The following is a 54,813-nucleotide window of genomic DNA, read 5'->3' as shown; positions in this document are numbered from 1 at the left end:
TGGATTCCTGTCCGCCCGCGACGACGATCGTCGAATCGCCGGTCGCGATCGCCTGTGCCGCCAGCGCCACGGCGCGCAGGCCGGATCCGCAGACCTGGTTGACGCCCCAGGCCGGGATCTCCTTGGGCACGCCGGCCGCCATCGACGCCTGGCGCGCCGGGTTCTGGCCCTGCGCTGCGGTCAGCACCTGGCCCAGGATCACCTCGGATACGTCGCTCGCCTCGACACCGGCCTGTTCGAGGGCCGCCTGGATCGCGATGCGGCCAAGCTCATGCGCCGGCGTGGAGCCGAAGGCACCGAGGAAGCTGCCGACCGGCGTACGCTTGGCGGCGGTGATGACGATGTCCTGCATGAGTCGAAGCTCCCGTGGATAGATGTTGGCGGCTATCTAGTGCCGGGGATCGCGCTTAGCCAGTCCGCCAGCGGCTCCCACAGCTGCGCGCGCGCGCCGCGCCCGACGATCATGCCGACATGCCCCGCGCCCAGATCGCGCCGGTCGGGCAGGTCGGCCGCGCTGCGGGCGGGCACGATCCGGTCGGTCATCGACACGAAGTCGACCGCAGGGCAGGTCAGTTTAGCCGGATCGGCGATGACGCCGCCCACTCGCCAGCGCCCGGTGCCGGGCAGGTCGGCATCGATGAAGTCGTCGAACATCTGTCGGCCGGCGGCATAGGGCAGGGGCGCGCCGGCATTGGCCCAGTCCTCCATCGCGACGAAGGATCGCGCGGCGGCGCTGCCGGGTTCCAGTGCAGCAAAGGCCTCGTATTTGGCGATGGTGCGCGCCGGGTCGAGTCGCCAGAACCCGGCCTGCAATACTTCCATCGGGACCAATCCCAGAGTCTCGCAGGTTGGTTGTGCGGCGCGCCAAAGCTCGGCGATGTCGCTCCGTGCTGCGCTGCCGAAGCCGGAAAACCGCCATGGTGCGGCAATCATCGCCAGCCCGGCGACCGGTGCCGCGCAGGCCGCAGCCATCGCGATCGTCCCGCCAAGGCAATAACCGGCGAGCACCGGCGGCTGATCGAACTTCGCGATCAGCGGCAGCAACAGCCGTTCGACATGGGCCGTCACGTCCATGTGCCGCTCCGCGGGCTTCGGGTTGCCCCAATCGAGCAGGAATGGCCTAAACCCTTGATCTGAAAGCCATCGCAGCAGCGATGTCTCGGGCATCAGGTCGAGGATGAAGGGGGGATTGATCAGCGACGGAATGACGATCACCGCCCGCGCGGTACTGCCCTTCGCGCCATAATCGCGCAGCCTCGCCCGCCCCTTGCGGAATCGAGAGGGCGCCGGCCTGCGCACCCGGCCGCGCGGTGCGTCCTGATAGGCGCGCAACCCGGCGAGCGCCGCCGCCCGCCGTTCGGGCGATGCTGCAGTCTCGTTGCGCAACATGTTCAGGAACAACGGAAGTGGGCGAGGACCGTGTTGCGGTGCAGTAAGAAAGGGTGATACAGATGGATCAAACACTGGGTCGGGGAGCCTTCTTATATGAAGAAGCAGAATGCGGGCGACGGCCCGGTGATCATCAAGAAGTATGCGAACCGTCGTCTCTATAACACCGAGACCTCGTCCTACATCACGCTAGAGCACCTCGCTGCGATGACTCGCGAGGGCCGCGATTTCAAGGTGGTCGACGCGAAGAGCGAAGAGGATATCACGCACAATATCCTGACCCAGATCATCATGGAGGAAGAATCGCGCGGGCAGACCATGCTCCCGGTGAACTTCCTGCGCCAGCTCATCGCGATGTACGGCGATTCGATGCAGCAGATGGTGCCCGGTTATCTTGAGGCGTCGATGGACAGCTTCCGTCGCAACCAGGAACAGTTCAAGTCGGCGGTCGAGGGCGCCTTCGCCAACTCGCCCTTCGCCGATCTGGCCAAGCGCAACATGGCGATGTTCGAGGCGGCGACCCAAGCCTTCAAGCCCGGCGCCAAGCCCGGCGATGCTCCAGCCCCGGCGGCGACCAAGGATGACGAGATCGCCGCGCTCAAGGCTGAGCTCAGCCGTCTGCACGAAAAGATCGAAAAACTCGGCGATTGATCTTCCTTTATGGTGAGTCCGTTCTGGACCGGTGCGGGTGTGTCGCTCGCGCTGGCGATCTTCGCTGGAGTGGGCGACTGGCGGCGTAAGCGGCGCGCCAATCTCGATTCGATCGGCATCGTCGACTGGCCGACCGTGCAGGTACTCGCACTGATCACGGCAGCGATCCTGGCCAGCATCGCTGCCAAAGGCTGAGCCGTCAGTAGAAGGATGCGAGGGTCAGCATCCGCGTGCTGCCGTCGCATAGACCCAGCCTGACTGTGCGGCCCGGCGTTCCCGCAGGCCAGTCGGTCGTCGGCGGCGAGACTCCATCGATCGAGCAGATCCGATCGCCCGAACGCCAGCCGGTTGATTCACCCGGCCCGCCTTTCATCACGTGAAGCACGGTCAGCGTTCCGTCGCGCGACTCGACCAGCAATCCGCTGGTCGATTTTACGGGTGCCGTTTCGGCGTCGGGGCCGGGGCTGAGGATCATGTGACCGGCGATGGGGTCGAGCAGCACATGATAGCGTTTCAACAGGCCCGACCCGATGCGCCCCGAGACTCCGATCCTGCTCGAATAGCCATTCGCAGGTTCGATATTCAGCGGCACGTCGTGCATGGCGAGCGCGCCCAGACCGAGCTCGGGCAGCAGCGTCAAGTCGCTGATCACCGGGCCGGCGAGACCATGGCTCATCGTCGAGGTCATGCGCGCCGCCGGCCGGCCGTGCACCGCCCAGGCATCGCGGGAGATGGTCACGGTGCCCCCGTCGCCGGTATCGACCACCAGCGGACGCAGCCGCAGCCCGCCAAGCTGTATCTCGGTGAGGTAGAAGCGCAGGTCGGCGCCGATGCGCAGCGGTACGCTGGCACCTTGGAAGGGCTGGCGCCCGGACTGAAGCAGCCTGAAGCGGCGCGCCGGATAGTCGATGTCCAGCGCATAGCCGCCGATGAGGTCGATGCCGACCAGCATCTCGACCCCGGCATCGCTGCTTGTCGCCGCCTGCGCCAGATCGAGCACCGCGACCCTGCCGCCGGTGCGCCGTAGCCCGCCGACGACGATCGATCCTGCGTCGGCCCATTGGACCCCGACACTGCCGCCGATCGCCGCGGCACTACTGCCGCCACGGGCCTTCAGCTTCAGGCGTGCCGCATAGGCCCGCGAGACCGTGGTCACGCTAACCGCGGTGTCGAGCAAAGCCGTCACCGATCGGCCGTCGAGGCTGAGCGTGAAACGGACCTGATCCTGCGGAGTGAGCTCAAACGGCACCCACTGTGCTTCGGTGTCGCTGGCGAGGGCGAAGACAGGCGCTGGCGCAGGTCTCTGCGCGAAGGCCGGTACGGTCAGGAGCAGGAGGAGGCCAGCCAGGAAGCGCATTGGCCTCTCGATAGTCGTAAGCGATCCAGCAGCAAGACAATCCCTCTCCCCTTGTGGGAGAGGGAGGGAGGAGCGAAGCGACGGAAGGGTGAGGGGGACGCTCGTTAAAGAACGTCTCGAACCCGACTCCCCCTCATCCGGCGCTTCGCGCTACCTTCTCCCACAAGGGGAAAAGGAAGAAAGGATATCAGAGACACGCCTCAAGATAGGCCTGGTCGAATCCGAACTGCCGCGCCTTCTCCAGCGTGTACGGCCGCAGGCCCATCGAGCGATATTCGCCGATGATCTTTCCGTCGGCGCTCTCGTCGAGATATTCGAACTTGAACAGCTCCTGGGTGACGATCACCGGGCCTTCCATGCCGATCACTTCGGTCACATTGGTCACGCGGCGCGAACCATCGCGCAGGCGCTTCACCTGGATGATCATCTCGACCGAATCGGCGATCTGGCGGCTGATGGCTTCCTTCGGCACCTTGATGTCCGACATCATCACCATGTTCTCCATACGGGCCAGGGCCTCGCGCGGGGAGTTGGCGTGGAGCGTACACATGGAGCCGTCATGGCCCGTGTTCATGGCGGCGAGCATGTCAAAACACTCGCTGCCGCGGATTTCGCCGAGGATGATACGGTCAGGGCGCATACGCAGGGCGTTCTTCACGAGATCGCGGATGCTGATCTCGCCCTGGCCTTCTAGATTGGCCGGGCGGGTTTCAAGCGGCAGCCAGTGCGGCTGCTGCAGGCGAAGTTCGGCCGCGTCCTCGATCGTCAGCACGCGCTCGCCCGGGTCGATCATCTTCGACAGGGCGTTGAGCATCGTCGTCTTGCCGGAACCGGTACCGCCGGAGATCACGACGTTGAAGCGGCAGGCGCCGGCGATCTTCAGCGCAGTGGCCATCTTCGGGCTCATCGAGCCGAAGCCGGCCATCATGTCGAGCGTAATCGGCTTGGCGGAGAATTTACGAATCGAGATCGCGGTGCCGCGCAGCGACAGCGGCGGCACGATGACGTTGACGCGGGAGCCATCCTTCAGGCGGGCGTCGGCCAGCGGGGTGGTCTGGTCGACGCGGCGGCCGACCGAGTTGCAGATTCGCTGCGCGATCTGGAACAGATGCTCCTCGTCGCGGAACTGGATATGTGCCAGCTCCAGCTTGCCCTTGCGCTCGACGAAGGTCTGCTCGGGCCCGTTGACCATGATGTCCGAGATGTTCGGATCGGCCAGCAGCTCTTCGAGCGGCCCGAGGCCGAGCAGCTCGTCGACCAGCACCTTTTCCAGCGCGAACTGCTCGCGCCGGTTGAGCGTCAGCTTCAGCTCGGCAAGCACCTCGCCGATAATCGGGCGGAATTCCTCCGCCAATTCGTCCTTGTTGAGCGTGGCGGCCGCTTCCGGATCGACTCGTTCGAGCAGGCGCGGCAACACCTGTTCCTTGATCTTGTGGATCGAGGCCTCGAAGCCCTCCACCTTGCTGCTGCCGGCGTCGCCGGAGGCGTTCTGCCGATCGGCAAGCCGCGCCATCGCCTCGGCATTGTTCGGATTGCCGGCCGATTCCGGCTCACCGGGAATGGGCAGGGTCGGCAGCGGCGGGAATTGATCCCCGCCCTCGGGTTCGCGTGGTGCCGTGCCGCCTTGCATCGGGCGCGCGACGCCGAACGCAGGCCGAGCTCCGGACCCGTTAGCCACTCCTGGGCGACGCCCAAATGCACTCATGCCGTTAGATTCCTCATGCTCGTCCGACAGGCGTAGCGGCCAAGGCTTGATAATTGACTAACCACATTGAGCTGGCCGCCGCGGCTTCGATCGCGTCCACGGTCAGTCGATCCCGGTCAGGAACGGACCCTTGGCGGTGGCGCGTGCGGTGCGTGGCTTGGTGTGCGCGAGCAGACGGAAATCCCGCGCCATGTGCGCCTGGTCGGCAAAGCCGTGCCGCGCTGCCTGATCCGCCAGGGTGGTGGCGGGCGCGGTGAGGTCTGCCATGGTCCGGCGGAACCGGATCAGCCTGAGATAGCTGCGCGGCGGTAATCCGACCACGCGCTCAAACCAGCGTTGCACGGTGCGATGTCCAAAGCCGCTGGCGCCGACGACATCGGCAACGCTGGTAGCGGCAAGCACATGCCGACCAAGCGGCTGGGGGGCTGCGGAGGCGAAGGCTTCAATCAGCCGTGGTGCAATCATATCGGGCTCGGCGAGCACCGACCCCGGCATGCCGTCGGCATCCAGCGCGATCCATTTTCCGGCAAAGGCGGGGCAGGGCGGGCCGCCCAGCATCGCCCAGGCCCAGGGCCAAAGCCTTATTCCGATGAAACGCGCATTCCCGGTCATCCGGAAGCGTACCGGTGTGAGATTCAGCCCCGTGGCGAAGAACGATGGCTGCTCCGTATCCCAGATGGAGCGCCCCTCGATACGCCGGATGATCTCGATACAGCCGTCGGGTGTCGCGTCCTGTTCGATCCACTCGCCCGCATCACCCCCGCCCGCGATCGTCCAGATCGCGGCGACCAGTCCGTCGAGCGCCGGCGGCAGGGGCAGTTCGGCATAGTCCACGCGCATGCTATCCCATGTCGTGTCGGTTCAAGCCAGCGCACCGACTGGCGGTTATGCCGGACCGACGTGATGAGGGAGGACAAGATGCGCCGGATGACCGTGTTGATCGCGACACTTACCCTGAACCTGCCCCTGTCCGGAGGCGCCGCCACGGCGCAGCAGGTGAGCCCGGTGTCGGAAGGGCTTCCGGGCTGGATGGCCGGCTGTTGGATCGAACAAAAAGGGACGAAATGGGCCGAGGAATGCTGGACGCCGCCGCGGGCAGGCATGATGCTCGGCTCCAGCCGGGCGGGCGACGGTGGGGCATTGCGGTCCTGGGAGGCTGCGCAGATCCTGCCGAACGACTCTGGCAAGCTGATCTATTGGGCCTCGCCCAACGGTAAAGGACGCTTTGCCTTTCCGCTCGCCTCGCGCACCGCGACGGAGATGGTGTTCGCCAATCCGGCGCACGATTACCCACAGCGCATCCGCTACTGGCGGGAAGGCGCTGCGCTCAACGCCGAGATTTCAATGCTGGACGGCAGCAAGCCGATGCGCTGGCACTTCAGCGCAATGCGTTAGGCGGCGCGCTCGGCGAGCACGGTCAGGCCGGCGGCGCTGACCTCGGCGAAACCACCCTCGATCGCGATCGTCTCGGGCTCGCCCTTTTCGGTGCGATAGATCGACAGCGCGCCGTCGCGGATCGTCGACATGACCGGCGCATGGCCTTCGAGCACGCCGAAATCGCCCTCGCTGCCGGGGACGACGACCATATAAACCTCCTCCGAACGAACGAGCTTCTCAGGAGTGACGAGTTCGAAGTGCAGCATTTCCGTTCCTCACTCCCCTCCCGCTTGCGGGAGGGGCTGGGGGTGGGCTCGCGCTCACCCGCCGATGTTGCGTCCAGTTTTGGCCGGGCGCCCACCCCTTAATCCCCTCCCGCAAGCGGGAGGGGAGGAAGAAGAAGTTACGCGTCCTGCGCCATCTTCTCGGCCTTGGCGATCGCTTCTTCGATGCCGCCGACCATGTAGAAAGCGCTCTCGGGCAGGTGATCATATTCGCCTTCGACCACTGCCTTGAAGCTCTTCACGGTATCTTCGAGCTGCACGAACTTGCCCGGGATGCCGGTGAAGACCTCGGCGACGTGGAAAGGCTGAGACAGGAAGCGCTGAATTTTCCGCGCACGCGACACGGTGAGACGATCGTCTTCGGAAAGCTCGTCCATGCCGAGAATGGCGATGATGTCCTGCAGCGACTTGTACTTCTGCAGCGTCGACTGAACGGCACGGGCAGTCTCGTAATGCTCCTGGCCGACGACACGCGGCTCGAGCACGCGCGAGGTGGAGTCGAGCGGATCGACCGCCGGGTAGATGCCCAGCTCCGAGATCGCGCGGTTCAGCACGGTCGTCGCGTCGAGATGGGCGAAGGACGTTGCTGGCGCCGGATCGGTAAGATCGTCGGCAGGCACGTAGATCGCCTGCACCGAGGTGATCGAACCCTTGTTGGTCGAGGTGATGCGCTCCTGCAGCGCGCCCATGTCGGTCGACAGCGTCGGCTGATAGCCCACGGCCGACGGAATACGGCCGAGCAGTGCCGACACTTCCGAACCCGCCTGGGTGAAGCGGAAGATGTTGTCGACGAAGAACAGCACGTCCTGGCCTTCGACGTCGCGGAAATATTCGGCGATCGTCAGGCCCGAGAGCGCGACGCGGGCGCGGGCGCCCGGCGGCTCGTTCATCTGGCCATAGACCAGCGCGACCTTCGAACCCTCGGACTGCGGATTGCCATCGGCGTCCTTGGCGATGACGCCTGCGTCGAGGAACTCGTGGTACAGATCGTTGCCCTCACGGGTACGCTCGCCGACGCCCGCGAACACCGAGGTGCCGCCGTGCCCCTTGGCGATGTTGTTGATCAGTTCCTGGATGAGCACGGTCTTGCCCACGCCGGCGCCGCCGAACAGGCCGATCTTGCCGCCCTTTGCGTACGGAGCGAGCAGGTCGATGACCTTGATGCCGGTGACCAGAATGGCGCTCTCGGTCGACTGGTCGACGAACAGCGGGGCCGAAGCATGGATCGGGGCGGTGTCGGTGTGGCCGACCGGACCGCGCTCGTCGATCGGCTCGCCGATGACGTTCAGAATGCGGCCGAGCGTCTTCGGGCCGACCGGCACGCGGATCTGCGACCCGGTGTCAGTGACGGACTGACCGCGGGTCAGGCCCTCGGTCGCGTCCATCGCGATCGTGCGGACGGTGTTCTCGCCGAGATGCTGCGCAACTTCGAGTACCAGGCGGTTGCCGTTGTTGCTGGTCTCAAGCGCCGAAAGAATGGCAGGCAGGTGGCCTTGGGGGAAGGCGACGTCGACAACGGCGCCGATGACCTGGCTGATGCGGCCGACATTGTTGGTCGTCGCGATCGGCGCGGTCGTCTCGGGAGCTGCTGCCTTTGCACGCGGCTTGCGGGCAGGCTTCTCGGTGGTCGGGGCTGCGGTTGCCATCGTTCTTTCCTTGCTTCGGACTGCTTAGAGCGCTTCGGCGCCAGAGATGATTTCGACCAGTTCCGTGGTAATCGCGGCCTGGCGGGTGCGGTTGTACTGGATCGTCAGCTTGTTGATCATGTCGCCGGCATTGCGCGTGGCATTGTCCATGGCGGTCATGCGGCTGCCCTGTTCCGATGCTGCGTTCTCGAGCAGAGCGCGGAACACCTGGATCGCGACGTTGCGCGGCAGCAGATCGGCCAGGATCGATTCTTCGTCGGGCTCATATTCGACCGCAGCGCCACCATCGGCGACGGGCGCCGCATTGGTGTCGATCGCGACTGGAATGATCTGGCGACCGATCGGCTCCTGCACCAGCGCCGACTGGAAGCGGGCGTAGAACAGGTGGGCGATATCGAACTCGCCTGCCTCGAAGCGCGCGATCACGTCATCGGCCACCGCGCGGGCATCGGCAAACGCCACCCGCTTGATGTGACCCATCTCGTGATCGGCAACGACCAGGTTAGGGTAGAAGCGCTTGAGTACGCGGCCCTTCTTGCCGGCGATGTAGATCTTGACCGTCTTGCCCTCGGCGATCAGTTCCTCGGCCTTGCGGCGAGCCGCACGGACGATGTTGGTGTTGAACGCACCAGCCAGGCCGCGCTCGCTGGTCGCGACGATCAGCAGGTGAACCTGGTCCTTGCCGGTGCCGGCAAGCAGCTTCGGCGAGGATTCGCTGACGCTCACCTTGGCGGCGAGGCTCGCCATCACCTTTTCCAGCCGCTCGGCATAGGGGCGGCCGGCGACGGCCGCCTCCTGCGCACGGCGCAGCTTCGCGGCGGCGACCATCTTCATCGCCTTGGTGATCTTCTGCGTCGACTTCACCGAGCCGATGCGGATCTTGAGGGCCTTAAGAGATGCCATCTTGGTCCTTCTTGTGCTCCCGCGAAGGCGGGAGCCCAGACTGGGTCCCCGCCTTCGCGGGGACACAAGTTAGTTGTTACGCAAAGGTCTTCGCGAAGGCGTCGAGCGCAGCCTTCAGCTTGCCCTTGGCTTCGTCACCCAGATCCTTGGTGTCGCGGATCAGGCCGAGCACGTCGGCATGGTTGGCGCGCAGGTCGGCGAGCATCGCCGCCTCGTAACGCACCACGTCCTGCACTGCGACGGTGTCGAGATAGCCGTTGGTTCCGGCGAAGATCGACGCGGTCTGCTCCTCGAACGGCAGCGGGCTGAACTGCGGCTGCTTCAGCAGCTCGGTCAGGCGCGCGCCGCGGTTGAGCAGCTTCTGGGTCGAGGCATCGAGATCCGAACCGAACTGAGCGAAGGCGGCCATCTCGCGATACTGCGCCAGCTCGAGCTTGATCGAGCCCGACACCTTCTTCATCGCCTTGGTCTGCGCGGCCGAGCCGACGCGGCTCACCGACAGGCCGACGTTGATCGCGGGGCGGATGCCGGCGAAGAACAGGTCGGTTTCGAGGAAAATCTGGCCGTCGGTGATCGAGATCACGTTGGTCGGGATGTAGGCGGACACGTCGCCGGCCTGGGTCTCGATGATCGGCAGCGCGGTCAGCGAGCCCGAGCCATTGTCCTTGTTCATCTTCGCGGCGCGCTCGAGCAGGCGCGAGTGGAGATAGAACACGTCGCCGGGATAAGCTTCGCGGCCCGGCGGACGGCGCAGCAGCAGCGACATCTGGCGATAGGCCACGGCCTGCTTCGACAGATCGTCGAACACGATCAGCGCGTGCATGCCGTTGTCACGGAAATACTCGCCCATCGCGGTGCCGGTATAGGGCGCGAGGAACTGCAGCGGGGCAGGGTCGGACGCGGTCGCGGCGACGACGATGGAGTAATCCATCGCGCCATTCTCGGTCAGCGTGCGGACGAGCTGTGCGACGGTCGAGCGCTTCTGGCCGACCGCGACATAGATGCAATACAGCTTCTTCGACTCGTCGTCGCCGGCGTGGTCGTTCTTCTGGTTGATGAAGGTGTCGATCGCGACGGCCGACTTGCCGGTCTGGCGATCGCCGATGATCAATTCGCGCTGGCCGCGGCCGACGGGGACGAGGGCGTCGATCGCCTTCAGGCCGGTCTGGACGGGCTCATGCACCGAGGTGCGCGGGATGATGCCCGGCGCCTTCACTTCGACGCGGCTGCGCTGGTCGGAAACGATCGGGCCCTTGCCGTCGATCGGATTGCCGAGGCCGTCGACCACGCGGCCGAGCAGGCCCTTGCCGATCGGAACGTCCACGATCGTACCGGTCCGCTTGACGACGTCGCCTTCCTTGATCTCCGAGTCCGACCCGAAGATCACGACGCCGACATTGTCGGCCTCGAGGTTGAGCGCCATGCCCTGCACGCCATTGGAGAATTCGACCATCTCGCCGGCCTGGACATTGTCCAGCCCGTGGATGCGCGCGATGCCGTCGCCGACCGACAGCACCTGGCCGGTTTCGGAGACCTGGGCCTCGGTACCGAACGAAGCGATCTGGTCCTTGATGACCTTCGAGATTTCAGCGGCGCGGATATCCATTGTCAGCCTTTCCCAACAGCGTGAGCTGTCAGCCTTTCATTGCGTGCGCGAGAGTGTTGAGACGGGTCTTGATCGAACTATCGATCATCTGCGAGCCGATCTTCACGACCAGTCCGCCAAGCAGGGTGGGATCGACCGACAGGTCGATGGCAACGTCGCGACCGATGCGGGTGCGAAGCTGCTGCTTCAGCGCCTCGACCTGGGCCGCGGACAGCGGATGTGCCGAAGTGACTTCAGCGGTCGTCTCGCCGCGATGATTGGCGGCGAGCGCGCGGAACGCGCGGATGATCGCGGGCAGCTGGGCCAGGCGACGATTGTCGGCGAGCACACCAAGGAAGTTCCTGGTGGTGCCGTCGACGCCGAGTGCATCGGCAGTCGCAGCGACGGCCCTGGCGGCATCCTGACGGCTCACCAGCGGGCTTGCGACCAGCCGGGCGAACTCCTCCGACTGCTCGAGCGCAGCGCGCACGTTTGCCAGGCTCGCCTCGACAGCGTCGATCGTCTTAGAATCGCGGGCAAGCTCGAAGAGCGCGGTGGCATAGCGACCGCTTAAGCTTGCTTGAATACCGCCGGATGTCTCCACGCGATCGAAATCCTCGTTTGGAACTGTTGGCGACCCATACGAAAAGGGAGGCCGGAATCGGCCCCCCTGATGGGTCGCCGCGCGGTTAGCATCGGGTTGCGCGGGATGCAACCCGAGTCAGCCCCGCCGCCTTGAGCCTGTCTATATAATATAGGGCGGATTTTGTCATGCGTGGCACTGGTCGTCCTCGCATGATTTCCTGCTCGTAACGATTCTTCCTCAGATTCACGCAACTGTAACAATCAGTTAACCATGCGTTTGCGTCTTGCCGACCATAGCCCGGCCATGCCTCGCCCAGACATCGCCACTGCCCTTGCGGCTTTCAAGCAAACCGCCTCACCGGCGTTGCAGCACTTCGCTGCGTGGCGGGAATCGGGGGGCGGCAGTATCCGGTCCCAGCTTCGCCGTATCGTCTGGAGCCTGCTTGGCATCCAGGCGCTGCTCGCCATCGCGCTGATCGGGACCACGATCAGCACCAGCCATGGGGTGCGCTCGCTCGTGCTCGACAGGCTCGATCCGATCGGGGAACTGCAGCGGGTCAATGACAGCTATGTCACCGCCCTCCTCACCGCGCAGAAGGTGCAGAGCGGCAATCTCTCCGCCGACAGCGCGATCAGCGCGATCGAGGAGGCGCGGGCCACCATTCGCAGCAACTGGCAATCCTTTTCGGGCCAGGTGCTGGACCGGCGCCGCAATGCCGCCGTCGCACAGGTGGCCGACGCACGCAGGGACGCCGATGCGGCGATCGGGCGCCTGGTCGACCTGCTGCGCAGCCACCGCGTCGATCAGCTCGATTTCTTCGTCAGCGGTGCGCTCTATGCCGCGATCGATCCGCTCACCGGCGCCACCAACGGCCTGATCGACGATCTGCGCGCCGATGCGGCGCGGGAACGGGCTGCGCTCGAACGGGGTTTTGTGACCGCCTATGTCATTGTCGCGCTGGTCACCCTGCTCGCGGCGCTGATCGGCTGGTGGGGCATGCGCATGCTGACCTTGCGGATCGAGCAGCCACTTGCCCGGATCGCGGTCGCGACGAGCGACATCACCCTTGAGCGCGACAATACGCCGATCCCTGGCCTCGACCGTGCCGACGAGATCGGCGAGATCGCCCGCGCCCTGGCCTTTGCACGCAAGCGATCGGGCGATGCGCGGCGGCTGAGCGAGGAATCGCACCGCGCCAATGAAGCGCTCCATCGCCGTCAGGTCGCCGAGCATGAGGGGCGGGCGAAACGCGCCGCCGATCTCGACGCATTGTTCGCCGTGTTCGAGCGCGAGGCGGGCCTTGTCGTGCGAGACCTCATCTCGGCCGGCCCGGCCTTGCGCGAAACGGCGAATGCCATGTCCGGCGAGGCCGGCACGACCGAGCATCATGCCCTCGCGACCGCGGCGCTGGCGGAACAGAGCGCATCGAGCGCGCGTACCATTGCCCAGTCCGGCTCGGCGCTCGCCGAGGCGATCGAGCGCATCAGCGACGAAGCGCATGAATCCAAGACCGGTGCCGCCCATGTCAGGGCGCGCACCCTCGAAGGCCGGGCCCATGCCGAATCGCTCGGCGTGCTGGTCGGCGAGATCGCCGGGGTGCTCGATTTGATCTCGGCCGTGGCGGGGCAGACCAACCTGCTGGCGCTCAACGCCACGATCGAGGCGGCGCGCGCCGGCGACGCCGGGCGCGGCTTCGCGGTGGTCGCCGACGAGGTGAAGAGCCTCGCACGCCAGACACAGGCAGCGGCCGGCCGCATCGAATCGCGCCTCGCCGCGGTCTCGCATGCGAGCGATACGGTGCTGGAGACCATCCAGTCGGTCGATTCGCTTGCCGCGGATCTCGATCGTTCGGCCGCCAATGTGGCGGGCGCCGTCGAGCAGCAGCGCGACATGACGCGCCGCATCGCCGCCGCCATCGCCGAGGTGGAGGGCGGCACCTCCGACGCGGCCGCAAATATGCAGATGCTGCGCGAGCGTGCGGAACGCTCGCGTCGCAGCGCCGAGGATGTGGCTCGCACCGCCGAGGCCGTGGCGGGCGGGGTCGAGACGCTACGTAGCCGGATCAACCGCCTAATGGACGACGTACGGGTGGCGTGAGAACGAGGCTCGCCAGCATCCAGAGGATTGCTAGAATGCCACAGGGGGGCGCCGCGCCGGCGTTCGCAATATCATAAGGATGACGATGAAAGCCCTGTTCCTTCTAGCCGCCGCGCTCGCCACGGCTTCCGCCGGCGCTGCCGATACGGCGGCGCCTGCCGGTTTCCGGGTCGGTGGGGTCGAGTTCTCCCTGCCCCTGCCGGCGGGCTATTGTATGCCGCAAGGCGTGCAGGTTGATATCGCGCAAATGATCGCGGCGGCTGACCCCAACAGCGTCACGGATCTGACATTGGTGCAATGTGGCGTTACGATCGGCACTGGCGCCAATGATTATACGCTTATCAAGACTCCAAAGGCGGCCTTGGGGATGACGGTCGATCGGCCGCAATTGCTCGCTTCCCTCGGTGCTGAGTTCGACAAGCCAGAGACCCTCAAATTTTTGCAGTCTGAGGAGTTCGATAAGCAGGTATCGGAAGACGCGGGTAAGGCCATTCCCGGCAAGCCGCAATTCACTGGCGATATAAAGCCGATCGGGCGGGACGATGTCTGCGCCTATATGGGCGGCACCACGAAGGTCACAGGAAACGGGACAAGCTATCTCCAGGCAGTCGGAACCTGCATCACCAGCATCGGCAACCGGGTGGTCGTGGTGAATCGCTATGGTATCAAGACGGATGACGCCGGCGTCGCGATATTGCTACGCCAGGCCAAGGCGCTGGCCCTGACGATTAAGGCGGCGCCTCCGGCCTGATGCTTTGACCGCAAGCCTCGGGATGTGGCGCGTATCGGCGCCGCCTATATCGGCACCATGACACAGCAACTCGCCATTAACGCCGATACCGCCTGGGCCGCCTTCGAACGGCGCGATCGGGCTTATGACGGTCATTTCGTCGGTGCGGTCACCTCGACCGGTATCTATTGCAAGCCGAGCTGCCCGGCGCGGCACCCGAAACGGGAGAATGTCCTGTTCTACCGCGACGGTGCCGAGGCGCGGGAGGCGGGGTTCCGCGCCTGCCTGCGCTGCAAGCCCGACGAGGTTGGCCGTGACAGGGTGGCGGTGGCGCAGGCGGTCGCGCTGATCGAGGCGGACGAGGACGGTATCGGGCTCGAAGAGCTGGCTGCCCGGGTCGGTTACGCGCCGCACCATTTCCACCGCCTGTTCAAGCGTGCGACCGGCGTGACCCCGGCCGCCTATGCCCGCGGCCTGAAGGCGCAGCGCGCGGCCAAGGCGCTGATCGACGAGGATAGTGTCACCCAAGCGATCTACGGGGCGGGCTATTCGGCCCCCAGCCGTTTCTATGAAGGCGGCGCCAAGCGGCTCGGCATGACGCCGAGTGCTTGGCGCAAGGGCGGGGCAGGGGTGACGATCCGCTGGACCATCGCCGATACCAGCCTCGGCCCGATGCTTGTCGCGGCGACCGACAAGGGCCTGTGCCGCGTATCGTTCGACGAGGACGAGCAGGCATTGAAGGTGCGTTTTCCCAAGGCCGAGATTGCGCCGGGTGGCGCTGCGCTGGCCGATCTGGCGGCGCGTGTCGTGGCGAGCGTCGAATCGCCCGAGCGCCATCATGACCTGCCGCTCGACGTACAGGGCACCGCGTTCCAGGAGGCGGTGTGGCAGGCGCTTCGTGCCATCCCGGCGGGGGAGACGCGCAGCTATAGCGAACTTGCCGCAATCGCGGGCAATCCAAAGGCGGTCCGCGCGGCGGGCACTGCCTGCGGCCAGAACCAGGTTGCGGTGGTCATCCCCTGCCATCGCGCCCAGCGCAGCGACGGCACGCTTGGCGGCTATGCGTACGGCCTCGACCGTAAGGTGGTGCTGCTCAAGCGGGAGGGCGGGGCATGAGCGGTTTTACCATCACCGGTCTCGACCCGGCGCCGTTCGTGCCCCTCTACGGCTTCAGCGACGCCGAGCTCGCCGGCCTGGGCGTCGTCCGCATGGCCGTCGACGCGAAACCCGGCTTTCCCTGCCGCGTCTCCCTCGAGGATGCCGTGCCTGGCGAGCATGTGCTGCTGCTCAACTATGAGCATCTGCCGGTCGCCTCGCCCTATCGCCAGCGCCATGCGATCTTCGTGCGCGACGGGGCGACCAAAGCCGCGCGGTTCGAGAATGAGGTGCCCGAACAGCTCGCAATCCGCACCCTGTCGGTCCGCGCCTATGATGCGAATGGCATGATGACCAACGCCGACCTTACCGAGGGCCGCAATCTGCCCGCGCTGATCGACCGGTTTTTCGCCGATCCGGCGGTCGCCTGGCTCCACGCTCATAATGCGAAGCGCGGCTGTTTTGCCGCCAGGATCGACCGCACCTGATTTTGCGTCGGTCGGCGATGGCCGCTACGCTCCTTCGATCATCGAGGGGGATATATGGAAGCGATCAAGCCCGTCACGCCGCCGAACATCCTGGTCTGGCGGATCGTGCATTTCCCGCTGGTGCTGCTGCTGATCGGCATCGCCTTCATGATCGGAGCGGGGATGACCTCGACTCTGGTCAGCCGCGCCATTCCGCACGCCAAGAATGACTGGCTGGCGGTTGGGGTCGCCGTCATCGTCGCGGCGATCTTCGTCGCCTTCTACTGGGCCTTTGTGCGACTGGTCGAACGTCGCCCGGTCGTTGCCGAATTCGCGCTTAACGGCTGGGCGAAGGAACTGGGTGCTGGCCTGCTCGGCGGCGTCCTGCTCTTCTCGGTCGTGGTCGGCATCATTGCCGCGCTTGGCGGATATCGGGTGATCGGCCAGAATCCCGTCGCGGTATTGCTACCGGTGCTCGCTATCTCGATCACGTCGGGCGTAACCGAGGAGATCATGCTGCGGGGTGTCTTCTTCCGGCTGGTCGAATCCTGGCTGGGCAGCTGGATCGCCCTGGTACTGTCTGCCGTTCTGTTTGGAGCGCTGCATCTCAGAAACCCGAACGCGTCCTTGCTGGCCGGCTTCGCGATTACGCTGGAGGCAGGTATCATGCTCGCCGCGCTCTATATGCTGACGCGTCGGCTGTGGGCGGCAATCGGGCTTCATGCCGCGTGGAATTTCTCGCAGGGCGGCATCTACGGCATCCCCGTTTCCGGATTCAAGCAGGACGGTATTCTCGTCCCGCGTATCAGCGGCTCGGACCTGCTGACCGGGGGCTCGTTCGGCGCGGAGAACTCGCTGCCCGCGATCATCGTCTGCACTGCATTCGGCGTCGCGCTGCTTGTCCTCGCGCATCGTCGCGGACGGTTCGTCCAGCCCTTCTGGATACGAAAGGCTTAGTCAGCCGATTTGCAGGAATAGACGATCTTCTCATTGGGATAGGCCGGCAGCAGGGTGCGGATCGCGCTCTGCTGGGTCGCCAGATTGGCGCGGCCCGCCTCGTCCGGGGTGCAGGCCTTGATCGTCACCTGGGTTCGGATCTTGCGCAAGGCGTCCATCTGCGCCGCGGTCAGGAAATATTGCTGGTTGGAATAGGTCCGGGTCGCCGGGTCGAACTGCAGGACCGATACCGTCTGGTCCTCGGTCGGCACGAGGATACGGTCCCATTTGCTGCCATTCTCGGCATATTGGGTGCGCCCGTTCATGCAACCGGCCGCGCCCCAGTCGATCTTCAGTTCCTCGACCGAGGAGGAGACGACCCTGCTGCGCTCCGGCACCACGGTGCACACCATCTTGCCGAGCGCGGCGGTTGAGGAAATGGCAGGCGCATGGGTTGGCGCGGTTTCTGGCGGCAGGGTCACCTCGCCGCTTGGCCGGGTGAAGAACACCACCGCCGATGCGAGCATCAGCACGCCACCGGCCGCTGCAGCCCAGACCGCCTCGCGCCGCTTGCGCCGTATTTCGAGCAGCCCGGCGCCGCCGATCGCCAGCGCGCCCGCCACCAGCAGCACGGCGGCCAGTGCGATGATGTTCTCGCGGTACCGCTCGGCGGCGACGCGCGCATTGCCGAGCGCCTGTTCGCGCACGATCGCAGCCTTGGCCGCTGCGTCGCGCTTCGCGGCGTCCGCTTCGGCGTTTGCCCGCGCATCGGCCTCGCTGTCCTGCTTCACCCGGTCGAGGATGCTGGTGCAGGGCGTGCCGACCGCCGGATAGTTCTGCTTCGCGTCGCGCAGGAACGCCGCCAGTTCCGAATCGGCGATGGCGAAGCCGAAGCTCGAATCGCCCTCCTCGCTCTTCGTGAAGGAGGAATTCACGCCGATCACCCGACCGCACGGATCGAGCAGCGGCCCGCCCGAATTGCCGCGCGCGATATTGGCGGTGTGCAGCAGCACATCGACGCCCGACATCGCCCGCCGGCCGGAGAACACGCCCTCCGACCGGATCGGCGACAGTGGGTGGATATAGTCGACCGCCGAGCGCGCCGTCGCGAGATCGACATTGCCCGGATAGCCGAGCGCGGTGACTGGCGCGCCTTCTTCGACCGGCCCGGTATAGAGCGCGACCGTCGGCAGTCGCGTACCGGTGAACTCGATCAGCGCAAGGTCGCGCGCCGCGTCGATCGCAATGACCTTGCCCTCATAGCTCTTGGCCCCTTCGGACGGAACCACGCCGACCACGACATTGTCGGGATAGCGCTTGGCCAGTTCGACGACATGCGCATTGGTGACGATCCGGTTGGGCGCGACCGCGAAGCCGCTGCCATGGCCGAAGCCGACCACCTCGTCATCGACCACCGCGATGGTGACGATGCGCACGACCCCGCGGCCGGTGGCCGAGATGTCGTCGGCCTGCGCCGGCACGGTGACGGCGCTCAGGGCCAGGAACAGGATCGCGAGCAGGTGCCGGATCGAGCGGTGAAGCGGTGCGGAAGGCATGGCGCGATTCTGACAGGAACCCCGGCCGGAAGACAGAGAGAATATGCGCCGGAATGGCCCGGGAATATCATTGCCCCGCAAAACCGCCTCCCTCCGCCGCGTCGCCGTCAGACGAAGCTGTAAGGATCGATGTCCACCACGACGCGAACCTTGCTCGGCCAGTCGAGCTTGCCCAGCCAGTCGCGGATCACGTCCTGCACGTCGAGCGCGCGCCGGGCATGCACCAGCAGGCGGAACCGGTGCCGCCCGCGCAGCATGGCGAGCGGGGCAGGGGCGGGGCCATACACCTCCATCGCCTCCAGCCTTGGCGCGGTGCGACCGATCAGCGTCGCGATCTCCTGTGCGGCGGCCTGGTCCTCGCTAGACACCACGATGCCCGCGAAGCGCCCGAAAGGTGGGGCGCCCGCCTCGCGCCGGGATTCGGTCTCGGCTTCGTAGAATGCCTCGGCATCGCCGGTGACCAGCGCGCGCATCACCTGCGCGTCCGGGCTATGGGTCTGGATATAGACATGCCCCGGCTTCTCGCCGCGCCCGGCGCGCCCGGCCACCTGCATGATCTGCTGGAAGGTCCGCTCCGACGCGCGCAGGTCGCCGCCGGCAAGCCCCAGATCGGCGTCGATCACCCCGACCAGGGTCAGGTTGGGGAAATGATAGCCCTTGGTGACGAGCTGGGTGCCGACCACGATGTCGATATCGCCCGCTTCCATGCGATGGACGAATTCTGCCGCCTTGGCCGGCGACCAGATCGTGTCCGAGGTGACGACCGCCGTCTTCGCCGCCGGGAACAGCGCGCGTACTTCGTCCGCGATCCGCTCGACGCCAGGGCCGACCGCGACCAACGTGTCCTCGTTGCTGCATTCCGGGCAGGCGCGCGGCACCGGCTCGACATGGCCGCAATGATGACAAGCGAGGCGGCTGACCAACCGGTGCTCCACCATCCACGCCGTGCAATTGGGGCATTGGAAGCGGTGCCCGCAGGTCCGGCACAGGGTGAGCGGCGCATAGCCGCGTCGGTTGAGGAACAGCAGCGACTGTTCGCCGCGTTCGAGCCGTTCCTCGATTCCCTTCACGATCGCCGAGGCAATCCAGCGGCCGCGTTCGGGCGGATTGGCGATCAGGTCGATCGCCTCGATCGCCGGCATCTCGGCAGCGCCCCAACGCCCCGGAAGCTTCAGTTCGGCGTAACGCCCCAGCGCAACCTGCTGGCGGGTTTCGATCGCCGGCGTGGCCGAGGCAAGGATCACGGGGCATTTCTCGAACAGCCCGCGCATCACCGCCACGTCGCGGGCGTGATAATGCACGCCTTCTTCCTGCTTGAAGCTCGTCTCATGCGCCTCATCGACCACGATCAGGCCGAGATTGGCATAGGGCAGGAACAGCGAGGAGCGCGCACCGACCGTCACCAGTGCCTGGCCGCTCGCGATGGCGCGCCACGCGCGGCGGCGCTGCGACTGGCGCAGGCCCGAATGCCAGGCGACCGGCGCGACGCCGAAGCGCGCGGCGAAACGCTGAAGGAACGGCTCGGTCAGCGCGATCTCGGGCAGCAGGACGAGGGTCTGCCGCCCGGCGCGGATCGCGGCGGCCACCGCCTCGAAATAGACCTCGGTCTTACCCGACCCGGTGACGCCATCGAGCAGGGTCGGCTTGAACGCCTCAGCTTCGACATCGGCGATCAGCACCTTTGCCGCCGCGCGCTGGTCCGGCGACAAGGCGGGCACGCCATGGTCGGGGTCGGGCACCGGGAAGGGGCTGTCGATATCGACCTCGACCGCTTCGAGCACGCCGGTTTTCACCAGCCCGCGTATCACCGCGTCGGAAACATCGGCGGCCAGCGCCAGTTCGCGGATCAGCCCCTGGCGGTCGCCGATGCGTTCCAGCGCCTGCTGGCGTTGCGGCGTCAGGCGTTCGGGTAATTCTCCGGTCGCGCGATACTCCAGAACGGTCCGCCCGCCTTCGAGCGCCGAGGTCGAGGCAAGCGCCATGCGCGCGACCGAGGCGGGCGGGGCGAGATAATAATTGGCAGTCCACTCGATCAGCCGGCGCAGCGGCGCTCCGAGCGGCGGGGCGGGCAATACGCTGACCAGATTACGCAGCCGGTTGTCGCCGACCTCGGCATCGGACGGCATGTTCTCCGGCTCCCACACCACGCCGATCAACTGGCGCGGGCCGAGCGGCGCGACGACGATCGACCCCGGCTCGACCTGCATCCCGTGGGGGACGCGATAGTCGAGCGGGCCGAGCGCTGAATTCATGACGAGGACTCGGGCGCGGGACACGGCGCTCATATGGCGGCTCTGCGCGCTCGCGCAAAGCTTCCGCATGAAGCCGCTTCGGCGCTATGGTCGGATCATGTCCGGTCTCGCTCCCGATTTCGCCGATCATCTCCGCCGCGACCGACGGCGATCGGTGCATACGATCCGCGCCTATGAAGCGACGGCCAACCGGCTGCTGCATTTCCTCGAAAGCCATTGGGGCGGGCCGGTGATGCGCGAATCGCTGGGCAAGGTCGCTGCGGCCGACCTGCGCGCGTATCTCGCGCTCCGGCGCGGCGAAGGGCTGGGCAATGCCTCGGCCGCGCGGGAATTGTCCGCGGTGCGCGCCTTTCTGATCTTTGCCGGCGGGGCGGGGGCGGCGCCCCGGCTCAGGGGGCCGCGCGTCAAGAAGGGCGTGCCGCGCCCGGTTTCGCCCGATGAGGCGGTGTCGCTGGCCGAGGATGTCGAGGAGAACGCCGCCGAACCCTGGATCGGCGCGCGCGACTGGGCGGTGCTGATGCTGCTCTACGGCGCCGGCCTGCGCGTCGGGGAGGCGACCGGGCTGACGGGCGCGGTGCTCCCCCTCGGCCCGACGCTCAGCGTGACCGGCAAGCGCGACAAGACCCGGATCGTGCCGCTGCTGCCCCAGGTGCGCGAGGCGATCGAGGCGTATGTGGCGCTCTGCCCCTGGCCCATCGCACGCGACACGGCGCTGTTCCGCGGCGCCAAGGGCGGCCCGCTGCTGCCCGCGATCGTGCGGCGCGCGGTGCAGGCGGCACGGACGCGGCTCGGCCTGCCCGAGCGGACGACGCCGCATGCGCTTCGGCACAGTTTCGCGACTCATCTGTTGGGGCGCGGAGCTGACCTCCGCGCACTGCAGGAGCTGCTCGGCCATGCCAGCCTGAGCTCGACCCAGATCTATACCGCGGTCGATGCGGCGCATTTGCTCGATGTCTACCGCAACGCGCATCCACGGGCTTAGTAGATTTCCCTCGGGGCAAGCCCCTCTCTTCCGTTCGTTTCGAGCGAAGTCGAGAAACCGGGCCAAGCGCTAAATCAATGTTTCTCGACTTCGCTCGAAACGAACGGAAAGGGAGATGAAGCCAACAAGGAGGCAGCCTAGGCCCGAGCCTTCCACGTCAGCAGCCGCCAGAGATAGGACAGCACGATCCCGACCAAGATCGCCAGCGCAGCCGGCCCGACATAGCGGTCAAGCTCGCGGAAATTCGCGCCGAGATAATAGCCGGCCCAGGTCAGGAAGGCGTTCCAGATCGCGCTGCCCGCCGCGGTCCAGAGCAGGAAGCGCCAATGCGGCATGCAGGTCATGCCGGCAGGCAGGGAGACCATGGTACGGAAGGTCGGCATGAAGCGGAACACGAACACGATCCATTCGCCGTGCCGCGTGAAGAAAGCATGGAGCCGCTCGACATCATGCCATTCGACCGTCAGCCAGCGGCCATATCGGTCGAACCAGGGCTTCAGGCCGCGATAGCCGAAGCGTCGACCGATCGCGTACCAGAAATAATTGCCCAGGACGGTGCCCGCCGTGCCCGCGGCCAGCAGCGGCACGACCTCCATCTGTCCGCGCGCAACGGCCATGCCGCCGAGCCCCATGATCACCTCGGATGGGATCGGCGGAAAGACATTCTCCAGCACCATCAGCAGGAAGATGCCGAAATAGCCGCCCCATGCGGTGAGATCGATGATGAACTCGGTCACGCTTCATCCCCCTCCCGCTTGCGGGAGGGGTTAGGGGAGGGCGTGTCCAAATTGAGGGCGGCTCGCGTGCGGACAGGCCCTCCCCCGACCCCTCCCGCAAGCGGGAGGGGAGTTTTAGGCACCCTTTGCCACCTTCGCCTCGATCGCATCCCAGATCAGGCCCGCCACGTCGGTCCCGTCGAACCGCTCGATCGCGACGATGCCGGTGGGCGAGGTGACGTTGATCTCGGTCAGCCATTTGCCGCCGATCACATCGATGCCCACGAACAGCAGGCCGCGCTTCTTGAGTTCGGGGCCGAGCACCGCGCAGATCTCCTGCTCCTCGATCGTCAGCACGGTCTTCTCGGCAGAACCGCCGACCGCGAGGTTGGACCGAATCTCGCCCGCGCCGGGCACGCGGTTGATCGCGCCCGCAACCTCGCCGTCGACCAGCACGATACGCTTGTCGCCCTTGGCCACATCGGGAAGGAAGGCCTGGATCATGTGCGGCTCGCGATAGGCGGTGTTGAACACCTCGATCAGCGCGGACAGGTTTGCGCCGTCGCTGCCGACCTTGAAGATCGCCTTGCCGCCATTGCCGTGCAGCGGCTTGACCACGATCTCGCCGTGCGTGGCGAGGAAGGCGCGCGCCTCGTCGAGCGAGCGCGTGACGAGCGTCGGCGGCATGAAGCGCGCATAATCGAGCACGAACACCTTTTCGGGCGCATTGCGGACGCTGGCGGGGTCGTTCACCACCAGGGTCTGGTGCGCGATGCGTTCGAGCAGATGGGTCGCGGTGATGTAACCCAGGTCGAAGGGCGGGTCCTGCCGCATCAGCACGACATCGGCGTCCTTGCCGAGATCGAGGCTGGCCCCTTCCCCGAAGGTGAAATGATTGCCGACGACGCGCTGCACCGTCACCGGATGCGCCTTGGTCCAGACGCGGCCGTCAGAATAATTCAGGTCCTCGGCGGTGTAATGGAACAGCCTGTGTCCGCGCGCCTGCGCCGACAGCATCAGCGCAAAGGTCGAATCGCCCGCGATGTTGATCGAATCGAGCGGGTCCATCTGGACGGCCACGGTGAGCATCAGGGGACCTCTTGTTCGTGCGGTGGTGGCGGCGATGTAGGGTGGGTCGGCACGGAAGTCACCCGATCCACGCATTCTCGATATGACGCGGCCGCGTGCCAGGGGCGATCAGGATCACATCCACGCGGATATCATCGCCGGGGCCGGCATATCTGGGCATGAGGAATTCAGCTGCCGCGGCGACGCGGGAGAGACGGCGTTCGTCGATCGCGAAGTCCAGATCGGCGCCGGTCTTGCGCATCTTCACCTCGACGAAAGCGATCAGGTTGCCCCGCCGCGCGACGAGGTCGACCTCGCCGGCGGGGGTGCGCACGCGGCGGTCGAGGATGCGCCAGCCCTTGAGGCGGAGCCACCAGCCGGCGAGGCGCTCGCCGCGCCGGCCTGCGGCCTCGGCGATCCGGCGGTCACGCATCCCATTCCTCCCCGGTACGGGGAGGGGGACCAGCGAAGCTGGTGGAGGGGGGCTTCCGCGGGCGGAGCGTTCGCCGCGCTTCCCCTCCCCGTGCCGGGGAGGAACGAATAGTGCCCATCACCCCTTCATCTCCAGCGCCCGCGCGTAGAGTTCCTTCCGGTCCACGCCGAGTTTCTTCGCCACTTCGCTGACTGCCTTGCCCATCGGCAAGCGGGTCAGTGCCTCGGTCAGTGCCGCTTCGGCGTCATCCACGCTGGCCGCTTCGGGCTCCCCGGGTGGCGCGACCACGATGACGATCTCCCCACGCGGCGGCGCATCGGCATAGCGGGCGGCAAGCGAGGAGAGCGTCCCGGTCACCGCTTCCTCGAACCGCTTGGTGATCTCGCGCGTCACCGCTGCCTCTCGGTCGCCCAGGCCTTCGGCAAGGGCGGCAAGCGTCGCGCCGAGCCTCGGCCCCGATTCGTACAGCACCAGCGTCGCCCGTACCGAGCCGATCTCGGCGATCGCCGTCGCGCGTGCCTGCGCCTTGGGAGGAAGGAAACCGCAATAAAGGAAGCGATCGGTCGGCAGACCGGCCAGGGTCAAGGCGGCGATGGCGGCGCAGGGACCGGGAATCGTCACGACCAGATGCCCCGCCGCGCGCGCATCGCGCACGAGCTTATAGCCTGGATCGGATATCAGCGGGGTCCCGGCATCCGAGACGAGGGCGACGGCCTCGCTGCCCATGCGCGCAATCAGGCCCGGGCGGACATGTTCGGCATTATGATCATGATAGGGTGTCATTGGCCGTTTTACGCCGATATGACGCAGCAGGCCCGCCGTCACACGCGAGTCTTCGACCGCAACTACGGCGGCGTTCGAGAGTATATGCGCGGCGCGCGGACTCAGATCGCCAAGATTGCCGATCGGGGTGGCAACGATATAGAGACCGGGCGCAAGTTCGGCGTTCATTGGAGCAGTCATGGCAGAGGCCCTATCGATACCGCAACGGGGAGCGAAGCTCCTTCGTACAGCCTTCATTGCCGGAGCACTGCTTCTTAGCGCGTGTCAGTCGGTGGTTCCGCGTGGCCCAGGCCCTGTCGCGCCCCCGCCGCCGCGGCCGGTGCAGGACAATGGCCAGGTCCAGTCGGGCATCCCGATCGACGTCGCGCGTCACCGCGTAGCGCTGCTGGTGCCGCTGACCGGTTCCAATGGCGGCGTCGGACAGAGCCTGGCCAATGCGACCCAGCTCGCCCTGCTCGACAGCAAGAACGAGAAGGTGCGGATCACCACCTATGACACCAATGGTGGCGCCGCCGCTGCCGCGCAGCGTGCGCTGGCCGAGGGCAACCGACTGATCCTCGGGCCGTTGCTCGCGGAAGATGTGCGCGCAATCACGCCGATCGCGCGGCGCGCGGGCGTTCCGGTCATCAGCTTCTCCAATGACGTGACCGCTGCCGGCAACGGCGCGTATCTGATGGGATACGCGCCCGCCCAGGCGATCGAGCGCGTGGTCGAATATGCCAAGGGCCGCGGCGTTACCGATTTCGCGGGCCTGGTTCCCAACGGCACCTTCGGCGAACGCGCGTCCACCGCGTTCCTTCGCTCCGTCGAAAGCGCGGGCGGGCAGGTGCGGTCGCTCCAGACCTATGACCGTGCGCCGGGCGCGATCACGACAGCGATCACCCGCATGGCCCAGAACGCGCCGTTCGGCGCCGTGCTGATCGCCGACAGCGGCGCGACCGCAGCGGCCGCAGTGCCGCTGATTCGCAAGAATGGCGGCGCGAGCGCTCATATCCTGGGCACCGACCAGTGGAATCTGGAAACCTCGATCGCCGGACGGCCGAGCCTGAACGGCGCCTGGTTCGCCAGCGTGTCGGACAATTTCTACCGTCAATATGCCGCCAAATATCGTGCCCGCTTCGGCGCGGCCCCGTACCGGCTGTCCAGCCTTGGTTATGACGCGGTGCTGCTCACGGTGCGGATCGCGCGCGACTGGCCGGTCGGCAGCCAGTTCCCCGAGGCGCGACTGCGCGATGCGGGCGGGTTCGCCGGGATCGACGGGCCGTTCCGCTTCGGGCGCGACAGTGTCGCCGAACGGGCGCTCGAGGTGCAGGAGATCAGGGGCGGCACGACCGTTACCGTGTCGCCGGCGCCTACCGGGTTCTGAGACGAGGAGCATCCCTTCGGCGAGGCTGACGCGCCGTGGTTGGTCTGAACGTCATGCCGGACTTGTTCCGGCATCCGCCGCTCCGCAAACTCATCGGCCTTTCGGATTCGGCACAGTGGACCCCGGAACAAGTCCGGGGTGACGGATTATGCCGGCCGTTCGCATCCTCGGTGTCAGTCGTTGACGATCTCGGGCAGGATCGCGTCGAGCAGGAGCATGCCTGCCTCGGTGATAGTTAGATGGTCGCCCTCGCGGACGAGCAGCCCTTGCTCTTCCAGCCGGGTCGCGGCAGGCCAGCGGATCAGCGCGTCGACGCTCGTCTCACCAAGCGTGGCGATCCGGGCGAGATCGACGCCTTCGCGCAAGCGCAGGCCCATCAGCAATGCTTCGGTCGCGCGGGTATGCGGGGCGAGGGGCTCCTCGCTCTCCATGCCGTGCTGGTTGCGTTCGATCGCCGTCATCCAGTTCTCGGGCTTCTTGCGGCGCACCGTGGCAAGCCCGCCGCGCCGGCCATGCGCGCCGGGGCCGACCCCGGCATAGTCGCGGTAGCGCCAATAGGTCAGGTTGTGCCGGCTCTCGGCGCCCGGCCGGGCATGGTTGGAGATCTCGTAAGCCGGGATACCTGCCGATGCGGTGATCTCGCGGGTCGCCTCGAACAGATCGGCGGCGTTGTCGCCGTCGGGGATGACGATCCTTCCTGCCGCGGCTTCGGTCGCGAAGCGCGTGCCGGGCTCGATGGTAAGCTGGTAGAGCGACAGATGCTCGGTGCCGAAGCCGATCGCGCGGGTCAGCTCGGCCTCCCAGTCGGCAAGGCGCTGGTCGGGCCGGGCATAGATCAGGTCGAAGCTGACCCGGGCAAAGGCGCGCTGCGCCGTGTCGAGCGCGGCCAGCCCTTCGCGCTGGTCGTGTGCCCGGCCAAGGAATTGCAACGCCTGATCGTCGAGCGCCTGTAGCCCGAGCGACACCCGGTTCACGCCCGCTGCCGCGATGTCGGCGAAGCGCGCCGCCTCTACCGAGGAGGGGTTCGCTTCGAGCGTGATCTCGATATCGGGCGCGAAGCCCCAGGCCTGCCTGGCCGCGTCGATCACCGCCTCGACCGTCTCGGGCGGCATGAGCGACGGGGTGCCGCCGCCGAAGAAGATCGAGCCGAGCATGCGGCCGGGCAGTTGCTCCGCCTCGTGTCGCAGGTCGGTCAGCAGTGCTGCGCGCCACGCAGCCTGGTCGACATCGGCGCGGACATGGCTGTTGAAGTCGCAATAAGGGCATTTCGACACGCAGAACGGCCAATGGACATAGAGTGCGAGCGGCGGCGTTTGGGGATCGGTCATGCGCGCCCCATATGATCCCGCGAACGGGGTGGGGGAAGAGGCGGACGATGCGGTTTCTGTTGATGGCATTCGCGTTGCTGGCCGGCTGTTCGGCGGCCGCCCCGCCTCAGCCCCAGCGTGTGGTCGAGGAGCGCAGCTTCTCCGGCATCGCACCGCGCGGCGAGGCGATGATGCGTCAGGCAATGATCCGGGCCCATAATGACGCCCGCGCCGCTGCCGGCGTTCCTGCGCTGGTGTGGAGCCCGACGCTGGCAACCGATGCCGAGCGCTATGCCCGCGAACTGGCCCGCTCGGGCAGGTTCGAGCATTCGAAGGAACCGCGTGGGGCGGTGCCCGAGGGCGAGAATCTTTGGACGGGCACCCGCGGCGCCTATCGGTACGAGGAGATGGCCGGGCATTGGGTCGACGAACGGCGCGACTATCGGCGCGGCGTTACGCCTGATTTCAGCGCCACCGGGCGGTGGGAGGATGTGGCGCACTACACCCAGATCATCTGGCGCGGGACGACTCAGTTCGGTTGTGCGACGGCGAGCAATGCAAAGGATGATTATCTGGTGTGCCGCTACACGCCGCCGGGCAATGTCGTGGGGCAGATGCCCTAAATCCTTCTCCCCTCGGGAGAAGGTGGCGCGTAGCGCCGGATGAGGGTGACTAGGGATAGGCGTACGTCACCCTCACCCTTCCGCAGCTTCGCTGCTCCCTCCCTCTCCCGCTGGGAGAGGGAATTTGAGAAGGGCTTTAAAGAACCGCCGCCATCATCTCTTCGAACGCCCGAGCACGGTGGCTGATCGCCTTTTTCGCGTCGGGCATCTCGGCGAAGGTCTGCTCGCTGCCCTCCGGCACGAAGATCGGGTTATAGCCGAAGCCGCCGGTCCCGCGCGGCGGCCACACCAGCGTGCCATCGACCCGGCCCTCGAACCATTCGACATGGCCGTCGGGCCAGGCCAGCGCGAGCACGCACATGAAATGCGCGTCGCGGCTCGCCTCCGGGCCCTTCGCGTCGAGCGCGTCGTTGACCCGCCGCATCGCTACCTTGAAATCCTTGCCCTCGCCGGCCCAGCGTGCCGAGAAGATCCCTGGATCGCCGTTCAGCGCATCGACGCACAGGCCGCTGTCGTCGGCCAGTGCCGGCAGGCCGGTGAGGTCGGCCGCCTGAAGCGCCTTTAGCTCGGCGTTGGCGAGGAAAGTTGTGCCGGTCTCCTCCGGCTCGGGCAGGTCCAGCTCCGCGGCCGACACCGGCTCGATCCCATATGGCCCGAGCATGTCCAGGATCTCGCGGACCTTGCCGGGATTATGGCTGGCGATGACGAGCTTGCCGGGGGCGAGCTTGCGGATCGCCTGGGGCGGGACCTCGGCCGTCACTTTGCGACGGCCCTGGCCTGGGCGGCGAAGATGTCGGCGCAGCCGATACGGGCGAGGCGGAGCAGGCGGAGCAAGGCTTCCTCGTCATAGGTCGCGCCCTCGGCGGTCGCTTGCGCCTCGGCGATGTTGCCGTTCTCGAGCAGGACGAAGTTCGCGTCGGCATCGGCGTTCGAATCCTCGTCATAGTCGAGGTCGAGCACCGGCGTGCCGTTATAGATGCCGCAGGAGATCGCCGCGACCTTCTGGCTCAGCGGATCGACCGTCAGCTTGCCCGAAGCAAGCAGCCCGTCGATGGCGAGGCGAAGGGCGACCCAGGCGCCCGAGATCGAGGCGGTGCGGGTGCCGCCGTCCGCCTGGATCACGTCGCAATCGAGCACGATCTGGCGCTCGCCGAGCAGCTTCATGTCGGTGACGGCGCGAAGCGAACGGCCGATCAGCCGCTGAATCTCCTGCGTGCGGCCCGACTGCTTGCCCTTGGCCGCCTCGCGCTGGCCGCGGGTATGCGTAGCGCGGGGGAGCATGCCATATTCGGCGGTGACCCAGCCCTCGCCCTTGCCGCGCAGGAAGGGCGGGACCTTCTCCTCGACCGAGGCGGTCACCAGCACCTTGGTGTCGCCGAATCCGATCAGCACGGATCCTTCGGCATGGCGGGTGAAACGCGGCTCGATCGTGATCGTGCGCATCTGATCGGGGGTGCGGCCGGATGGGCGCATAAGATAAGGTCTCCTGAGTGGTGGCACGCCACCTAGACGCCTGCCCCGGAACGCGCCAGTGTTAGCGGATGATCCGCACGCACATTGAGACGGGAGGCCGTCGACCCTAAATGGTCGTGATGCACGCGCCCCCGATCACCGAGCTCAACGACCGCGCGCGCGATGTCTTCCGCGTGGTGGTGGAAAGCTATCTCGATACGGGCACCCCGATCGGGTCGCGGACCATCGCCCATCTTTCCGGTCTGAACCTCTCGCCTGCTTCGATCCGCAACGTGATGCAGGACCTGGAGGAACTCGGCTTGCTCGCCGCGCCGCACACCAGCGCCGGGCGGATGCCGACCGAGATCGGGCTTCGCCTGTTCGTGGACGGCATGATGCAGGCGCTGGAGCCGTCGGCCGAGGAGCGTGCCGCGATCGAATCGCGCGTATCGCAGGTTGGGCCCGTCGAGGAGGCGCTGGCCGCGACCACCGCAGCGCTGTCAGGCCTGTCGGCCTGTGCCGGGCTGGTGATGGTGCCCAAGCGCGAGCTGGTGCTGCGGCAGATGAGCTTCGTGCCGCTCTCCGCCGACAAGGCCCTTGCGGTGCTGGTCAGCGAGGATGGCGCGATCGAGAATCGCGTGATCGACCTGCCGCCTGGCGTGTCGCCTTCGGCGCTGGTCGAGGCGGGCAATTACATGACCGCGATGCTGTCCGGGCTGACCATCGGCCAGGCGCGGGCGCGGATCGAGCGCGAGATCGGCGAGGAGCGCGCGCTGGTCGATATCGTCGCGCGCACCCTGATCGAGCGCGGCCTCGCGATCTGGAGCGAGGACGGCAATCGCCGCCCGGTGCTGATCGTGCGCGGGCAGGGCAGGCTGATCGACGCGGCGGYCGCGGCCGACCTCGAACGGATCAGCGATCTGCTCGACGATCTGGAGGGCAAGCAGGAGATTGCCCGGCTGCTCGACAGTGCCGGTGCCGGCGATGCGACGCGCATCTTCATCGGCGCGGAGAATAAATTATTCTCGCTTTCCGGCTCATCCGTCATTGCGAAACCGTTCCGCGGACTTGATGGACGGGTGGTCGGCGTCGTCGGTGTTATCGGGCCGACTCGGTTGAACTATGCCCGCGTCGTGCCCATGGTGGATTTCACTGCCGCGACACTGGCGCGGCTCATGCCCTAACAGGACCAAAGCGACACAAGATGATCGAAGACGAAAAGATCGAAACCCCTACCGAAGACCTGCGCGAGGAAACCGCCCAGGAGGTGCCGGAGGTTGTGGAGCATGATCGCGTGTCGAAGCTCCAGGCCGAACTGGCCGAGGCGAAGTCGGCGGTGCTCTATGCCCATGCCGAGGCGCAAAATGTCCGCCGCCGTGCCGAGAAGGAAGCCGCCGACGCCCGCGCCTATGCCGCGACCGCGTTCGCGCGCGACCTGCTCTCGGTCGCCGACAATCTCTCCCGCGGGCTCGAGGCGATCCCGGCCGAGCTGCGTGAGGATGAGAAGCTCAAGAACCTGATCACCGGCCTGGAAGCGACCGGCCGTGAGCTGGAGTCGGTGTTCCAGCGCCATGGCATCAAGAAGATGACTGCTATTGGCTTGCCGCTCGACCCCAATTTCCACCAGGCGATGTTCGAGCTGCCGAGCGACAAGCCGGTCGGCACGATCGTGCAGGAAATGCAGGCCGGGTACATGATCAAGGACCGGCTGCTGCGCCCGGCACTGGTCGGGGTGGCGAAGAAGCCGGAGTGAGGGTTCGTCCCTCCCGCAATCGGGAGGGGCTCGCTATGGTGGGCGCATGAACGAAAATCTCGTCACCGACCGCCCGACTTTCGTCACCCATCTCGAATGCTCGATGACGGGTGAGCGCTATGAGGCGGATCAGCTCCATGGCCTGTCCCGGGTCGGGCGGCCGCTGCTGGTGCGTTACGATCTCGACATGGTCCGCGCGGTGCTTCCGCGGGCGATGGTCGCCGCGCGGCCAACCGACCTGTGGCGCTGGCGTGAGCTGCTGCCGGTGCGCGCGACCAAGGACGTGGTCAGCCTGGGGGAGATCGAGACGCCGCTGGTGCCGATCCCGCGATCGGGCGGGCCGAACGTGCTCGTCAAGGACGAGGGGCGGCTGCCGACTGGATCGTTCAAGGCGCGCGGCCTCGTCATGGCGGTGTCGATGGCGAAGGCACTTGGCGTGACGAAGATCGCGATGCCGACGAACGGCAATGCCGGCGCCGCGCTCGCCGCCTATGCGACCCGGTGCGGGATCGAGACGATCGTCTTCTGTCCTGATGATACGCCCGAGATCAACGTGCGCGAGATCGCACTGCAGGGTGCGCGGGTCTACCGCGTGAATGGGCTGATCGACGATTGCGGCGCGATCGTCGGCAAGGGCGCGGCGGAGGGGCTGTGGTTCGATTTCTCGACCCTAAAGGAGCCGTACCGGATCGAGGGCAAGAAGACGATGGGGCTCGAACTGGCCGCCCAGTTCGGGTGGAAACTGCCTGACGCGATCTTCTATCCGACCGGCGGCGGCACCGGATTGATCGGCATGTGGAAAGCGTTTGATGAGTTGGAGAAGCTCGGCTGGATTGGGCCGCAGCGGCCGCGGATGTTCGCGGTGCAGGCGTCGGGTTGCGCGCCGATCGTCCGCGCGTTCGAGGCGGGTGAGGAACATGCCGAGCGCTGGGAGGATGCGGCGACGGTCGCAGCCGGCATCCGCGTGCCCAGGGCGGTCGGCGATTTCCTGATCCTGCGCGCGGTGCGCGAGAGTGGCGGTCAGGCAATGGCGGTCGGCGATCCGGCGATCCTGAAGGCAGTGGATGACGCGGCGAAGAAGGATGGACTGCTGCTCTGCCCCGAAGGCGGCGCGACGCTCGCTGCGTACAAGGAAGCGCTGCGCACCGGGCTGGTCGACGAGGACGAGCGCGTCGTGCTGTTCAACTGCGCGACCGGGCTGAAATATCCGATGCCCGAGGCGAACGACACGCTCGACCGACATGCGGAGATCGACCTGGCGACACTCTGACATGGCGCCGTCTCGCCCCGTATCGACAGCGGCAGGGCAGCAATCGCGGGAGGCCCCGACCATGCGGATCAGGGACATGATCGCGTGCGGTTGAGGATCAGGCCGCCCGGTCGCGCTCGATATTATCCTTCCGCCGCAGATAGGGCGCGACCAGATTGCGCGCCCTGAACCATTCCTGCCGGACCGGACTGAGTGTCTCGAAATTGCCGATCACGCGGCGGCAGTCGGGGCTCCGGCACTGACAGATCATGTGCCAGTTGGATTCCTTGAGCGTCGTCGAATAATCCCAGGCAATTTCCTCGCCCTGCGCGATGTCGCGTATTGCGACGAGGAACACGCCGTCGGCGGTGAAGCGCAGGCCGGCATTGGGCGCGCAGCTATGGTTGATCAGGTCGTCGATCCGACCGGACGGGCCCATATAATGATCGGGCGTCACCTGAACGAAACGGTCGCTCGATCCGCGCATCAGGCTTGGGATACGGTCGGCGCGGAAACGACGGCCGGTGAAGCGGATGATCGTCTCCCCCTCGGCGAAGCCGAGCGCAGCATAGACTGCCTTGCCGAGATGCGTCTCGCCGACCGAGAACAGGTTGGCGGCTGGGCTGTATGCGTCGAGCACATAGAAACGGCCGTTGCGGAAGCCGAGCGACCGTAGCGGATTGATCGTCGCGAGGCCGACCATGAACCAGACGCTGGCATGGCAGGCGAGCTCCACGAACAGATAGGCATATTCGCCGACATGCTGGTCGCCGGTGCGCGTGGCCACGATCAGGGTGGCGAGATCGCCGAACGTCCAAAGGCCCCAGGCGGGCGAGCGCTCGCGCGTGCGGTCCTGCCAGACGCTTTCCCAGGTCGGCCAGAAGCTGACGGGCACGGCGGCGACGACGAGCATATGTGGCCAGAAGGCGTTGCTCGAGACGATCCAGACGATCAGCGCGGCAAGGCACACCGCCATGCAGATCATCTCGCCACGCGACGGCGAGGCCCAGTTCGAGCGCCGCCAGATGCCGATCGTCACGACGATACAGGCGACCGAGGCGAGCGCGAACACCCAGCTCTGCAGCGCGCCCGGATTGACGGCCGCATAGGTGCCGGCCTCGACCGCGGTTGCCGCGCTCCAGATCAGCCAGGAGGCTCGATTGGGCTGCACGAGCTGACGGCGCAGGCCCGTCAGATAAACGGCATACCCCCCCAGGCTGCAGACGATCGCTACAATGAACCAGGGTTCGATGGGCATGTCCGGTTACCGTTATGGTTAAACGAACATTACGCTGGCGTAAGACTCTCGTCCATCAAAAACCCGGGAGTCACCACGAGTCGCGAGGAATCGCGATTCTTCTGAATCGCTTAACTGGTGGCTTCGGGGCTGCCGATATGCCCGATGATATCGGCATAGATGTCGGTCAGCGCGACCAGGTCGTCGATTGCCACCGCTTCGTCCAGCTTGTGCATCGTCGCGTTGATCAATCCGAACTCGACCACGGGGCAGAGCGCCGACAGGAAACGTGCGTCGGACGTGCCGCCGGTAGTCGACAGTTCTGGCCTGACGCCCTGCCGTGCCTCGATCGCGTCGCCGATCAGGGTCGAGAGCGCGCCCGGTGCCGTCAGGAACGCGTCGCCCGAGACGCGCGCGATCATCGTCGCTTCCGGCGCGTGGCGGTGCACGATCTCCTCGATCAGCGCGGCGAGATCGTCGCCCTTGTGCAGGTCGTTGTAGCGGATGCTCAGCCGGGCCGAGGCGTGGGCCGGGATGACATTGGTCGCCGGGTTGCCGACGGTGATGTCGGTCGCCTCGATATTGGAGGGCTGGAACCAGTCATTGCCCTCATCCAGCACGATCGAATCGATCTCGGCGAGGATTGCCACCAGCTTCGGGATCGGATTGTCGGCCAGATGCGGGTAGGCGACATGGCCCTGCCTGCCGGGGACATCGATCCAGATATTGACGGAGCCGCGCCGCCCGATCTTGATCATGTCGCCAAGCCGCGCGACCGAGGTGGGCTCGCCGACCAGGCAGAAATCGGGCTTCAGGCCGCGTTCTCTCATTCGGTCGATCAGCGCGCGCGTGCCGAAGATGGCGGGGCCTTCCTCGTCGCCGGTGATGATCAGGCTCTGGATGCCTGTCGTGGGTGCGCGGCCAAGGGCAGCGACGAAGGCGGCGATCGCGCCCTTCATGTCGACCGCGCCGCGCCCGTGGAGCAGACCGCCGCGAACCTCCGGCTCGAACGCGCCGCTGGTCCAGCCGGCGCCGGGCGGGACGACGTCGAGATGCCCGGCAAAGGCGAAATGCGGGCCGTCGCTCCCGCGCACGGCGAGCAGATTCTCGACCGGCCCGTCGGGTGCCTCGCCGACGATGAAGCGGTCGACGTCGAAGCCGAGCGGGAGGAGCGCCGCCTCGAGTATGTCGAACACGCTGCCCTGGGCAGGAGTTATGCTTTCGCAGGCGATCAACGCCTTGGTGAGGGCGACGACATCGGGCATTGTGGTCATGGCATCCATGGGAGCGGACATTGCCCAAGCTCGATCTCGATACAATCCCGCAGACCAATGCGACCGGCTATCCGCCGCCACATTCTGGGAAGGTGCAGGGCCGCTGGTACCGCCGTCTCGCGCCCGCATCGGGCCTGAGCGATTTCGGGGTGAGCCACGTCACCCTGAACCCGGGCGCCTGGTCGTCCCAGCGACATTGGCATGAAGGCGAGGATGAGTTCCTGGTGATGATCGCGGGCGAGGCGGTGCTGGTCGACGACAGCGGCGAGACGGTGATGCGGCCCGGCGATTGTGCTGCCTTCCCGAAGAATGACGGTAACGGGCATGTGCTGCAGAACCGCAGCGATGCTGACTGCGTGTTCGTCGCGGTCGGGCGGCCATCGGAGACCGACTGCCACTATCCCGACATCGACATGCATCTGTTTCCGGGGAAGGGGTTTCGGCGAAAGGACGGGGGTGAATTCAAATGAAGTCGATCACAATTAAACCGGTGACTCCTTTGGCTGCAGCGGTTGCGGCCCTTGCGGCCCTTTTCTGCGCGATTTCACCCGTGTCTGCCCAGGAGTGGGGTGAGGACGGGCCGGGCTTCCTCAAATTCAATCGCGGTCATTCGATCGCTAAAAAGAGCGAAGACATTACGGTGCGTGTTGGGATGATCGAGTCCGACACGGATTCAGACGTGGAGAATGTCTGGTTCCTTGCCGCCATCGAGGGCGGACCATGGACAAACATGCGCTTCCGGTGGGCGGATGGAGCGAGCTGTCCGGCCGCGTTAGACTTGCTCAAAGATGTTCGTCGTATTGAATTGCCGTCCCCGGTGCTGCCTTTTCGAGATGGACGGGATGAAGGGGGCGAGATCGTACTGGATGGTCGGATTTACAGATTATATGTCGATTCAAGTTCGGTGAGCGGCCAGTCCAGCGGCCGTATGTATATGGAGAGCAATACCGATACGGAATTGTCGAAATGGATCGACCACATGCTCAGGGCGCTGGAACCTTGCTGGTCGAACAAGGTGCCAGAGGGCGCCAGTGAAAGAGGCGGCAAGGCCGATATCATACCGTAATGGGCGTCAGGCGGCCGGCACCTCGAACTTCTCGATCACCCATTCCTCTTCCTGTGCGCTGGCGATCCAGTCCTGCATGAAGGGGTGCTGGATCACCGCATCCATATAGCTGGCGGCGAAGCGGGCGATCGGCAGGCTGTAGGTGACGATGCGGGTGACGACCGGCGCGTACATCATGTCGACCGCGCCGAATTCGCCGAACAGGAACTGGCCGTCGCCGCCGAAGCGGGCACGGGCCTGTGCCCATAGCTCCATGATGCGGCCGAGATCGGCAAGCACATCCTCGTCGGGGTGCTTGGGCGGGAAGACCTGGCGGATGTTCATGCTGTGCTTGCGGCGTAGCGCCGTGAAGCTCGAATGCATCTCTGCGGCCATGGAGCGGGCCATTGCCCTCGCGCTGTCGTCCTCGGGCCAGAATTTCGCGCGTTCGGTCTTTTCGGCGAGATATTCGACGATCGCCAGGCTGTCCCACACCACGGCATCGCCGTCCCACAGGATCGGCACCTTGCCCGAGGAGGGGGCGAATTCGTCGCCCTCGCGGCGCTTGTCCCAGTCGGCGTCGTAAAGCGGGACGACCACCTCCTCGAAGGGGAGGCCCGACTGTTTGCAGGCGAGCCAGCCGCGCAGCGACCAGGAGGAATAGGCCTTGTTGCCGATGATGAGCTTTAGCATGGGCGGGTGGATAGACGGGCCGGGCGCGGGCGGCAACTCCCGCACCCGGCGCGCCGTTACAGGCCTTTGTTCGGGTTGATCAGGAACTTCTCGCCGGTCGCCTTGCGCGCATAGGCAGCGATCGTGTCGGGCTGGAGTGCCTCGGCCAGCGAGATTTCCGACGTGTAGTGGCTGGCGAAGGTGGTGGTCAGCTCGGCGGCGACGCGGGCGCGCATGCGCTGGCCCGTTTCCTGCCCGGCTTTCATCAGGAAATAGGTGAGCAGGAAGCCCCCGATGCCCCAGGCCATGCCGGTGTTGCGGCCGATCTCGGTCGGGCGCGTATCGAGCACGCCATAGATATAGACCTGCTTGTGGGTGGTTGAGCCGTAGCGGCTGTACGACGTCATCTTGCGGGTCGCGGCGACTTCCATCGCACCGATGAGCTGCCCGGCCAGCGGGCCGCCGCCGACCGCGTCGAAGGCGAGCGTCGCGCCGGTTTCCATCAGCGCATCTATCAGCTGGTTGCGGAAATCGGGCGCGGTGCTGTCGACGACATATTTCGCGCCGATATCGGTGAGGATCTTCGCCTGCGCTTCGCTGCGCACCACGTTCACCAGCGGCACCCCGTCGGCGATGCAGATGCGGTTGAGCATCTGGCCGAGGTTGGAGGCAGCGGCGGTGTGGACCAAAGCGGTGTGGCCCTCTGCCCGCATCGTCTCGACCATGGCGAGCGCGGTCAGCGGGTTGACGAAGCAGGAGGCGCCCTGCGCCGCGGTGGTGCCTTCCGGCAGGACAAGCGCCTCGCCGGCGCGCATGACGCGGTATTGCGAATACATCGACCCGCCGAGGATCGCGACGGTGCGGCCGATCAGATGCTTCGCATCGTCGCCGGCATCGACTACTACGCCCGCGCCTTCGTTGCCGACGGCCATGGCCTCGCCGATGCGCGCCTGGAGCGAGGGGAGAAAGGCCGGGTTGACCGAGGCGGTGACGACCGGCCGGTCGGCGGTGCCGCTGGCCGCGATCGTCGTGAGGTCGGCCGGGCCGAGCAGCAGGCCGAGATCGGACGGATTGAGCGGCGCGCCCTCCATGCGGACGACGATCTGGTCAGCGGCGGGCGCGGGGATCGCGACATCGTCCAGCGTCAGCCGCAGCTCGCCTTCGGGGGTGATCAGCGAGCTGATCTGCAGGCCGGTAGTGATGGTCATCGCGTCTCTCCCATTTTTATGGGTAGCGATATGCAACGGAAGTTGAATCAGTGCGAGGGGGATTCTCGTAGATTTCAGCCGATCGCTTCAATTACTGCGGCGCGCAGCTCGGGGATGCCGAGACCGGTTTCGCTCGACGTCTCCAGAATGTCGGGATGCGCGGCAGGGCGCTTGCGCACTTCCTCGGCGGTTTGCGCAGCGACCTCGGCGAGCTCGGTCGGCTTGATCTTGTCGGCCTTGGTCAGGACGATGCGATAGCTGACGGCGGCCTTGTCCAGCATCTCGAGGATCTCGCGGTCGACTTCCTTGATGCCGTGGCGCGCATCGATCAGCACCAAGGCACGCTTCAGCTCCTGCCGGCCGCGCAGGAAGTCGTTCACCAGGAAGCGCCATTTCTTGACGATATCCTTGGGCGCCTTGGCGAAACCATAGCCGGGCATGTCGACCAGCCGGAAGGCGAGGGGATCGCCCACGTCGAAGAAGTTCAGCTCCTGCGTGCGGCCCGGCGTGTTCGACGTGCGGGCGAGCGAATTGCGGCCTGTCAGCGCGTTGAGCAGCGAGGATTTGCCCACGTTGGATCGGCCGGCAAAGGCGACTTCCGGCACCGACGCGTCGGGCAGGAATTCGAGCTTCGGCGCCGATTTCAGGAAGGTGACCGGGCCGGCGAAGGTCTTTCGCGCGGCCTCGATCAGTTCGGGTTCGAATGCGTCAGCCATGGGTCACTTTACTACTGCCACTTTCATCCCCGGATGCCGCGCATAGAGCAGGCGCTGCTGGAGGATGGTGAGGGTGTTCGACGTGATCCAGTAGATCTGCAGGCCGACCGCGAACGGCGCCATGACGAACATCAGCACCCAGGGCATCAGCGCGAAGACCTGCTTCTGTGCGTCGTCCATCGGGGCCGGGTTCAGCTTGAACTGGAAGTACATCGAGATGCCGAGCAGGACCGGGATGACGCCGATCGCCAGGAAATGCGGCAGGGTGAACGGCAGATAGCCGAACAGGTTGAGGATGGTCGCCGGATCGGGCGCCGACAGATCCTTGATCCACAGCACGAACGGCTGGTGACGCATTTCGATCGTCAGCAGCAGCACCTTGTACAGCGCGTAGAAGATCGGGATCTGCAGGAAGGTCGGCAGGCAGCCCGCGAGCGGGTTGACCTTCTCCGCCTTGTACAGCGCCATGATCTCCTGCTGCTGGCGCGGCTTGTCGTCCTTATGCTTTTCCTGCAGCGCCTTCATCTTGGGCTGGATCGCGCGCATGTTGGCCATGGAGGCGAACTGGCGCTGGGCGATCGGGAACATCAGGCCGCGGATCGTGACCGTGAGCAGGATGATCGCCAGGCCGAAATTGCCGACCATGCGGAACAGCCAGTCGAGATATTTGAAGATCGGCTTTTCGACGACTTCGAACCAGCCCCAGTCGATCGCCTTGCCGAGATGGGGGATCTTGAGATTATCCTCGTAGCGATCGAGCGTGTTCACTTCCTTCGCACCGGTGAACAGGTGAGTCGTGATCGTCATCTGCTGACCGGGCGCGATGCTGAGGGCGGCGCGCGAGACGTCCGCCTGGAAGTTGGTGCCCGGGGCGGTGGCGCGGAAGCCGGAATGCACGGCCGCCTTCTGGTCGGGGATCACGGCCGCCAGCCAGTATTTGTCGCCGAAGCCTGCCCAGCCGCCCGTGGTGTCGAAATAATTGTCGCCGGGGCGCCCGCTGTTGCCGAAGATCTTGCCGAAGAAGCTCGGCTCCTTCCCGTGCAGATTGTCATAGGTGATGTCGTAGGTCGTGCCGTTGCCGAAGGTGCCGATCGGCCCGATATGGTTGGTCCAGGTGTCGACATCGGCGCCCGGCCCTGCGCGCGAGACGAGCGCATAGGGGGCGATCTTCACCGCGCCGGCGCCGCCATTCATCACGACCTGATCGGCGGTGAACATGAAATGCTCGTCGACCGCCAGGCGGATCACGAATTTCTGGCCGGTCGGGTTGGACCAGCTCAGCGTCACGGGCTTGCCCGGCGCCAGGACCGGCGCGCTGGCGGTAAAGACCGTGTCAGGACCGGGGACCGAGATGCCGTCGCCCGACCAGCCGAAGCTGGCGAAATAGGCATCCTTGGTGCCGGACGGCGACAGGAGGCGAATCGGCGGGGAGTTCTTGTCGATCGTTTCCTTGTACTTCAGCAGCACCAGATCATCGACGCGCGCGCCCTTCAGGTTGATCGAGCCCTTCAGTTCCGGGGTCACAACCTGCACGCGCGGGGATTCGGTCAGCACGACCTTGCGGTCCCGCGTCGCGGCACTGCTGTTGGCCGCCGGGCTCGCACCCGGATTGGCGATGACCTTGGTCTTGCCGCCCTCGATCTTCGTCACGGGCGGGTTGGCCGCCGGGAAGAACTTCGCCGTAATGACCGGCCAGCCGAACAGGATCAGTGCGGCGAACACCGCGAACAGGATGAAATTCTTGTTGTCGTTATTCACGTGAGTGATTTCCCGCTCGTGATAGGCAGTTGGTCAGGCATTGGCGTTCAGGGAACCGGATCGGGACCGAACCCACCCCAGGGATGGCAGCGTCCGATCCGCTTTGCCGCAAGCCACCCACCCTTCAGCGCGCCATAGCGGCGAAGGGCAGTGATTGCATAGGCTGAACAGCTTGGCTGGTACCGGCAGCTTGGCGGCAGGATGGCCGACGGGCCGATCTGCCAGAGGCGGACTAGGGCGATGAGGAGGCGGGTCAGCATGATTCGCTGCGCTTTCGGTCGTCACCCCGGGCTTGTTCCGGGAGCCATTGGGCCGCGAGCGCAGCGGCCGAAGACGACGCGCAACGCGTGCGGAAACATGGATGCCGGAACAGGTCCGGCATGACGGAAGGGGGGAGGGCGTTCACCGCGCCACCTTCGCCAGTGCCTTGCGCAACTCGGCGCGAAGCTGAGCAAAGTCGCGTTCGATACCGCCATTGCGGCCGATCAGCACATGATCCGCGCCGCGAATGCCCGATTCGGGCAGGAGATCGCGGGCGAGCGCACGCAAGCGCCGCTTCATGCGGTTGCGCACAACCGCATTGCCGATCTTCTTGGTGACGGTGTACCCGATTCGCATCGACGGATCGCCGTCGGCACGATCGCGCACCAGCAGGACGAATCCCGGCATGGGTGCGCGTTTTCCCGCATTCGCCGCGAGGAAATCGCGGCGTATGCGAAGTGTGGTCAGGCCGACAGCTTCTTGCGGCCGCGATTGCGGCGAGCGCGAATCACGTTGCGGCCGCCCGGAGTCGCCATCCGCGACCGGAAACCGTGCCGGCGCGCGCGCACCAGATTGCTCGGCTGAAAGGTCCGCTTCATCGTTCATTCCCTGGTCGTCTGAATAGAAAAGGGCCGCCACGCGGACGGCCTCGTAGCGGGTGCCCTTAGGCAAAGAGTGCGCGCTAGTCAACGTTCGAGGGCTGCCCGATCGCGTTCGCGACGACGGCGCGCGCTCGCGCGGCGCAGGCCCATGTCCGCATAATGGCCGAGTTTCGGCCAGCGACGCTTGGTGTGGACGAACTTGCGTTTGGCCCAGTGCGAATTCTGCAGCATCAGCGCCAGGCCCGCGGCGAAGACGAAGATGCCGCCGGGCCCCGGGATCACGCCGACCAGCGGCGTCGCGAGGACGAGCAGGACGCCGAGCCAGAACAGGCAGAAGCGGATCGTCGGGTGTCGCGTGCTGCGCATGACAGAGGATGTGGGTGCGGTGTGTTGGTTTCGCAAGACACTGGTTCCTGTTTTCCTCGACCGGTTTCTTCCCGGACAAAACTGCGTATGAACAACGCTCTTCGGGGGAATCAGGCGCATATGGTCGCAAGCGTATCGACGGTGGCGTATCTCGGGCTCGAGGCGCGTGCCGTCGAGGTACAGGTCCAGCTCATTCCCGGCCTGCCGGCCTTCAACGTGGTGGGGCTGGCCGACAAGGCGGTGGGCGAGAGCCGCGAGCGGGTGCGCGGGGCGATCGCCGCGATGGGCCTGTCGCTGCCGCCCAAGAGAATCGTGGTGAACCTGTCGCCGGCCGACCTGCCCAAGGAAGGATCGCATTTCGACCTGCCGATCGCGCTCGCCCTGCTCGGCGCGATGGGCGTGGTCGATGCCGAGACGCTGGCCGATTATGTCGTGGTGGGCGAACTCGGGCTCGACGCGCGGGTGGCCTCCTCGCCGGGCGTGCTGCTCGCCGCGCTCCACGCATCGGAGATCGGCAAGGGCCTGATCTGTCCCGCCCCGCAAGGGCCGGAGGCTGCGTGGGCGAGCCAGGTGCAGGTGCTCGCCGCGCCCGACATCCTGTCGCTGCTCAACCACTTCAAGGGACATGGCCTGTTGTCCGCGCCGCAGCCGGGCGAGGTCGAGGAGGCGGTGTTCGGCCCCGACCTGGCGCAGGTGAAGGGGCAGGAGACGGCGAAGCGCGCGCTGGAGATCGCGGCGGCCGGCGGCCACAATATGGTGATGGTGGGCCCGCCGGGCTCGGGCAAGTCGCTGATGGCGGCGTGCCTGCCGGGCATCCTGCCGCCGCTCGACGCGGCCGAGGCGCTGGAGGTGTCGATGGTGGCGAGCGTCGCCGGCACGCTGAGCGGCGGGCGGCTGACCCGGACCCGGCCGTTCCGCGCGCCGCATCATTCGGCATCGATGGCGGCGCTGGTCGGCGGTGGGCTGAAGGTGAAGCCGGGCGAGGTGAGCCTCGCGCATCTCGGCGTGCTGTTCCTCGACGAACTGCCGGAGTTCCAGCGCGCGGTGCTGGATTCGCTGCGCCAGCCGCTGGAGACCGGCACGGTCAGCGTGGCGCGGGCCAATGCGCATGTCACCTTCCCGGCGCGGGTGCAGCTGATCGCGGCGATGAACCCGTGTGGCCGCGTTGCCTTCTTACTGCCGGGTGTTCGGGCGCGGTCAAACGCGAGAAAGCCTGAGGCGGAGGCGCTCGAAGGAGACACGCTTGGCGGGAAGCTCAAACGACGGCGCGTACAACTCGGACTGCGGCAAATCGACGCTGCTCGGCGTATGGGCGTGAGCCAGCGGTGCGTTATCAACTGGGAGCTGGGGCTAAAGGCGCCGATGGTAGCGCAGTATCCGGCCATCATCGCGTTCTTGGGTTATGAGCCGTGGCCGGAGCCTCAGACACTCGCTGAGAAACTGCGAGCTGAGAGGCGGCGGCGAGGGTTGCGCATATGCCGAGCTGCGAAGCTGGCTGGTGTGGACGAGGGGACGTTTGGGGGCTGGGAAGAGCGAGGCGCGGTCGGACGTATGCGTTCTAAAGCGGAAGCGTTTCTGCGAAAGGCACTAGACTGATCCCGGTTTGTTCTAGCGTTCTTGTGAGGCTATAGGGGTTTCCATGATCCACGATGTGTTTTTGCGGCGCTATTCCGAGAGGCTTTTTTGGGGAGAGGAGCCTTCTCAAGAGGTCCGCCGCCTCTTCGCACAAGTCGCACATATCGTGTTTTCCGACCTAGTTCCGACGGTGAGGCCCGATCAACGTTTCTTTCAACTGGTTCACGATGCCTTGGCTCGCGAACTCGGAGTGGGCAGACTGCTTGACGCAGACGGGTACGACAAAATTTGCGGCAGTTTGCTAATGGAGCCCTATAATCTTTGGACCGATCGTCACGGTTCTACGGACGATTTTATAAAACTGAGACTGAGCCTCACTGAATTAATGTTCCGCGCATTTGAAGAGCGTGTTGCGACGCCACCACCTGAAGCACCTCGGGGACTATTCGCATCCGCCCGCGCTGCGCCGCCCGCTGCTGATAGCCAAGGCCGTCAGGCGGTTGTTACCGCCGTGCGAGAGTTGAATGATAGGCTACGCCAAGCGAACATGGGCCTTCATTTCCACAACGGCATGCTTCAGTTTTCTCAGGATGATCTCACCCAGGGCAGGAACGCCGAACCGTGCTGGTCTATTCTTAGCGATCCCAAATGGGCAAACGTKGACCGAGAGTTGAAGGAAGCGCTCGATCGTGCGGATGGAGGTCGGTCCGATGCCGCGTTTCATGCGGCAAAGGCGCTTGAGAGCGCGATCAAAATTATTAGTGACGAGAAGGGTTGGACGACGGGCTCTGAGAAGGGCGCTGCGAATTATATCGATAACCTTATCAGTCTGAAAAACGGTCGCTTTATCTCAATCTGGGAGGGCGAATTCCTGAAGGGTTACTTCACTCACATTCGCAATCCGCATGGACACGGTTCCGGTAGTCAGCCGCCGCCAGCGCTCGCAGACTATCAAACTGCGTGGGCGATAGAAAACGCAATGAGTTGGATTAAGACCCTAATCCGGGGGCTGTAAATATACTCCAGGCATATCGCCGGAATAATGACAACGACCTGATTTTATCTCTGGAATGGTGGAATGTCCGTCTAGCCTTCCCATATATTTAGTAAAAGGAGGAATAGCATGGCCGTTCTCGGGAATCTGTTTTTCTACGCTGGCTTCGGCAAGCGTGCGACGCTCGCCGACGCGCTCTCCAATAGCCTAGATTCGGGCGTTCGCGCAGAGGTTGACCGGCTGAACGGTTCGGATTTTTCGTCGCACGACGATGCTGTCTTGGTCGATAAGATTGTCGATAAGTGCCGGGTCGAACCGATCGTGCTCAAGCTTGACGAAGCGGTTGGCGACGCCGGGCACATCAAGATTACTGTAAATGATCATTTCGGCGGTCAGGTCTCAGTCGATGGGTTGCGCGTGACCAAGACTATCCCGTTTAGCGGCGATGCGGTGTTGTTCGAGCTCCAACCCGATCAGTCCGGCCTCAATCCCCCACGAGGCACTGTGCTCGGCCAGAACGTAATCATCGGCATGGAGGTTCGCCAATCTCAAGGCGAGGAGGCCGTTCGTTACATTGAGGAGACTCTGAGCGAGATCGAGACCTGCATTGGCCGCCAGGCTCCTGCGATCGAAACCCACAATGCCGCCCTGCCAAGCGCGGCGTTGAAGCACATTCAGCGGCGGCGTACCACGTTTGGCGCAGCCTCAGATATTGCGAGCCGGCTGAGCGGCCGCTAAGTCTAACGCGCAAGGGGCATTCGAAGAAACGCTGTGCTTACCGACCTTACGAGCCGGGGCGTTCAGAATGTCATTCCGCTGGCGTCACGTAGGCGCCCCATACTCTTCCTTGCGCGTCGATGTTGAGTTGAATGTTGTCGCAGCCGCCAGGCCTACCGTCCACGTCAGGTCCCGTCTTGCGGATCGCTCTTGCACAAGCGGTGTCATCGCGATCCGTGCGCCAGAGCGTGCCGCGACGAGCCATCTCGTCGGCAATGATCGCATCGGGAAGCGTCACCGATCCGTAGCGAGTTGGTCCCGAAGAGATGATGAAGGTCTGCGCGCCAACCGCGTCCAAAAATGGCGTGCGCGATGAGGTGCGGCTGCCATGGTGACCCGCGACCATGATGTCGGCGGCAACAGCTGCGCGACAGCATGCGAGTAGCTTGCCCTCGATTGAATTTGTCGCAGGAGCAGTGGCAGGCGGGTCCTTACGACCTCCGGCTTCAGCATCCCCCATCAGCAGCAGGCGATGCTGGCCGAGATCCAAGCGCGCGACGACGCTATTCTCGTTGGGGCTCGAGTAGGGGGCGCCATCGGCGTGAAGAATGGTCATGCGCGCGCCGGTGCCAAGGATAATGGGTGTCTGATCCATTGCCGCGCCGCGGGCGATCGCAAGGGTCTCGGCCGGAACGGCCTGTCCATAGCAAGTTTGTGCCGCGAAGCTCGGCCGGAAGATATCATTGCTGCCAAGCGCGTTGTGATAGACGACGCCCGGCTCGATTGCGACGCGCTCAAGAAAGGCCCGGTAGCCGCAAATGGGGTTGACCCTTCCGGAATCCCACACTTGGCCGATGTCATACTGGTCAAAAATGTCGGGGAGCAGTTCGACATGATCCCGATGGGGATGGCTGAGGACCAGGTAGTCGATGCGGCGAAGGGCAGGATGGGCGAGCCGTAAGAAGGCGAGCAGTCGATTGGTCGATCCTCGCGCGAGGTCGTCGTTGCTGCCGCCGTCATACAGCAGAGTGAAATCGGGCGCGGTCACCAGGATCGCGAGCCCGGTACCAACGTCTGCCGCCTCGATGGTGTAGGCTGCGGCCCCAGTCGGTTGCTGGGCTGTAGCGATGTCAATGCGCGTCCATGTCTTGCTGACGTAGCCGATGGTGCCGTCGGATAGCTCGATCTCGTACCAATAAGGCAAGTCTCTCTTCAGCGTGAGCTGCTGACCAGAAAGCAAGGCCGCAATAGCCGCCGCGCGCGTGGAGGGCGTGGCACGGACCACGACGTTGGTGCGTACCCGTTCGGTCGGAGTGATCGTCTGCGCAAATGCCGATGTGGGAACGAGTAGCGTGCACAGCAGCGGGAAAATCGGAACGTAGAAGCGCACGAGGCTTGTCGAACGAAACGCCATGATCCGATACGTCGCGCGAACACGACGTGACCAGACGCCTTTACCCCTTTGCAGCATAACCTTCCCCCGGTGACCGCGCGCGACGTTGGCAACGGACATCGCGGAAATGTACTCCCGCTCGTTCAAACCACCAATGCAATCACCTCCATATTGACTGAATTGGGTTACGTGACGGCCTGCCCAGGGTATGAAGTCGGCCGCAGGAAATGGTTGCAGGTTTTCATGATCGGCATAGTCTTCAGCCGACAGAAATTTGCCTCGGGGAGATATCAATGTTCAGGAAGCTCGCTCTTGTCGCCGCATCGATTGCCCTGCTGGCAGGCGCGCCGACCTTTGCCGCTAAGCCCTGCCGTGACGCGAAGGGCAAGTTCATCAAATGTCCGCCAGCTCCGAAGAAGCCAGTCCGCTGCAAGACACCCAATGGGCGGTTCGCGAAGTGCGGCACGCCGGGCGCAAAGCCGGTCTGAAACGGTGCGAGGCCGTTTCCATATTCGGCAGCACCAATGACGGTCGCCGCGTGGGAATTCTATTCCCTGGCTGCGATGCTGGTGGGCTCGCACGGGGAGGGGGCTGAAGAGGAAGTGGTCCGACGCTTCGAGGAGGCGCAGGAGCGCGACGATCGCGGCCAAATGGTCGTGTGGACAGAAGTGGGCCGAAAGATCGCGAAGGTGCGAGCGGACACGGCCAGTGGAGGAGGGGGCTAATATGAACAGGTATCTTCGGACGATCGCGGCGCTCGTGCTGGTGTCGACCACGCTTATCGGCATAGCGGACGCCCGCGAGCATCCGCGCTATCACCGATCGACCGGAACCGGGTCGAGTTCCGAATACTACACCGCCCGTAGTGGGCATCGGGTCCATCGGCCAATGCAAGCCTCACGGGCGCCAGCAGGAGCGAGTGCGAAGTGCCGCGACGGTTCGTGGAGCTTCAGCGAGAGCCGCCGGGGAACCTGCTCTCATCACGGCGGTGTCGGGACCTGGCTGTAATCGCTCACGGTAAGCATGTAGCGGCAGCGGCCTGATTGCGCGGAGCAAGGAAAGGCGCCAAACTTGGTCGTTATCCTGGGGAGAGACCACATGAATCGCTTCATTCTCGCAGCCGGCCTGCTGCTCCTGCCTATGTTCGGCGCCTCGCCGGCCAGCGCTCAGACTGCCGCGCGCAACTACGACTGCTCCAAAGCCGGCAATGCCAACAAGACGGTCTGCAAGAACGCAGCCGCCGCCGCTGCGGCGGCGAAGCCAACTCCGAAGCCCGCGGCGGCGCGCAACTATGATTGCTCGAAAGCAGGCAATGCGAACAAGGCCGTGTGCAAGGCAGCCGCGGCACCCGCAGCAGCACCGGCCGCGAAGCCCGCTACGACCCGCAATTATGATTGCTCCAAGGCAGGCAACGCCAACAAGGCCGTGTGCAAAGGGGCCGCTTCGGCACCGACGACGACCGCTCAGCGCCCGGCGCCCGCAGCGCCTCGTGCAGCTCCCGCACCGGCCACTCGCACGGCACCGGTAGCAGGACAGAACACCAACGCAGGTGGCCCTGGTGGCGCTACCGCCAAGTGCAGGGATGGCACGATGAGCTTTTCTGCCCATCGCTCTGGCACCTGCTCGCGCCATGGTGGCGTCGCTGAGTGGTTCTGATCCGCTGAACTGACAAGGCGGGCAACTGTCTGCCCGCCTTGGTTAGGTACGAAGCCGGTACGAGTGTAGTTTTTCAAAGGCGGTAAGCCTTTGCGACCGAGAAGACTAATCCCAAGCCTGGGCCGGGCCGGTAGCCCGACGAATAGGAATCCCAACCCGATTCCTATTCACGCTGACCGCTCTAAATTAGCGATACCATCGTCGCAACGAACCACCAGGCCTCAGGTCAAACGCAACACGGCCTCTCCTGACGATTCGCCGAGAATGCCCAGAATGGCATCTTTACTAAGATGATCACCGGCATGCGATAATCGGAGCAAATCTCGCTGTTGCCTAGAGAGTTCCTGCTGGACAATAGGGTGGTTCAGAATGACATCCTCAGCTCCGTCGCTGTATGAGGTTTCATTTATAGTCTGCGTGGCAAAGCGATCGGCGGTTTCGTAGCTCCGCGCAGCCGCCCAGGCGCCATTTCTCGGCCCGTCGTCATATAGGGATCGCGCGATATAGGCCATCGAGGCCATCGCATCCTCAACGACAGCTGCTTCATAACTTGGATCCTCTTCCTCCTTCGGTATGAGTTCCAATAAGGATTTTTCAAAGTCTCTCAGATTAGTTGCAGCGTCACCAAGGCCCTGTATGGCGTTAATAATAGTATCCCTACCCCGTTCGAGCATCTGAAGTTGGTCTGTGTCCTCCCAACTTGACGATATACTGCGAAATAGACGATCGGTGCAAAGTAACCCAAAAGTCGCAATACTCGATCTCGGCAACGCGGACAGTGACCTCAACAAGTCATCATCGGAGAATTTTAGCATGATTGTACCTTAATTACGGGCCTAAGGGCCCTTCTATCTTTCTTGGCCATACAGCGCTTCTGGGAGAGGTAATCTGCCCGCCACTCTTAATGATAGCAATTCTGCAAGAAGCACAAAAGTCCCGCGTCGCGACCAAGGCCCTGGGTGTCGCTCCCATCTTGGCTGCCTGTGCCAATGCGGTAGTTTCTGCGTGGGCGCCGGGCTGCTTGGCTGCGATTTCTCCGGCTTGAAGCAACGCTCTTTGAGCTGGGGTCAGGTCTCGGGCTCCACCTGCGATGATTCGCCCTGCAGAGGTGTCTAACACCGCAGTCACGCGCATACTGTAGGCGATAGGATCCAGAGCGGCGTGAATTTGCGCTGCTCGTTCTGCTGCGGGCGCAAGTTCTCTTGCAAATAGGGCTTGGGTTGCCGAGACGCGCGCGGACACCGCAACGACTTCCCCTGGGATACCGCCGCCCAGCGTAGGAGGCATGCCTCCTAGTGCCCACGCTAGCTCGCCGTGAATAATGCCATCTGCGAGTGTCCCCAAATCATGGGGAATCTGTTTAAGGGCGTCCCAGCCCTCCGATAGATCGTGTTTCCAATCCGTTCCAGTAGGATCCGTCCCATTTATTGGGTCATTTCCGACGTAGGCATAGAGATTCATCTGATCCTTGTAACCAATTGGATCAACCTGAAGGAACCGACCAAGCCGCGCCGAGTAGATGCGTGCCTTGTAGTAATACATGCCCCCCAGTTCCGGGAACTGTGCCTGCCCGGTGTACGCGAACCGGACACCACTATTGGTCGGTCCCGGTACGCCATATTCGTCATATGTATTGAGGGCGAGCAGCGTACCGTCGGGATTGGCGACCGAGACGATCGAGCCCTGGTGGTCCGTTAGCAGGGGCCTGCGAACGGTCAGCGTCGCAGCAGCATATGCCACCATAGGCTCGTCTGGCCCCGGGCCAAAGGTGTAACGCCTTAGCATTCCGCCTGAGGCATCATATTCCGCCACTAGGTCGTCACCGTCATAGAGGAGCTGAGTCGCCGCAGTGGTCGCGCTCGATGTCTGGAACAGGCGGCCAAGCGGGTCATAAACCAGATTGGCCGTAAGCGTGCCAGCAGTCATCACCAGCCGATTCTCGACGTCATACGTGAAGGTCGTGCCGCCGTTCGATGCCAGATTGCCGTTGGCATCATACCCAAGCGTGCCCGCACCCACGCCGGTATATTGATTCAACCCGTTGGTGGAATAAGCATTGGTCGCCGTCGTATATCCCGCAAACGCGTAGTTGTCGTTTGAGCGAGTCTGGCTGACGATCTGGCTTGCCGGATTGTAGCTGAAGGTCGAGGCCACGTCGCCCGCCGTCCCTACGAAATCGTCGGTCAGCGACGAAAGCCGCGATACCCCATCATAGCCATAGGTCGTCTGCACCAATCCCCGCGTCGAAGATGCACGGCGACCCTGCGCGTCGTATACAATGGCCGCCGCCTGCACAGAGCCGTTCTCTCGGATTGCTATCATCCGGTCGAGGCCGTCATAATCGTACGAGAAATAAATCCCGTCGGGATGAGTTAGCCGGATGCGATTGCCGTCAGCGTCATAGGTCCGGCCGATCGTCCGGGTTACCCCGCCCATGCTGGTCGTGCTCGAGGTCGGCCGGCCGAATCCGTCATAACTGTTGGTAATCGCGTCTGCGCCGCTCACACTGTCGAACCGGGCCGCGGTCTGCAGCCCACGCACGTCATAGGCATAATAGACGTCGCGTACCGCGGAGGCGGGTGGCGTGGTGCAGGCATAACCTGCCACGCAGGCACCGTTCACATCCTTCACTATCACCCGGTTGAGCGCGTCGTAGGTGTAGGTGGTCGTCCGCCCGTCGCGTTTCCTCAGCGAGGTGCGATTACCATTCGCGTCATAGCTATATTGCTCGTAATCGGTCGTACTGGCGGCACCCGGCGTGCTTATACTCGGGAATGCGGTGAGGGCTAATCGATCGAACCCATCATAGCCATACGCAGTCTTGTTGCCGTTTGCGTCAATAACGTAAGCCGGCAATCCATTCGGTGAATAATCGTAGGTCTGATAGTCCTGTTCGAGTGTGACCGAGAAGCCTTTGGCAGTGGTCACGCCATACGCCTTCTGTACCTTGAGAATTTGACCGGCAGGCTTGTAGGTGGTTCTTACGATCCGATCGGGACCCCATGAACCTGTCAGTTGGGGTTCACAGGCGTCTGTCTGCGACAACCATTGGTTTGGGTCCATGCGGATTGCGGCGCACTGCAACCTACCGACTGGATCGTAGCTATACTGGTTCACTGACCGCGTCGTGGTGCCGGATAATGTTACTTCTTGCGACTTCTCCTGTATCTTATGATCTAAGCTGTCGTACGCCGAGTCGACACGGCTAAAAATGGTAAACCCAGTCCAGTCTTTTGGTTCAATAGCCTGTGGTTGCCACGCGGCCAGTTCACCGTTTTCGACCGTGATCAATCGTCCTGTTGAATCATATGTGTTTCTTACAGCACGATAGTGCAGCGGGCCATTCCCATCGGGGTCTGGGTAGAGGATGCCAGTCTTGTGGCCGAGAAGATCATAGCGCTCTCCTGTCGTATATGGCGAAGGTAGCGCTTGGGCGTCAGCAAGGCTGGGCAGTGCCGCCAAAGCCACTAGCAAGGCGCCAGCTAAACTGCGCCGGTTGCAAATCTCGATCATGAGCAAACCTGCAAATTAGCATTGGGCGACGTCTCGCTAACCTTGTGACGCCAACGGTCGTATTCGTAACAGGTGCGTAACGTCACGCCGCCGGACGCCACGGTCTTGCCCCGTATCAGCAAATTATCCGCCGTTCCGTCTGCGCCGTACAAATAGGTCGTGACAGTCTGGTTCGCGCTCGGGTCGCACGTGACCGAATTGCTTCCTGGTACGGTCTGGCACTGAGTTTCAGTATCAACCATCCAAATCGGCTCTCCAGTCGAAGCAAGCATGCCGCCGACCAACACGTACGCGGCCTTCTGTGTGTACGTGTAGAGCGTCAACGGGCGGGCGCCACCAGCTGTCGGAGCAGGCCTGCGTTCACTGGCCTTTTTACCATAGGACGTATACGTCCAATCTGTAACGTTCCCCTTCCCATCCGTGTATGAGTTCGGCGAATTGCAGGTATTTATGTTAATGCAGTTCGTGTCATAAGAGGCATACTGGGTGATAGCGGAAAGGGAGGAGCCAGTCTTTGGAAAAGACGTTTTTGAAGTTATATTGAACCTATCGTTATAGGTAAAAGTCTCGTAGTTCCCCTCCGGATGAGTAACTTTTGTGGGGTAGTGACGACTCCATTCGTACAACGTTGGCTGGCCGTTTCTGTCAACAATCTTCCACGGCATCCCGTCGCCGGTCACGATATTGAAATAGTAACTTTCACTCGTGCCGAGGTAGCTCGACGGAATGGTTTCCGTGAAGTTGGCGAACGTGGGATCATGCGTCACGTTGTAGCTTCTGACGTCGCTCCTGCCATTAGTTACTTGGCTAACGCGATAGGTCGAGCCGATATAAGAGTAGGACAAATCTTCGGAATAAGTATGAGAATTGGATATGCCAATAACGCGCCCATACATATCCCTCTTGTAACTCTTCCCGTAACCCGTGCTGGTGGTCGTAGTCTCGATCGCCGTCTGACCGGCGGGGGCCATGCCGGCCAAAGGTCCGGAGAACGTTGCTGTCGGCCACTCACTCGAAGTGAAGGCGCACGCGTCAGCCATTGGGTCGCAGGAAGCGTACGCCTGGTTGATGATCGATACTGATGTAACCTGATGCCAAGCTGCAACTGAAGAAGGATCATTCGTTTGGTAGGTGAACTTGAGTTGAGTCCCGTCGTTCTGAATCATCGACTGAATTCTAACGTCCGGTCCACTGTATCCAGTCGTACCGGCCTTGTAATAATAGGTTCGCTTTAGCCCGGACGGAAATTCAATGATAGATGGCACCTTCGTTGTTGCATCGAAGACTGCTGACACGCCATTGCTTCCGATATATCTCCAAAATGGAGTATTATTAACCACAAAAGTGGTAAGCGCATTACCCTGTCCGTCACCATTGTAGTTAACGCCATTGATCGTTGTGTACGGGTTCGCGCCACTGAATACGTGAGTCTCATCGCCCAAAATTACGGGGATGTTGGCGAGGTCTGAGGAATCGATCCAGTACAAGGTATTATCCATCCATCTACCAATTTTTGGCAGATATCTCTTATATTCGATGGGGGCATCAACAGCATTCATGGAAATTATTGGATCGGATATATCGATAGTCGGAGATAGGAGATTTACGTCAGTTGCCGTCAGAATATTTAAGTTCTGGTCGTTCACTGACCTAAACTCTGGGGCGGCTATTTGACCGTGGGCAGCTGGTGATCCGAAGGCACAAAGAGCAGCGATCGAGGAGAATAATCGACCAGCGTTGCGCAGGCTACCTGGATGGAGGCATATTGCTAGTGCCCGGATATTGATGTTCGTAAAATTAACGCCGCGCAAATTGAACATCGAATGTGCCCCGTGATTGTTTCTGCATTATTTAATGTATATGGCAGACAAATGCGCGCTCCTTTGCACCGGGCCCCTCGAGAGCCCCGCGGATAGACACTATTTTGGTCCCAGAGCTGGAGCTGGAGTCGGACAAGCAGCCGGGCTCGCCGTTGTGATATCCTGGCGGGTGCGATTGCCGGCGCGATCAAAGCAAGTCACCATCTTCACTCCGGTGCTCGGCCCACCGGTTCGCTCGGTCGCGTCTAGTCGGCCGAGAGCGTCGTAGGAGTAATTAGCGGTTTCGTTTCCTAACGCTGAGGTGCTCGCGCTCAGCGCAGCGGCTGCGATGGCGGTTGCAGCCGTCATCAACGAAACACTCAATCGGCGCATATCATCTCCTATGAGGGGCCGGTTCGATCCCAGGCGCAGAACAAACAAAATCCAATACTGCAAGCACACTGTCGGGGCGCACAAAAATCGGCGACACCGGTTGGGATCGCTGGAGGGTTTACGGATGATCGTCGATGCGCTCGCGTTCACGAATCGATCGATCACCTCCGATACTAAATGCTCGCCGCCGAATGGGTGCAAGACCAAACTGGCGGACGGTGTGGGAGAAGGCTCCGAACTGGTGATAGCTTGCCGTGCGGCTTGGCGAGACCGATTGGGCGCTCACATATCACGAAAAACAACTAGCCTCTAATCATAAAGCCTTACCGCTGATCGACAAGATCGGAGGGTGTCATCCACAGCTTGCGGCGACTGAAGTGGCCCGGACAGGTAGGCTCGCGTGCTCGCGGGCAATGGTGAGAGGTCTTCAAGCGCTACGTTCGTTGCTGATTACTCGGCGACAATCGATTTCCGTGGCCGCCCACGAGGCGCTTTCGGGACGGTTACCGCCGGAGTTCTCGTTTTGAGAGGCCCTGGCTTACGGCCCAGACCGATTTTCTTAGCCATCTCGCGGCGCGCTGCGGAATATGCCTCAGCGACCATCGGGTAATCCGACTTGAGGCCATAGCGCGCGCGGTACTCGTCAGGCGTGAGGCCGTGGCCTGATAGGTGCCGGCGGAGCGTCTTGTACGGTTTGCCGTCAATGAGCGAGATGATCTGGTCTTTCGACGCCAGTGATTTGCGCACCGAAACGGCAGGAGCGTACTCGAACGTTTGATCGGGCTGCGTTTCTTCGACAGCAGGCGCTGAAAGTGCGGAAACGGTCTCGTGCATCTTTTGAATGAATGCCGGGACATCATCCGCATTCACGCGGCTGTTGGGATTGCCAAGCCAGGCGACGGTGAGTTCGGTCGCGAGTTCGATCGCGCTATAGTCGGTAGTATCGTCTGCCATGAGATGTCTCCAAAACGGAGTTTGGACCTATAGAGATTTGAGATTCGATCAACCTCACGAGCTTATTTTTAAATTGGTGCCTGTGAGCTGCCCCCGGTTCCACGGACACCAGGTTAGGCTACCTTAGCCTGCTTCTCGAAGTCCATGGGGCTGAGATAGCCCAGGGTCGAGTGCCTGCGTGTCGGATTGTAGAAGCGCTCGATATAATCGAATACATCCGCGCGTGCCTGATTGCGGGAACGGTATGTTTTCCGCGCGATCCGTTCGGTCTTGAGCGAGGAGAAGAAGCTCTCCATCGCGGCATTGTCCCAGACGTTGCCGGACCGGCTCAT

General features: G+C 64.2%; 58 protein-coding genes (1 of these 58 only partly in view). 23 read left to right on the top strand and 35 right to left on the bottom strand.

Annotated elements, in window-relative coordinates; genetic code table 11:
* Nucleotides 1–352 carry the 5' end (the start) of an acetyl-CoA C-acetyltransferase gene (locus tag AC1DT7_RS20255; RefSeq protein ID WP_478037983.1) on the bottom strand. The gene continues 821 nt to the left of window position 1, outside the view, so 352 of the gene's 1,173 nt are visible here — the first part of the coding sequence; it begins with the start codon at nt 350–352; its stop codon lies beyond the left edge, outside the window.
* Nucleotides 353–384: 32 nt separating this feature from the next.
* Nucleotides 385–1,389, bottom strand: a complete 1,005-nt coding sequence (locus AC1DT7_RS20250; RefSeq protein WP_478037982.1) for an alpha/beta fold hydrolase — start codon at nt 1,387–1,389, stop codon at nt 385–387.
* 96 nt (nt 1,390–1,485) lie between these two features.
* On the opposite strand from AC1DT7_RS20250, the gene phaR reads away from it, so the two are divergent.
* Both phaR and AC1DT7_RS20240 read left to right on the top strand, forming a co-directional pair.
* Nucleotides 1,486–2,040 (top strand): polyhydroxyalkanoate synthesis repressor PhaR, encoded by a 555-nt coding sequence (gene phaR / locus AC1DT7_RS20245; RefSeq protein ID WP_478037981.1) that lies wholly within the window; start codon nt 1,486–1,488, stop codon nt 2,038–2,040.
* Nucleotides 2,041–2,049: 9 nt separating this feature from the next.
* Complete coding sequence (locus AC1DT7_RS20240) at nt 2,050–2,235, top strand: hypothetical protein (RefSeq protein ID WP_478037980.1); 186 nt, start codon at nt 2,050–2,052, stop codon at nt 2,233–2,235.
* Between the two features lie 4 nt (nt 2,236–2,239).
* Here AC1DT7_RS20240 and AC1DT7_RS20235 read toward each other — a convergent pair whose 3' ends face one another.
* The 3 genes from AC1DT7_RS20235 to AC1DT7_RS20225 all read right to left on the bottom strand — a co-directional run bounded on the left by AC1DT7_RS20235 (nt 2,240) and on the right by AC1DT7_RS20225 (nt 5,942).
* Nucleotides 2,240–3,397, bottom strand: a complete 1,158-nt coding sequence (locus tag AC1DT7_RS20235; RefSeq protein WP_478037979.1) for an aspartyl protease family protein — start codon at nt 3,395–3,397, stop codon at nt 2,240–2,242.
* A gap of 187 nt (nt 3,398–3,584) precedes the next feature.
* Nucleotides 3,585–5,102, bottom strand: coding sequence for a CpaF family protein (locus AC1DT7_RS20230; protein ID WP_478037978.1), 1,518 nt, complete (start codon nt 5,100–5,102; stop codon nt 3,585–3,587).
* Nucleotides 5,103–5,204: 102 nt separating this feature from the next.
* The gene (locus AC1DT7_RS20225; RefSeq protein WP_478037977.1) at nt 5,205–5,942 is read right to left on the bottom strand and encodes a helix-turn-helix domain-containing protein; all 738 of its coding nucleotides are present in this window, start codon (nt 5,940–5,942) and stop codon (nt 5,205–5,207) included.
* A 78-nt stretch (nt 5,943–6,020) separates the two neighbouring features.
* Here AC1DT7_RS20225 and AC1DT7_RS20220 point away from each other — a divergent pair, with 78 nt between their 5' ends.
* Entirely contained in the window at nt 6,021–6,497 is a 477-nt protein-coding gene (locus AC1DT7_RS20220) for a DUF6265 family protein (RefSeq protein WP_478037976.1), read from the top strand.
* Here AC1DT7_RS20220 and AC1DT7_RS20215 read toward each other — a convergent pair.
* The 5 genes from AC1DT7_RS20215 to AC1DT7_RS20195 form a co-directional block, all read right to left on the bottom strand.
* Nucleotides 6,494–6,745: an ATP synthase F1 subunit epsilon gene (locus tag AC1DT7_RS20215; RefSeq protein ID WP_478037975.1), complete on the bottom strand. Its 252-nt coding sequence runs from the start codon at nt 6,743–6,745 to the stop codon at nt 6,494–6,496. The genes AC1DT7_RS20220 and AC1DT7_RS20215 overlap by 4 nt on opposite strands.
* A gap of 137 nt (nt 6,746–6,882) precedes the next feature.
* Nucleotides 6,883–8,328 (bottom strand): F0F1 ATP synthase subunit beta, encoded by a 1,446-nt coding sequence (atpD, locus tag AC1DT7_RS20210; RefSeq protein WP_478037996.1) that lies wholly within the window; start codon nt 8,326–8,328, stop codon nt 6,883–6,885.
* 105 nt (nt 8,329–8,433) lie between these two features.
* Complete coding sequence (locus tag AC1DT7_RS20205; protein WP_478037974.1) at nt 8,434–9,312, bottom strand: F0F1 ATP synthase subunit gamma; 879 nt, start codon at nt 9,310–9,312, stop codon at nt 8,434–8,436.
* Between the two features lie 76 nt (nt 9,313–9,388).
* Complete coding sequence (gene atpA, locus AC1DT7_RS20200; RefSeq protein WP_478037973.1) at nt 9,389–10,918, bottom strand: F0F1 ATP synthase subunit alpha; 1,530 nt, start codon at nt 10,916–10,918, stop codon at nt 9,389–9,391.
* A 28-nt stretch (nt 10,919–10,946) separates the two neighbouring features.
* On the bottom strand, nt 10,947–11,501 hold the full coding sequence (locus AC1DT7_RS20195; protein WP_478037972.1) for a F0F1 ATP synthase subunit delta: 555 nt from the start codon (nt 11,499–11,501) through the stop codon (nt 10,947–10,949).
* A 285-nt stretch (nt 11,502–11,786) separates the two neighbouring features.
* Here AC1DT7_RS20195 and AC1DT7_RS20190 point away from each other — a divergent pair, with 285 nt between their 5' ends.
* The 5 genes from AC1DT7_RS20190 (at nt 11,787) to AC1DT7_RS20170 (ending at nt 16,829) form a co-directional block, all read left to right on the top strand.
* Nucleotides 11,787–13,580: a methyl-accepting chemotaxis protein gene (locus tag AC1DT7_RS20190; RefSeq protein ID WP_478037971.1), complete on the top strand. Its 1,794-nt coding sequence runs from the start codon at nt 11,787–11,789 to the stop codon at nt 13,578–13,580.
* 85 nt (nt 13,581–13,665) lie between these two features.
* Nucleotides 13,666–14,331, top strand: a complete 666-nt coding sequence (locus tag AC1DT7_RS20185) for a hypothetical protein (RefSeq protein WP_478037970.1) — start codon at nt 13,666–13,668, stop codon at nt 14,329–14,331.
* Nucleotides 14,332–14,388: 57 nt separating this feature from the next.
* Nucleotides 14,389–15,426: a bifunctional DNA-binding transcriptional regulator/O6-methylguanine-DNA methyltransferase Ada gene (gene ada, locus AC1DT7_RS20180; RefSeq protein WP_478037995.1), complete on the top strand. Its 1,038-nt coding sequence runs from the start codon at nt 14,389–14,391 to the stop codon at nt 15,424–15,426.
* On the top strand, nt 15,423–15,893 hold the full coding sequence (locus AC1DT7_RS20175; protein ID WP_478037969.1) for a DUF1203 domain-containing protein: 471 nt from the start codon (nt 15,423–15,425) through the stop codon (nt 15,891–15,893). Before ada ends, AC1DT7_RS20175 begins: the two co-directional genes overlap by 4 nt.
* Nucleotides 15,894–15,947: 54 nt before the next feature.
* Complete coding sequence (locus AC1DT7_RS20170) at nt 15,948–16,829, top strand: lysostaphin resistance A-like protein (protein WP_478037968.1); 882 nt, start codon at nt 15,948–15,950, stop codon at nt 16,827–16,829.
* Here AC1DT7_RS20170 and AC1DT7_RS20165 read toward each other — a convergent pair.
* The gene (locus AC1DT7_RS20165; RefSeq protein ID WP_478037967.1) at nt 16,826–18,364 is read right to left on the bottom strand and encodes a S1C family serine protease; all 1,539 of its coding nucleotides are present in this window, start codon (nt 18,362–18,364) and stop codon (nt 16,826–16,828) included. The genes AC1DT7_RS20170 and AC1DT7_RS20165 overlap by 4 nt on opposite strands.
* A 107-nt stretch (nt 18,365–18,471) precedes the next feature.
* Nucleotides 18,472–20,649, bottom strand: coding sequence for a primosomal protein N' (locus tag AC1DT7_RS20160; RefSeq protein ID WP_478037966.1), 2,178 nt, complete (start codon nt 20,647–20,649; stop codon nt 18,472–18,474).
* Nucleotides 20,650–20,683: 34 nt separating this feature from the next.
* Between AC1DT7_RS20160 and AC1DT7_RS20155 the strand changes: the two genes are divergently transcribed.
* On the top strand, nt 20,684–21,598 hold the full coding sequence (locus tag AC1DT7_RS20155) for a tyrosine recombinase XerC (protein WP_478037965.1): 915 nt from the start codon (nt 20,684–20,686) through the stop codon (nt 21,596–21,598).
* Nucleotides 21,599–21,735: 137 nt separating this feature from the next.
* Here AC1DT7_RS20155 and AC1DT7_RS20150 read toward each other — a convergent pair whose 3' ends face one another.
* The 4 genes from AC1DT7_RS20150 to rsmI all read right to left on the bottom strand — a co-directional run bounded on the left by AC1DT7_RS20150 (nt 21,736) and on the right by rsmI (nt 24,766).
* Nucleotides 21,736–22,335, bottom strand: coding sequence for a DedA family protein (locus tag AC1DT7_RS20150; protein ID WP_478037964.1), 600 nt, complete (start codon nt 22,333–22,335; stop codon nt 21,736–21,738).
* Nucleotides 22,336–22,449: 114 nt separating this feature from the next.
* Nucleotides 22,450–23,406, bottom strand: a complete 957-nt coding sequence (gshB, locus tag AC1DT7_RS20145; RefSeq protein WP_478037994.1) for a glutathione synthase — start codon at nt 23,404–23,406, stop codon at nt 22,450–22,452.
* 55 nt (nt 23,407–23,461) lie between these two features.
* Nucleotides 23,462–23,815 (bottom strand): YraN family protein, encoded by a 354-nt coding sequence (locus AC1DT7_RS20140; RefSeq protein WP_478037963.1) that lies wholly within the window; start codon nt 23,813–23,815, stop codon nt 23,462–23,464.
* A gap of 117 nt (nt 23,816–23,932) precedes the next feature.
* Complete coding sequence (gene rsmI, locus AC1DT7_RS20135; RefSeq protein WP_478037962.1) at nt 23,933–24,766, bottom strand: 16S rRNA (cytidine(1402)-2'-O)-methyltransferase; 834 nt, start codon at nt 24,764–24,766, stop codon at nt 23,933–23,935.
* Between the two features lie 10 nt (nt 24,767–24,776).
* Here rsmI and AC1DT7_RS20130 point away from each other — a divergent pair, with 10 nt between their 5' ends.
* Nucleotides 24,777–25,964 carry a penicillin-binding protein activator gene (locus AC1DT7_RS20130; protein ID WP_478037961.1) on the top strand — a complete coding sequence of 396 codons (1,188 nt, stop codon included), beginning with the start codon at nt 24,777–24,779 and terminating at the stop codon, nt 25,962–25,964.
* 173 nt (nt 25,965–26,137) lie between these two features.
* Here the strand turns inward: AC1DT7_RS20130 and hemW are convergent, their stop codons facing one another.
* Nucleotides 26,138–27,292 carry a radical SAM family heme chaperone HemW gene (gene hemW, locus AC1DT7_RS20125; RefSeq protein WP_478037960.1) on the bottom strand — a complete coding sequence of 385 codons (1,155 nt, stop codon included), beginning with the start codon at nt 27,290–27,292 and terminating at the stop codon, nt 26,138–26,140.
* 47 nt (nt 27,293–27,339) lie between these two features.
* Between hemW and AC1DT7_RS20120 the strand changes: the two genes are divergently transcribed.
* On the top strand, nt 27,340–27,894 hold the full coding sequence (locus tag AC1DT7_RS20120) for a CAP domain-containing protein (protein WP_478037959.1): 555 nt from the start codon (nt 27,340–27,342) through the stop codon (nt 27,892–27,894).
* 136 nt (nt 27,895–28,030) lie between these two features.
* On the opposite strand, the gene rdgB is transcribed toward AC1DT7_RS20120, so the two are convergent.
* Both rdgB and rph read right to left on the bottom strand, forming a co-directional pair.
* On the bottom strand, nt 28,031–28,654 hold the full coding sequence (rdgB, locus tag AC1DT7_RS20115; protein WP_478037958.1) for an RdgB/HAM1 family non-canonical purine NTP pyrophosphatase: 624 nt from the start codon (nt 28,652–28,654) through the stop codon (nt 28,031–28,033).
* Nucleotides 28,651–29,367 carry a ribonuclease PH gene (rph, locus tag AC1DT7_RS20110; RefSeq protein WP_272622490.1) on the bottom strand — a complete coding sequence of 239 codons (717 nt, stop codon included), beginning with the start codon at nt 29,365–29,367 and terminating at the stop codon, nt 28,651–28,653. The genes rdgB and rph overlap by 4 nt, the downstream gene beginning before the upstream one ends.
* Nucleotides 29,368–29,486: 119 nt before the next feature.
* Between rph and hrcA the strand changes: the two genes are divergently transcribed.
* The 3 genes from hrcA to AC1DT7_RS20095 are packed head-to-tail and all read left to right on the top strand — an operon-like array spanning nt 29,487 to nt 32,369.
* Nucleotides 29,487–30,530 carry a heat-inducible transcriptional repressor HrcA gene (gene hrcA / locus AC1DT7_RS20105; RefSeq protein ID WP_478037993.1) on the top strand — a complete coding sequence of 348 codons (1,044 nt, stop codon included), beginning with the start codon at nt 29,487–29,489 and terminating at the stop codon, nt 30,528–30,530.
* Nucleotides 30,531–30,550: 20 nt separating this feature from the next.
* On the top strand, nt 30,551–31,099 hold the full coding sequence (grpE, locus tag AC1DT7_RS20100) for a nucleotide exchange factor GrpE (protein WP_478037957.1): 549 nt from the start codon (nt 30,551–30,553) through the stop codon (nt 31,097–31,099).
* Nucleotides 31,100–31,145: 46 nt separating this feature from the next.
* On the top strand, nt 31,146–32,369 hold the full coding sequence (locus tag AC1DT7_RS20095) for a threonine synthase (protein ID WP_478037956.1): 1,224 nt from the start codon (nt 31,146–31,148) through the stop codon (nt 32,367–32,369).
* Nucleotides 32,370–32,466: 97 nt separating this feature from the next.
* Here the strand turns inward: AC1DT7_RS20095 and AC1DT7_RS20090 are convergent, their stop codons facing one another.
* The gene (locus tag AC1DT7_RS20090) at nt 32,467–33,606 is read right to left on the bottom strand and encodes an SET domain-containing protein (RefSeq protein ID WP_478037955.1); all 1,140 of its coding nucleotides are present in this window, start codon (nt 33,604–33,606) and stop codon (nt 32,467–32,469) included.
* A gap of 110 nt (nt 33,607–33,716) precedes the next feature.
* Nucleotides 33,717–34,859, bottom strand: a complete 1,143-nt coding sequence (dapE, locus tag AC1DT7_RS20085; RefSeq protein WP_478037954.1) for a succinyl-diaminopimelate desuccinylase — start codon at nt 34,857–34,859, stop codon at nt 33,717–33,719.
* A gap of 20 nt (nt 34,860–34,879) precedes the next feature.
* On the opposite strand from dapE, the gene AC1DT7_RS20080 reads away from it, so the two are divergent.
* Both AC1DT7_RS20080 and AC1DT7_RS20075 read left to right on the top strand, forming a co-directional pair.
* Nucleotides 34,880–35,329, top strand: a complete 450-nt coding sequence (locus AC1DT7_RS20080; RefSeq protein ID WP_478037953.1) for a cupin domain-containing protein — start codon at nt 34,880–34,882, stop codon at nt 35,327–35,329.
* Nucleotides 35,326–35,925 (top strand): hypothetical protein, encoded by a 600-nt coding sequence (locus AC1DT7_RS20075; RefSeq protein ID WP_478037952.1) that lies wholly within the window; start codon nt 35,326–35,328, stop codon nt 35,923–35,925. The genes AC1DT7_RS20080 and AC1DT7_RS20075 overlap by 4 nt, the downstream gene beginning before the upstream one ends.
* 6 nt (nt 35,926–35,931) lie before the next feature.
* Here AC1DT7_RS20075 and AC1DT7_RS20070 read toward each other — a convergent pair whose 3' ends face one another.
* The 8 genes from AC1DT7_RS20070 to AC1DT7_RS20035 all read right to left on the bottom strand — a co-directional run bounded on the left by AC1DT7_RS20070 (nt 35,932) and on the right by AC1DT7_RS20035 (nt 41,523).
* Nucleotides 35,932–36,597 carry a glutathione S-transferase family protein gene (locus AC1DT7_RS20070; RefSeq protein ID WP_478037951.1) on the bottom strand — a complete coding sequence of 222 codons (666 nt, stop codon included), beginning with the start codon at nt 36,595–36,597 and terminating at the stop codon, nt 35,932–35,934.
* A gap of 56 nt (nt 36,598–36,653) precedes the next feature.
* Nucleotides 36,654–37,784, bottom strand: coding sequence for a zinc-binding dehydrogenase (locus AC1DT7_RS20065; RefSeq protein WP_478037950.1), 1,131 nt, complete (start codon nt 37,782–37,784; stop codon nt 36,654–36,656).
* 74 nt (nt 37,785–37,858) lie between these two features.
* Nucleotides 37,859–38,500 carry a ribosome biogenesis GTP-binding protein YihA/YsxC gene (gene yihA, locus AC1DT7_RS20060; protein WP_478037949.1) on the bottom strand — a complete coding sequence of 214 codons (642 nt, stop codon included), beginning with the start codon at nt 38,498–38,500 and terminating at the stop codon, nt 37,859–37,861.
* 3 nt (nt 38,501–38,503) lie between these two features.
* Entirely contained in the window at nt 38,504–40,258 is a 1,755-nt protein-coding gene (yidC, locus tag AC1DT7_RS20055; protein ID WP_478037948.1) for a membrane protein insertase YidC, read from the bottom strand.
* A 47-nt stretch (nt 40,259–40,305) separates the two neighbouring features.
* Entirely contained in the window at nt 40,306–40,518 is a 213-nt protein-coding gene (gene yidD, locus AC1DT7_RS20050; RefSeq protein WP_478037947.1) for a membrane protein insertion efficiency factor YidD, read from the bottom strand.
* Between the two features lie 142 nt (nt 40,519–40,660).
* The gene (gene rnpA, locus AC1DT7_RS20045) at nt 40,661–40,972 is read right to left on the bottom strand and encodes a ribonuclease P protein component (RefSeq protein ID WP_478037992.1); all 312 of its coding nucleotides are present in this window, start codon (nt 40,970–40,972) and stop codon (nt 40,661–40,663) included.
* An 11-nt stretch (nt 40,973–40,983) separates the two neighbouring features.
* A complete protein-coding gene (gene rpmH, locus AC1DT7_RS20040; protein WP_010162954.1) occupies nt 40,984–41,118 on the bottom strand; it encodes a 50S ribosomal protein L34 in 135 nt (44 codons plus the stop codon).
* Nucleotides 41,119–41,205: 87 nt separating this feature from the next.
* Nucleotides 41,206–41,523, bottom strand: coding sequence for a hypothetical protein (locus AC1DT7_RS20035; RefSeq protein WP_478037946.1), 318 nt, complete (start codon nt 41,521–41,523; stop codon nt 41,206–41,208).
* An 84-nt stretch (nt 41,524–41,607) separates the two neighbouring features.
* On the opposite strand from AC1DT7_RS20035, the gene AC1DT7_RS20030 reads away from it, so the two are divergent.
* The 3 genes from AC1DT7_RS20030 to AC1DT7_RS20020 all read left to right on the top strand — a co-directional run bounded on the left by AC1DT7_RS20030 (nt 41,608) and on the right by AC1DT7_RS20020 (nt 44,794).
* Nucleotides 41,608–43,083, top strand: a complete 1,476-nt coding sequence (locus AC1DT7_RS20030; RefSeq protein WP_478037945.1) for a YifB family Mg chelatase-like AAA ATPase — start codon at nt 41,608–41,610, stop codon at nt 43,081–43,083.
* Nucleotides 43,084–43,126: 43 nt separating this feature from the next.
* Nucleotides 43,127–44,077 carry a hypothetical protein gene (locus AC1DT7_RS20025; protein WP_478037944.1) on the top strand — a complete coding sequence of 317 codons (951 nt, stop codon included), beginning with the start codon at nt 43,127–43,129 and terminating at the stop codon, nt 44,075–44,077.
* 108 nt (nt 44,078–44,185) lie between these two features.
* The gene (locus AC1DT7_RS20020) at nt 44,186–44,794 is read left to right on the top strand and encodes a hypothetical protein (RefSeq protein WP_478037943.1); all 609 of its coding nucleotides are present in this window, start codon (nt 44,186–44,188) and stop codon (nt 44,792–44,794) included.
* 70 nt (nt 44,795–44,864) lie between these two features.
* On the opposite strand, the gene AC1DT7_RS20015 is transcribed toward AC1DT7_RS20020, so the two are convergent.
* Complete coding sequence (locus tag AC1DT7_RS20015; RefSeq protein ID WP_478037942.1) at nt 44,865–46,286, bottom strand: MBL fold metallo-hydrolase; 1,422 nt, start codon at nt 46,284–46,286, stop codon at nt 44,865–44,867.
* A gap of 173 nt (nt 46,287–46,459) precedes the next feature.
* Here AC1DT7_RS20015 and AC1DT7_RS20010 point away from each other — a divergent pair, with 173 nt between their 5' ends.
* The 4 genes from AC1DT7_RS20010 to AC1DT7_RS19995 all read left to right on the top strand — a co-directional run bounded on the left by AC1DT7_RS20010 (nt 46,460) and on the right by AC1DT7_RS19995 (nt 47,822).
* Nucleotides 46,460–46,654 carry a hypothetical protein gene (locus AC1DT7_RS20010; protein ID WP_478037941.1) on the top strand — a complete coding sequence of 65 codons (195 nt, stop codon included), beginning with the start codon at nt 46,460–46,462 and terminating at the stop codon, nt 46,652–46,654.
* Nucleotides 46,655–46,690: 36 nt separating this feature from the next.
* Complete coding sequence (locus tag AC1DT7_RS20005) at nt 46,691–46,891, top strand: hypothetical protein (protein WP_478037940.1); 201 nt, start codon at nt 46,691–46,693, stop codon at nt 46,889–46,891.
* A 1-nt stretch (nt 46,892) separates the two neighbouring features.
* Complete coding sequence (locus AC1DT7_RS20000) at nt 46,893–47,174, top strand: DUF3761 domain-containing protein (protein WP_478037939.1); 282 nt, start codon at nt 46,893–46,895, stop codon at nt 47,172–47,174.
* 90 nt (nt 47,175–47,264) lie between these two features.
* Nucleotides 47,265–47,822 (top strand): DUF3761 domain-containing protein, encoded by a 558-nt coding sequence (locus AC1DT7_RS19995; RefSeq protein ID WP_478037938.1) that lies wholly within the window; start codon nt 47,265–47,267, stop codon nt 47,820–47,822.
* 221 nt (nt 47,823–48,043) lie between these two features.
* On the opposite strand, the gene AC1DT7_RS19990 is transcribed toward AC1DT7_RS19995, so the two are convergent.
* The 5 genes from AC1DT7_RS19990 to AC1DT7_RS19970 form a co-directional block, all read right to left on the bottom strand.
* Nucleotides 48,044–48,496 carry a hypothetical protein gene (locus AC1DT7_RS19990; RefSeq protein WP_478037937.1) on the bottom strand — a complete coding sequence of 151 codons (453 nt, stop codon included), beginning with the start codon at nt 48,494–48,496 and terminating at the stop codon, nt 48,044–48,046.
* 154 nt (nt 48,497–48,650) lie between these two features.
* Nucleotides 48,651–51,335: an RHS repeat-associated core domain-containing protein gene (locus AC1DT7_RS19985; RefSeq protein WP_478037936.1), complete on the bottom strand. Its 2,685-nt coding sequence runs from the start codon at nt 51,333–51,335 to the stop codon at nt 48,651–48,653.
* Entirely contained in the window at nt 51,332–52,981 is a 1,650-nt protein-coding gene (locus AC1DT7_RS19980; RefSeq protein ID WP_478037935.1) for a hypothetical protein, read from the bottom strand. Before AC1DT7_RS19980 ends, AC1DT7_RS19985 begins: the two co-directional genes overlap by 4 nt.
* Nucleotides 52,982–53,977: 996 nt before the next feature.
* Complete coding sequence (locus tag AC1DT7_RS19975) at nt 53,978–54,481, bottom strand: Ros/MucR family transcriptional regulator (RefSeq protein WP_478037934.1); 504 nt, start codon at nt 54,479–54,481, stop codon at nt 53,978–53,980.
* A gap of 113 nt (nt 54,482–54,594) precedes the next feature.
* A partial coding sequence (locus tag AC1DT7_RS19970; RefSeq protein WP_478037933.1) for an IS3 family transposase occupies nt 54,595–54,813 on the bottom strand: 219 nt, incomplete at its 5' end.

The organism is Sphingomonas sp. P3_C6 (genome assembly GCF_056402595.1).
Note: the sequence above shows the minus strand (reverse complement) of the source record. Positions and strands in the feature narration are given on the sequence as shown.

What these genes read in the sequence shown, in the direction of transcription:
- AC1DT7_RS20005 (WP_478037940.1), top strand. Translation starts at nt 46,691, where the DNA reads ATGACGGTCGCCGCGTGGGAATTCTATTCCCTGGCTGCGATGCTGGTG.
- AC1DT7_RS20090 (WP_478037955.1), bottom strand. Translation starts at nt 33,606, where the DNA reads ATGCCCATCGAACCCTGGTTCATTGTAGCGATCGTCTGCAGCCTGGGG.
- AC1DT7_RS20120 (WP_478037959.1), top strand. Translation starts at nt 27,340, where the DNA reads ATGCGGTTTCTGTTGATGGCATTCGCGTTGCTGGCCGGCTGTTCGGCG.
- atpA (WP_478037973.1), bottom strand. Translation starts at nt 10,918, where the DNA reads ATGGATATCCGCGCCGCTGAAATCTCGAAGGTCATCAAGGACCAGATC.
- AC1DT7_RS20015 (WP_478037942.1), bottom strand. Translation starts at nt 46,286, where the DNA reads ATGTCCGTTGCCAACGTCGCGCGCGGTCACCGGGGGAAGGTTATGCTG.
- AC1DT7_RS19995 (WP_478037938.1), top strand. Translation starts at nt 47,265, where the DNA reads ATGAATCGCTTCATTCTCGCAGCCGGCCTGCTGCTCCTGCCTATGTTC.
- AC1DT7_RS20030 (WP_478037945.1), top strand. Translation starts at nt 41,608, where the DNA reads ATGGTCGCAAGCGTATCGACGGTGGCGTATCTCGGGCTCGAGGCGCGT.
- AC1DT7_RS20160 (WP_478037966.1), bottom strand. Translation starts at nt 20,649, where the DNA reads ATGAGCGCCGTGTCCCGCGCCCGAGTCCTCGTCATGAATTCAGCGCTC.
- AC1DT7_RS19975 (WP_478037934.1), bottom strand. Translation starts at nt 54,481, where the DNA reads ATGGCAGACGATACTACCGACTATAGCGCGATCGAACTCGCGACCGAA.
- AC1DT7_RS20220 (WP_478037976.1), top strand. Translation starts at nt 6,021, where the DNA reads ATGCGCCGGATGACCGTGTTGATCGCGACACTTACCCTGAACCTGCCC.
- AC1DT7_RS20175 (WP_478037969.1), top strand. Translation starts at nt 15,423, where the DNA reads ATGAGCGGTTTTACCATCACCGGTCTCGACCCGGCGCCGTTCGTGCCC.
- AC1DT7_RS20170 (WP_478037968.1), top strand. Translation starts at nt 15,948, where the DNA reads ATGGAAGCGATCAAGCCCGTCACGCCGCCGAACATCCTGGTCTGGCGG.
- rpmH (WP_010162954.1), bottom strand. Translation starts at nt 41,118, where the DNA reads ATGAAGCGGACCTTTCAGCCGAGCAATCTGGTGCGCGCGCGCCGGCAC.
- AC1DT7_RS20165 (WP_478037967.1), bottom strand. Translation starts at nt 18,364, where the DNA reads ATGCCTTCCGCACCGCTTCACCGCTCGATCCGGCACCTGCTCGCGATC.
- hemW (WP_478037960.1), bottom strand. Translation starts at nt 27,292, where the DNA reads ATGACCGATCCCCAAACGCCGCCGCTCGCACTCTATGTCCATTGGCCG.
- AC1DT7_RS20235 (WP_478037979.1), bottom strand. Translation starts at nt 3,397, where the DNA reads ATGCGCTTCCTGGCTGGCCTCCTCCTGCTCCTGACCGTACCGGCCTTC.
- AC1DT7_RS20185 (WP_478037970.1), top strand. Translation starts at nt 13,666, where the DNA reads ATGAAAGCCCTGTTCCTTCTAGCCGCCGCGCTCGCCACGGCTTCCGCC.
- AC1DT7_RS20140 (WP_478037963.1), bottom strand. Translation starts at nt 23,815, where the DNA reads ATGCGTGACCGCCGGATCGCCGAGGCCGCAGGCCGGCGCGGCGAGCGC.
- yihA (WP_478037949.1), bottom strand. Translation starts at nt 38,500, where the DNA reads ATGGCTGACGCATTCGAACCCGAACTGATCGAGGCCGCGCGAAAGACC.
- rph (WP_272622490.1), bottom strand. Translation starts at nt 29,367, where the DNA reads ATGCGCCCATCCGGCCGCACCCCCGATCAGATGCGCACGATCACGATC.
- AC1DT7_RS20215 (WP_478037975.1), bottom strand. Translation starts at nt 6,745, where the DNA reads ATGCTGCACTTCGAACTCGTCACTCCTGAGAAGCTCGTTCGTTCGGAG.
- AC1DT7_RS20010 (WP_478037941.1), top strand. Translation starts at nt 46,460, where the DNA reads ATGTTCAGGAAGCTCGCTCTTGTCGCCGCATCGATTGCCCTGCTGGCA.
- AC1DT7_RS20190 (WP_478037971.1), top strand. Translation starts at nt 11,787, where the DNA reads ATGCCTCGCCCAGACATCGCCACTGCCCTTGCGGCTTTCAAGCAAACC.
- dapE (WP_478037954.1), bottom strand. Translation starts at nt 34,859, where the DNA reads ATGACCACAATGCCCGATGTCGTCGCCCTCACCAAGGCGTTGATCGCC.
- ada (WP_478037995.1), top strand. Translation starts at nt 14,389, where the DNA reads ATGACACAGCAACTCGCCATTAACGCCGATACCGCCTGGGCCGCCTTC.
- AC1DT7_RS20240 (WP_478037980.1), top strand. Translation starts at nt 2,050, where the DNA reads ATGGTGAGTCCGTTCTGGACCGGTGCGGGTGTGTCGCTCGCGCTGGCG.
- AC1DT7_RS20065 (WP_478037950.1), bottom strand. Translation starts at nt 37,784, where the DNA reads ATGACCATCACTACCGGCCTGCAGATCAGCTCGCTGATCACCCCCGAA.
- grpE (WP_478037957.1), top strand. Translation starts at nt 30,551, where the DNA reads ATGATCGAAGACGAAAAGATCGAAACCCCTACCGAAGACCTGCGCGAG.
- AC1DT7_RS19990 (WP_478037937.1), bottom strand. Translation starts at nt 48,496, where the DNA reads ATGCTCGAACGGGGTAGGGATACTATTATTAACGCCATACAGGGCCTT.
- AC1DT7_RS20130 (WP_478037961.1), top strand. Translation starts at nt 24,777, where the DNA reads ATGGCAGAGGCCCTATCGATACCGCAACGGGGAGCGAAGCTCCTTCGT.
- AC1DT7_RS19985 (WP_478037936.1), bottom strand. Translation starts at nt 51,335, where the DNA reads ATGATCGAGATTTGCAACCGGCGCAGTTTAGCTGGCGCCTTGCTAGTG.
- AC1DT7_RS20070 (WP_478037951.1), bottom strand. Translation starts at nt 36,597, where the DNA reads ATGCTAAAGCTCATCATCGGCAACAAGGCCTATTCCTCCTGGTCGCTG.
- AC1DT7_RS20000 (WP_478037939.1), top strand. Translation starts at nt 46,893, where the DNA reads ATGAACAGGTATCTTCGGACGATCGCGGCGCTCGTGCTGGTGTCGACC.
- AC1DT7_RS20230 (WP_478037978.1), bottom strand. Translation starts at nt 5,102, where the DNA reads ATGAGTGCATTTGGGCGTCGCCCAGGAGTGGCTAACGGGTCCGGAGCT.
- AC1DT7_RS20075 (WP_478037952.1), top strand. Translation starts at nt 35,326, where the DNA reads ATGAAGTCGATCACAATTAAACCGGTGACTCCTTTGGCTGCAGCGGTT.
- AC1DT7_RS20095 (WP_478037956.1), top strand. Translation starts at nt 31,146, where the DNA reads ATGAACGAAAATCTCGTCACCGACCGCCCGACTTTCGTCACCCATCTC.
- AC1DT7_RS20205 (WP_478037974.1), bottom strand. Translation starts at nt 9,312, where the DNA reads ATGGCATCTCTTAAGGCCCTCAAGATCCGCATCGGCTCGGTGAAGTCG.
- AC1DT7_RS20155 (WP_478037965.1), top strand. Translation starts at nt 20,684, where the DNA reads ATGAAGCCGCTTCGGCGCTATGGTCGGATCATGTCCGGTCTCGCTCCC.
- AC1DT7_RS20225 (WP_478037977.1), bottom strand. Translation starts at nt 5,942, where the DNA reads ATGCGCGTGGACTATGCCGAACTGCCCCTGCCGCCGGCGCTCGACGGA.
- AC1DT7_RS20020 (WP_478037943.1), top strand. Translation starts at nt 44,186, where the DNA reads ATGGCCGTTCTCGGGAATCTGTTTTTCTACGCTGGCTTCGGCAAGCGT.
- phaR (WP_478037981.1), top strand. Translation starts at nt 1,486, where the DNA reads ATGAAGAAGCAGAATGCGGGCGACGGCCCGGTGATCATCAAGAAGTAT.
- rsmI (WP_478037962.1), bottom strand. Translation starts at nt 24,766, where the DNA reads ATGAACGCCGAACTTGCGCCCGGTCTCTATATCGTTGCCACCCCGATC.
- yidD (WP_478037947.1), bottom strand. Translation starts at nt 40,518, where the DNA reads ATGCTGACCCGCCTCCTCATCGCCCTAGTCCGCCTCTGGCAGATCGGC.
- AC1DT7_RS20250 (WP_478037982.1), bottom strand. Translation starts at nt 1,389, where the DNA reads ATGTTGCGCAACGAGACTGCAGCATCGCCCGAACGGCGGGCGGCGGCG.